This window comes from Streptomyces sp. NPDC020807 (assembly GCF_040641575.1).
Classification (GTDB): domain Bacteria; phylum Actinomycetota; class Actinomycetes; order Streptomycetales; family Streptomycetaceae; genus Streptomyces.
Genome location: NZ_JBFADU010000037.1, coordinates 1 through 52,267, shown reverse-complemented (window position 1 = coordinate 52,267; position 52,267 = coordinate 1). Strand labels below are relative to the sequence as shown.

Annotated in this window: 44 protein-coding genes and 1 riboswitch; of the genes, 29 read left to right on the top strand and 15 right to left on the bottom strand. The window is 72.3% G+C overall.

Annotated elements, in window-relative coordinates; all coding sequences use genetic code 11:
• Window positions 1–45: 45 nt before the first annotated feature.
• From AB0G79_RS31820 to glgX, 4 genes are all read right to left on the bottom strand, one after another.
• Window positions 46–2,079, bottom strand: a complete 2,034-nt coding sequence (locus AB0G79_RS31820; RefSeq protein WP_360812663.1) for a M4 family metallopeptidase — start codon at window positions 2,077–2,079, stop codon at window positions 46–48.
• A 405-nt stretch (window positions 2,080–2,484) separates the two neighbouring features.
• Complete coding sequence (locus tag AB0G79_RS31815; RefSeq protein ID WP_360812671.1) at window positions 2,485–4,320, bottom strand: ABC transporter ATP-binding protein; 1,836 nt, start codon at window positions 4,318–4,320, stop codon at window positions 2,485–2,487.
• A 14-nt stretch (window positions 4,321–4,334) separates the two neighbouring features.
• A complete protein-coding gene (locus tag AB0G79_RS31810; RefSeq protein WP_360812661.1) occupies window positions 4,335–6,155 on the bottom strand; it encodes an ABC transporter ATP-binding protein in 1,821 nt (606 codons plus the stop codon).
• Between the two features lie 106 nt (window positions 6,156–6,261).
• The gene (gene glgX, locus AB0G79_RS31805) at window positions 6,262–8,403 is read right to left on the bottom strand and encodes a glycogen debranching protein GlgX (protein ID WP_360812669.1); all 2,142 of its coding nucleotides are present in this window, start codon (window positions 8,401–8,403) and stop codon (window positions 6,262–6,264) included.
• A 309-nt stretch (window positions 8,404–8,712) separates the two neighbouring features.
• On the opposite strand from glgX, the gene AB0G79_RS31800 reads away from it, so the two are divergent.
• The 6 genes from AB0G79_RS31800 to AB0G79_RS31775 all read left to right on the top strand — a co-directional run bounded on the left by AB0G79_RS31800 (window position 8,713) and on the right by AB0G79_RS31775 (window position 15,140).
• The gene (locus AB0G79_RS31800; RefSeq protein WP_360812667.1) at window positions 8,713–9,879 is read left to right on the top strand and encodes an Ig-like domain-containing protein; all 1,167 of its coding nucleotides are present in this window, start codon (window positions 8,713–8,715) and stop codon (window positions 9,877–9,879) included.
• 202 nt (window positions 9,880–10,081) lie between these two features.
• The gene (locus AB0G79_RS31795) at window positions 10,082–11,350 is read left to right on the top strand and encodes an Ig-like domain-containing protein (RefSeq protein ID WP_360812659.1); all 1,269 of its coding nucleotides are present in this window, start codon (window positions 10,082–10,084) and stop codon (window positions 11,348–11,350) included.
• Window positions 11,351–11,430: 80 nt separating this feature from the next.
• Complete coding sequence (locus AB0G79_RS31790; RefSeq protein WP_360812657.1) at window positions 11,431–12,198, top strand: enoyl-CoA hydratase-related protein; 768 nt, start codon at window positions 11,431–11,433, stop codon at window positions 12,196–12,198.
• 91 nt (window positions 12,199–12,289) lie between these two features.
• Window positions 12,290–12,796 carry an ATP-binding protein gene (locus AB0G79_RS31785; RefSeq protein WP_360812655.1) on the top strand — a complete coding sequence of 169 codons (507 nt, stop codon included), beginning with the start codon at window positions 12,290–12,292 and terminating at the stop codon, window positions 12,794–12,796.
• Window positions 12,797–13,182: 386 nt separating this feature from the next.
• On the top strand, window positions 13,183–13,950 hold the full coding sequence (locus AB0G79_RS31780; RefSeq protein ID WP_360812653.1) for a polysaccharide deacetylase family protein: 768 nt from the start codon (window positions 13,183–13,185) through the stop codon (window positions 13,948–13,950).
• Window positions 13,950–15,140, top strand: coding sequence for a hypothetical protein (locus tag AB0G79_RS31775; RefSeq protein ID WP_360812650.1), 1,191 nt, complete (start codon window positions 13,950–13,952; stop codon window positions 15,138–15,140). Before AB0G79_RS31780 ends, AB0G79_RS31775 begins: the two co-directional genes overlap by 1 nt.
• A 54-nt stretch (window positions 15,141–15,194) precedes the next feature.
• On the opposite strand, the gene AB0G79_RS31770 is transcribed toward AB0G79_RS31775, so the two are convergent.
• The gene (locus AB0G79_RS31770) at window positions 15,195–15,833 is read right to left on the bottom strand and encodes a GNAT family N-acetyltransferase (RefSeq protein WP_360812648.1); all 639 of its coding nucleotides are present in this window, start codon (window positions 15,831–15,833) and stop codon (window positions 15,195–15,197) included.
• 75 nt (window positions 15,834–15,908) lie between these two features.
• Here AB0G79_RS31770 and AB0G79_RS31765 point away from each other — a divergent pair, with 75 nt between their 5' ends.
• Both AB0G79_RS31765 and AB0G79_RS31760 read left to right on the top strand, forming a co-directional pair.
• Window positions 15,909–16,124 carry an EF-hand domain-containing protein gene (locus AB0G79_RS31765; RefSeq protein ID WP_360812646.1) on the top strand — a complete coding sequence of 72 codons (216 nt, stop codon included), beginning with the start codon at window positions 15,909–15,911 and terminating at the stop codon, window positions 16,122–16,124.
• 83 nt (window positions 16,125–16,207) lie between these two features.
• The gene (locus AB0G79_RS31760) at window positions 16,208–17,125 is read left to right on the top strand and encodes a CopD family protein (protein ID WP_360812644.1); all 918 of its coding nucleotides are present in this window, start codon (window positions 16,208–16,210) and stop codon (window positions 17,123–17,125) included.
• A 16-nt stretch (window positions 17,126–17,141) separates the two neighbouring features.
• Here the strand turns inward: AB0G79_RS31760 and AB0G79_RS31755 are convergent, their stop codons facing one another.
• The 8 genes from AB0G79_RS31755 to gcvT all read right to left on the bottom strand — a co-directional run bounded on the left by AB0G79_RS31755 (window position 17,142) and on the right by gcvT (window position 26,592).
• Window positions 17,142–17,996, bottom strand: coding sequence for an ABC transporter permease (locus AB0G79_RS31755; protein ID WP_360812642.1), 855 nt, complete (start codon window positions 17,994–17,996; stop codon window positions 17,142–17,144).
• Complete coding sequence (locus AB0G79_RS31750) at window positions 17,993–18,976, bottom strand: ATP-binding cassette domain-containing protein (RefSeq protein WP_360812641.1); 984 nt, start codon at window positions 18,974–18,976, stop codon at window positions 17,993–17,995. Before AB0G79_RS31750 ends, AB0G79_RS31755 begins: the two co-directional genes overlap by 4 nt.
• Before the next feature lie 95 nt (window positions 18,977–19,071).
• Window positions 19,072–19,227, bottom strand: coding sequence for a VenA family class IV lanthipeptide (locus AB0G79_RS31745; protein WP_165590978.1), 156 nt, complete (start codon window positions 19,225–19,227; stop codon window positions 19,072–19,074).
• A gap of 46 nt (window positions 19,228–19,273) precedes the next feature.
• A complete protein-coding gene (gene lanL, locus AB0G79_RS31740) occupies window positions 19,274–21,916 on the bottom strand; it encodes a class IV lanthionine synthetase LanL (protein ID WP_360812638.1) in 2,643 nt (880 codons plus the stop codon).
• Window positions 21,917–22,174: 258 nt separating this feature from the next.
• The gene (locus AB0G79_RS31735) at window positions 22,175–23,545 is read right to left on the bottom strand and encodes an L-serine ammonia-lyase (protein ID WP_360812636.1); all 1,371 of its coding nucleotides are present in this window, start codon (window positions 23,543–23,545) and stop codon (window positions 22,175–22,177) included.
• Window positions 23,546–23,691: 146 nt separating this feature from the next.
• Entirely contained in the window at window positions 23,692–24,957 is a 1,266-nt protein-coding gene (glyA, locus tag AB0G79_RS31730; protein ID WP_360812634.1) for a serine hydroxymethyltransferase, read from the bottom strand.
• 32 nt (window positions 24,958–24,989) lie between these two features.
• A complete protein-coding gene (gcvH, locus tag AB0G79_RS31725) occupies window positions 24,990–25,367 on the bottom strand; it encodes a glycine cleavage system protein GcvH (protein WP_360812632.1) in 378 nt (125 codons plus the stop codon).
• Between the two features lie 100 nt (window positions 25,368–25,467).
• Window positions 25,468–26,592, bottom strand: a complete 1,125-nt coding sequence (gcvT, locus tag AB0G79_RS31720; RefSeq protein WP_360812629.1) for a glycine cleavage system aminomethyltransferase GcvT — start codon at window positions 26,590–26,592, stop codon at window positions 25,468–25,470.
• Window positions 26,593–26,766: 174 nt separating this feature from the next.
• A riboswitch (glycine riboswitch) is annotated at window positions 26,767–26,866 on the bottom strand.
• Between the two features lie 153 nt (window positions 26,867–27,019).
• Here gcvT and AB0G79_RS31715 point away from each other — a divergent pair.
• From AB0G79_RS31715 to AB0G79_RS31665, 11 genes are all read left to right on the top strand, one after another.
• Window positions 27,020–27,736 (top strand): AAA family ATPase, encoded by a 717-nt coding sequence (locus AB0G79_RS31715; RefSeq protein WP_360812627.1) that lies wholly within the window; start codon window positions 27,020–27,022, stop codon window positions 27,734–27,736.
• A gap of 150 nt (window positions 27,737–27,886) precedes the next feature.
• Complete coding sequence (locus tag AB0G79_RS31710) at window positions 27,887–28,618, top strand: enhanced serine sensitivity protein SseB (protein ID WP_360812625.1); 732 nt, start codon at window positions 27,887–27,889, stop codon at window positions 28,616–28,618.
• 76 nt (window positions 28,619–28,694) lie between these two features.
• Window positions 28,695–29,486: an enhanced serine sensitivity protein SseB C-terminal domain-containing protein gene (locus AB0G79_RS31705; RefSeq protein ID WP_360812623.1), complete on the top strand. Its 792-nt coding sequence runs from the start codon at window positions 28,695–28,697 to the stop codon at window positions 29,484–29,486.
• Between the two features lie 363 nt (window positions 29,487–29,849).
• Window positions 29,850–30,881 (top strand): ABC transporter permease, encoded by a 1,032-nt coding sequence (locus AB0G79_RS31700; protein WP_360812621.1) that lies wholly within the window; start codon window positions 29,850–29,852, stop codon window positions 30,879–30,881.
• A gap of 110 nt (window positions 30,882–30,991) precedes the next feature.
• A complete protein-coding gene (locus AB0G79_RS31695; RefSeq protein ID WP_360812619.1) occupies window positions 30,992–32,761 on the top strand; it encodes an ABC transporter substrate-binding protein in 1,770 nt (589 codons plus the stop codon).
• 125 nt (window positions 32,762–32,886) lie between these two features.
• Window positions 32,887–33,885: an ABC transporter permease gene (locus tag AB0G79_RS31690; protein WP_360812617.1), complete on the top strand. Its 999-nt coding sequence runs from the start codon at window positions 32,887–32,889 to the stop codon at window positions 33,883–33,885.
• The gene (locus AB0G79_RS31685) at window positions 33,882–34,988 is read left to right on the top strand and encodes an ABC transporter ATP-binding protein (protein ID WP_360812615.1); all 1,107 of its coding nucleotides are present in this window, start codon (window positions 33,882–33,884) and stop codon (window positions 34,986–34,988) included. Before AB0G79_RS31690 ends, AB0G79_RS31685 begins: the two co-directional genes overlap by 4 nt.
• Window positions 34,989–35,002: 14 nt before the next feature.
• On the top strand, window positions 35,003–36,124 hold the full coding sequence (locus tag AB0G79_RS31680; protein ID WP_360812613.1) for a dipeptide ABC transporter ATP-binding protein: 1,122 nt from the start codon (window positions 35,003–35,005) through the stop codon (window positions 36,122–36,124).
• Between the two features lie 82 nt (window positions 36,125–36,206).
• The gene (locus tag AB0G79_RS31675) at window positions 36,207–36,884 is read left to right on the top strand and encodes a trimeric intracellular cation channel family protein (RefSeq protein WP_360812611.1); all 678 of its coding nucleotides are present in this window, start codon (window positions 36,207–36,209) and stop codon (window positions 36,882–36,884) included.
• A 100-nt stretch (window positions 36,885–36,984) separates the two neighbouring features.
• A complete protein-coding gene (locus tag AB0G79_RS31670) occupies window positions 36,985–37,842 on the top strand; it encodes a thioesterase family protein (RefSeq protein WP_360812665.1) in 858 nt (285 codons plus the stop codon).
• A 125-nt stretch (window positions 37,843–37,967) separates the two neighbouring features.
• A complete protein-coding gene (locus tag AB0G79_RS31665) occupies window positions 37,968–39,131 on the top strand; it encodes a cysteine desulfurase family protein (protein ID WP_360812609.1) in 1,164 nt (387 codons plus the stop codon).
• On the opposite strand, the gene AB0G79_RS31660 is transcribed toward AB0G79_RS31665, so the two are convergent.
• The gene (locus tag AB0G79_RS31660; RefSeq protein WP_360812607.1) at window positions 39,124–39,783 is read right to left on the bottom strand and encodes an N-acetylmuramoyl-L-alanine amidase; all 660 of its coding nucleotides are present in this window, start codon (window positions 39,781–39,783) and stop codon (window positions 39,124–39,126) included. The genes AB0G79_RS31665 and AB0G79_RS31660 overlap by 8 nt on opposite strands.
• 60 nt (window positions 39,784–39,843) lie before the next feature.
• On the opposite strand from AB0G79_RS31660, the gene mnmA reads away from it, so the two are divergent.
• Window positions 39,844–41,004: a tRNA 2-thiouridine(34) synthase MnmA gene (gene mnmA / locus AB0G79_RS31655; protein ID WP_360812605.1), complete on the top strand. Its 1,161-nt coding sequence runs from the start codon at window positions 39,844–39,846 to the stop codon at window positions 41,002–41,004.
• Window positions 41,005–41,011: 7 nt separating this feature from the next.
• Here the strand turns inward: mnmA and AB0G79_RS31650 are convergent, their stop codons facing one another.
• Window positions 41,012–41,530, bottom strand: a complete 519-nt coding sequence (locus AB0G79_RS31650) for a hypothetical protein (RefSeq protein WP_360812603.1) — start codon at window positions 41,528–41,530, stop codon at window positions 41,012–41,014.
• A gap of 79 nt (window positions 41,531–41,609) precedes the next feature.
• Here AB0G79_RS31650 and AB0G79_RS31645 point away from each other — a divergent pair, with 79 nt between their 5' ends.
• From AB0G79_RS31645 to gatB, 9 genes are all read left to right on the top strand, one after another.
• The gene (locus AB0G79_RS31645) at window positions 41,610–42,149 is read left to right on the top strand and encodes a TIGR00730 family Rossman fold protein (RefSeq protein WP_360812601.1); all 540 of its coding nucleotides are present in this window, start codon (window positions 41,610–41,612) and stop codon (window positions 42,147–42,149) included.
• Between the two features lie 7 nt (window positions 42,150–42,156).
• Window positions 42,157–42,855 carry an SDR family oxidoreductase gene (locus tag AB0G79_RS31640; protein ID WP_360812599.1) on the top strand — a complete coding sequence of 233 codons (699 nt, stop codon included), beginning with the start codon at window positions 42,157–42,159 and terminating at the stop codon, window positions 42,853–42,855.
• 2 nt (window positions 42,856–42,857) lie between these two features.
• A complete protein-coding gene (locus AB0G79_RS31635; RefSeq protein ID WP_360812597.1) occupies window positions 42,858–43,859 on the top strand; it encodes a methionine synthase in 1,002 nt (333 codons plus the stop codon).
• Window positions 43,860–43,890: 31 nt separating this feature from the next.
• The gene (ligA, locus tag AB0G79_RS31630; RefSeq protein ID WP_360812595.1) at window positions 43,891–46,071 is read left to right on the top strand and encodes an NAD-dependent DNA ligase LigA; all 2,181 of its coding nucleotides are present in this window, start codon (window positions 43,891–43,893) and stop codon (window positions 46,069–46,071) included.
• 311 nt (window positions 46,072–46,382) lie between these two features.
• A complete protein-coding gene (locus AB0G79_RS31625) occupies window positions 46,383–48,533 on the top strand; it encodes a bifunctional diguanylate cyclase/phosphodiesterase (protein ID WP_360812593.1) in 2,151 nt (716 codons plus the stop codon).
• Between the two features lie 90 nt (window positions 48,534–48,623).
• A complete protein-coding gene (gatC, locus tag AB0G79_RS31620; RefSeq protein ID WP_360812591.1) occupies window positions 48,624–48,920 on the top strand; it encodes an Asp-tRNA(Asn)/Glu-tRNA(Gln) amidotransferase subunit GatC in 297 nt (98 codons plus the stop codon).
• Between the two features lie 3 nt (window positions 48,921–48,923).
• Window positions 48,924–50,423, top strand: coding sequence for an Asp-tRNA(Asn)/Glu-tRNA(Gln) amidotransferase subunit GatA (gene gatA, locus AB0G79_RS31615; RefSeq protein ID WP_360812589.1), 1,500 nt, complete (start codon window positions 48,924–48,926; stop codon window positions 50,421–50,423).
• The gene (locus tag AB0G79_RS31610; protein ID WP_360812587.1) at window positions 50,420–50,677 is read left to right on the top strand and encodes a hypothetical protein; all 258 of its coding nucleotides are present in this window, start codon (window positions 50,420–50,422) and stop codon (window positions 50,675–50,677) included. The genes gatA and AB0G79_RS31610 overlap by 4 nt, the downstream gene beginning before the upstream one ends.
• Before the next feature lie 29 nt (window positions 50,678–50,706).
• Window positions 50,707–52,218 carry an Asp-tRNA(Asn)/Glu-tRNA(Gln) amidotransferase subunit GatB gene (gene gatB / locus AB0G79_RS31605; RefSeq protein WP_360812586.1) on the top strand — a complete coding sequence of 504 codons (1,512 nt, stop codon included), beginning with the start codon at window positions 50,707–50,709 and terminating at the stop codon, window positions 52,216–52,218.
• Window positions 52,219–52,267: the final 49 nt, after the last annotated feature.

Below are 52,267 nucleotides of genomic sequence, written 5' to 3'. Positions count from 1 at the left end.
GGAACGTTCCCTCCGGGCGCCCGCCCGGGTCCTGGCCCCTCCCTGTTACGGGAAGGTCAGCTTGAACTGGTTGATGTAACCGGTGTCGGCGCCGGCCTTGTCCTGGACGCGGAGCTTCCAGGCACCGTTGGCGACCTCGGAGGAGGCGTTCACGGTGAAGGTCTGCTGGATGTTGTCGGCGCTGCCGCCGGAGCGGTTGCTCAGGCTGTAGACCGAACCGTCCGGGGCGACGAGGTCGACCACGAGGTCACCGCGGTAGGTGTGGACGATGTCCACGCCGACGGCGAGGTTGGACGGGGCGTTGCCGGTGCGGCCGGTGACGTTGATCGTCGAGGTGACCGCGGCTCCGGGGGAGTCCGGGATGGCGACGTCCGTGTCGTTGGTGAAGACCGTGCCGGTGGGCGGCTCGGTGCCGCCGGGGCGGGTGCCGACGTTGACGCCGGCCCAGGCGTGCTCGACGGCGAGGGCCTCGACGCTGCCGACGCCGTACAGCGCCTTGGCGACCTCGACCGTGCCGGTGCGGGCGCCGGCGTAGTTGGTGGACGAGGTGAACTTGGTGGTGAGCGCCTTGAACCAGATCAGCGAGGCCTTGTCACGGCCGATGCCGGTGACGGGCAGGCCGTCCGAGGTCGGGGAGTCGTAGTTGACGCCGTTGACCGTCTTGGCGCCGCTGCCCTCGGAGAGCAGGTAGTACCAGTGGTTCGCCGGGCCCGAGGAGTAGTGGACGTCGATGGAGCCGATGCCCGAGTACCAGGCGTCCTTGGACGAGCCGTCCTTGCTCGGCTTGTCCATGTAGCGCAGCGGGGTGCCGTTGCCGCGGATGTCGATCTTCTCGCCGACGAGGTAGTCGCCCGGGTCGGACGGGTTGTTGCCGTAGAACTCGACGGCCGCCGCGAAGATGTCCGAGGTGGCCTCGTTGAGGCCGCCGGACTCGCCGCTGTAGACGAGCTTCGCGGTGACGGACGTGAGGCCGTGGGTCATCTCGTGCGCGGCCACGTCGATGGAGGTGAGCGGCTTGGTGTTGTTCGCGCCGTCGCCGTACGTCATGCAGAAGCAGGAGTCCTGCCAGAAGGCGTTGACGTACGCGTTGCCGTAGTGGACGCGGCTGTACGCGCCGACGCCGTCACCGCGCAGGCCGTTGCGGCCCTGGACGTTCTTGTAGTAGTCCCAGGTGAGGGCGGCGCCGTAGTGCGCGTCGGCGCCCGCCGTCTCCAGGTTCTGCGGGGTGCCGTTGCCCCAGACGTCGGTGCTGTTGGTGAACAGCGTGCCGGTGCCGGACGTGCCCCGGTTGAGGTTGTACGTCTTGTGGTTGCCGCGGCCGGTGTCGGTCAGGGTGTACGAGGGCGCGGTGCCCAGCGTGACCTGGCCGCTGTACATGGTGTTGCCCGTGCCGGTGTGCACGGCCTGCCACTCGTACAGCTTCTTGCCGGTCCTGGCGTCGGTGACGACGTGCAGCTCGTTCGGGGTCCCGTCGTGCTGGAGGCCGCCGACGACGGTCTCGTACGCGAGGACGGGGGCCTTGTCCGAGCCCATCCAGACGACCTTGCGCGGGGCGCGCTCGGCGTCCGTGGCCTTCGAGCCCTCCGCCGAGGCCCGGCCGACGGCCTGCTTCTCGGCGGCGGCCGGGGTGACGGTGGCCGCGAGGTCGACGTTCTTCAGCTCCGCGCGGGAGGACTTGGTGACCGCCTTCGCGACCCCGGCCTTCGTCTCCTCGACGACGAGGTCGCCGCCGAGGACGGGCAGGCCGGCGTAGGTGCGCTCGTAGCGCGTGTGGGTCGTGCCGTCGCGGTCCTGCACGACGTCACGGACGACCAGCTTCTCCTGGACGCCGAGCCCGAGGGTCTTGGCCGTGGCCGCCTTGTCGGCGTCGGCGGCCTTGATGAGCGCGGTGCGCTGGGCCGGGCTGAGGTCGGCGGGGAGCTTGCCGGGGTTCGCCCCGGCACCGGCCTGGGCCTGGGGGGCGACGGGCCATCCGTCGTCCGCCTGTGCGGCGCCGGTCTGGACGGACACGGCGAGCATGGCGGCGGCGGCGATCAGGGCGCCGGTCGCGGTGGCGCGACGGCTGGGCGTGGATCTCACGCAGACTCCTTTTGCGAGGGGGGTACCGACGGGGCGTGGGTGAGCCGGGCCGGGCGGTGCAAGGAGAGCTGTGGAGCACGTACGGGTGAAGCGGTGGACTCGTGTGCGGTAAATCGATGCGAAGAGCCGGGGAGAGAGTGACAGGACTGTCGGGTACCTGTCAGGACCGCGTCGACAAGTTGGCCGGAACTCGTCCGCTGCCTGTACGTGGGTGTTCGTTAACCGGACGTTTCGTTGATCATGGGGCAGATGTCCCCTGGGCTTCCGTGGAGCCCGTGATCCCGGCGCGGGACGGGCCGCGGAGTGCTACCGCCGGTACGGGTGCGGGCCGCGCGATCCGGGCGGGGGAGACCCGCCCGGATCACGACGCCGCATGGCGTGAATCATTCGCTTCGCCGGGGGCCGTCAGCCCACCAGGCTGTCCCGCCAGGCCTGGTGGAGACTCGCGTAGTGCCCCTCGCCGGCCGTCAGGGACCGCGGGGTGCCGTCCTCGACGACGCGGCCCGCCTCCATCACCAGGACGCGGTCCGCCACCTCGACCGTCGACAGGCGGTGGGCGATCACCACCGCCGTGCGGCCCGCGAGGACCGTGTCCATCGCGCGCTGGACCGCGCGCTCGCCCGGCACGTCGAGGGAGCTCGTCGCCTCGTCGAGGATGAGGACCGCCGGGTCGGCGAGGAGCGCGCGGGCGAAGGCCACCAACTGCCGCTGACCTGCCGAGATCCGGCCGCCCCGCTTGCGTACGTCGGTGTCGTAGCCGTCCGGGAGGCCCTCGATGAACTCGTGGGCGCCGATCGCCTTCGCCGCTGCCTCGATCTCGGCGCGGGTCGCGTCCGGGCGGCCGATCGCGATGTTCTCCGCGACCGTGCCCGAGAAGAGGAACGCCTCCTGCGTCACCATGACGACACCCCTGCGCAGCTCCGGCGTCGCCAGCTCGCGCAGGTCCACGCCGTCCAGCAGGATCCGGCCCTCCGTCGGGTCGTAGAACCGGGCCAGGAGCTTCGCGAGCGTCGACTTGCCCGCGCCCGTCGCGCCCACGACCGCCACCGTCTGGCCCGCCGGGATCGTCAGGCCGAAGGTGGGCAGGACCTCGCCGCCCGTCCGGTACGCGAAGCGGACCCCCTCGAAGACGACCTCCCGGCCCGGCGTGCCCGTGCGTTCCGGCAGCTCCCGGGGCGCGGCCGCCTCCGGGACGCCCGGCTCCTGCGCGAGCAGGCCGGCGATCTTGGCGAGGGACGCGGCGGCCGACTCGTACGAGTTCAGGAACATGCCGAGCCGGTCGATCGGGTCGTAGAGCCGCCGCAGGTAGAGCACGGCCGCCGCCAGGACGCCCAGGTCGAGCGTGCCGCCCGCGACCCGGTACGCGCCCCACAGGACCATGCCGGCCACCGCCGTGTTCGACACCAGGCGCGAGCCGACGACGAAGCGGGCCATCTCCAGCAGCGCGTCGCCGTTGCTGCGCTCGTGCCGGTGGTTGAGCGCGGCGAACTCGGCGTCGTTCGTCTCCTCGCGGCGGAACGCCCGGACCGGCCGGATGCCGTTCATCGTCTCCGCGAACTTCACGATCACGCCCGCGATGGCCGTGGACCGCACCCCGTACACCGTGCCCGCGCGCCGCCGGTAGAGCCGTACGAGCAGGTAGAGGGGGACGAAGGAGGCGACCGCGACCGCGCCGATGCCGAGGTCGAGCCAGAGCAGGACCAGGCAGATCGAGACGAAGGACAGCAGGACGCCGATCAGCTCCTGGAGGCCCTCGGAGAGCAGTTCGCGCAGCGACTCGACGTCCGTGGTCGAGCGCGAGATCAGCCGGCCCGAGGTGTACCGCTCGTGGAAGTCGACGCTCAGCGTCTGCGCGTGGCGGAAGATGCGGCCCCGCAGGTCGAGCAGGACGTCCTGGTTGACCCGGGCCGCCACCCGCACGAAGGCGTACTGGAGGAGGCCCGCGAGCCCCGCGCAGAGGAGGTAGCCGACCGCCACCGCCACCACGGGGCCGTGGTCCCCGGCCCGGAAGGCCGGGACGGCCCGGTCGATCGCGTACGCCACGATCAGCGGACCCGCCTGGACCGCCGCCTCCTTCACCAGGAGGACCAGCGCCGTCGCCGTCACCCGCAGCCGGTGGGTCGCGAGCAGCGAGCGCAGCAGCGCGCCCGTCGCGCCGGGCGGCGCGGGCAGGTCGTCCTGGTCGAAGGGGTCGGGGGGAGCGGGCGCCTCCGACGGAGCCCCGTCCCGCTTCTCGTCCACCGTGGTGTCGGTGCTCACTTCGCGGCCCCCTCGGCCCTGTCGTCCGTGCCCGACATCAGCCAGGCGTACTCCTCGCTGCTCCGCAGCAGCTCCTGGTGCGTGCCCACCGCCGCGATACGGCCCCGGGAGAGCAGCGCGACCCGGTCGGCGAGCATCACCGTCGACGGGCGGTGCGCCACGACCAGCGCGGTCGTCTCCCGCAGGACCTCCCGCAGGGCCGCCTCGACCCGTGCCTCCGTGTGCACGTCGAGCGCCGACAGCGGGTCGTCGAGGATCAGGAAGCGGGGCCTGCCGACCACCGCGCGGGCCAGCGCGAGCCGCTGCCGCTGGCCGCCGGAGAGGCTCAGGCCCTGCTCGCCGACCTGCGTCGCCGCGCCCTCGGGCAGCCGGTCGACGAAGCCGTCCGCCTGCGCGACCCCGAGGGCGCGCCGCAGCTCCGGCTCGCCGGCCGTCCCGCCCGCCCCCATCAGGACGTTCTCGCCGACGCTCGCGGAGAAGAGCGTCGGCTCCTCGAAGGCCATCGAGACGAGGGAGCGGAGCCGCCCGCGCTCCATCCCGGCGATGTCCTCGCCGTCCAGGAGGATCCGTCCGCCGGTCGCCTCGTGCAGGCGCGGGACGAGCGCGGTGAGCGTCGTCTTGCCCGATCCGGTGCCGCCGACCAGGGCGAGCGTCTCGCCGGGGCGGATGTGGAGGTCGACGCCGTCGAGGACGGGCGGGGCGTCGGCGGGCGCGTCCGGGTAGCGGAAGACGACGTTCTCGAACCGCACGCCGTCCGAGGCGGCGACGGCCCCTTCCGCGTGTACGGCGGTCTCCGGCTCCTCCTCCGCGTCCATCACCTCGAAGTACCGCTCCGTCGCCGTCGCCGCCTCCTGGCTCATCGCCAGGAGGAAGCCGATCGACTCCACAGGCCAGCGCAGCGCGAGCGCCGTCGACAGGAACGCGACGAGCGTGCCCGCCGACAGGTCCCCGTCCGCCACCTGGACGGTCCCGAGGACGAGCGCCGCCCCGATCGCCAGCTCGGGGACGACCGTGATGACCCCCCAGATCATGGCGAGCAGCCGGGCCTTGGTGAGCTCGGTGCCGCGCAGCGTCTCCGCGAGCACGCGGAAGGCCCGCGCCTGGCTGCGGTGCCGGCCGAAGCCCTTGACGATCCGGATGCCGAGGACGCTCTCCTCGACGACCGTCGTCAGGTCGCCGACCTGGTCCTGCGCGCGCCGCGCCACGGCCCCGTACCGCCCCTCGAAGAGCGAGCAGACGATCACCAGGGGCACGACGGGGGTGAGCAGGACGAGCCCGAGGGACCAGTCCTGGGCGAGCAGCAGCACGCAACCGGCGAGGATCGTCACCCCGTTGACCAGGAGGAAGGTCAGCGGGAAGGCCAGGAACATCCGGACCAGCATGAGGTCGGTCGTGCCGCGCGAGAGCAGCTGCCCCGAGGCCCACCGGTCGTGGAAGGCGATCGGCAGCCGCTGGAGCCGCCCGTACAGGTCGGCCCGCATCCGCGCCTCGACCCCGGCGAGCGGCCGCGCGACCAGCCACCGCCGGTACCCGAAGAGCAGCGCCTCGGCGATGCCGAGCAGGAACAGGTAGAGCGCCCCCAGCCACACCCCGCCCGGGTCGCGGTCCGCGACGGGCCCGTCGACCATCCACTTCAGGACGAGCGGGATGACGAGCGACAGGCAGGAGGCGACGATCGCGACGAAGGCGGCCGTGAACAGCCTCACCCGCACGGGCCGGACATAGGGCCACAAACGGAGCAACACCCGGACCGCGGAACGGTCATGGGGTGCCGCGGGCGGCGCGGACTTCTCTGGGGGCAAGGATTTCTCGGGCATCGACCCGACCTTACGACCCGCCGCTGACACGTCTCATCCGGTTTTCGGACGACCACAGTCCGCCGGAGCCCGTCTCCCTCCCGCGCCGCTCAGCTCCACTCCCGCCTCACCCCCGCACCCGCAGCAGCACCGTCGACCGTGCCCCCACCCGGATCACCTCCCCGCCCCGGTGGACCGTCCCCGGGGCCTCCTCCTGGTCCTCGCGGGCCGTGTCCACGAGGAGCTCGTACGACTCGGCCCACGGCGGTCCCGGCAGGGGGAAGTCCAGGGGGTGCGGGCCCGCGTGGAGGACGGCGAGGAAGCTGTCGTCCGTGATCCGCTCCCCGCGCTCGTCGCGGCCCGGGATGTCCCGGCCCGAGAGGTAGAGGCCGAGCGTCGCCGTCGGCGCGTACCAGTCCCCGTCCGTCATCTCCTCGCCGTCCGCGCCGAACCACGCCAGGTCCCGCAGCCCGTCCGCCCGCTGTGGCCGGCCCGAGAAGAACGCCCGGCGGCGCAGCACCGGGTGGCCGCCCCGGAGGGCGAGCAGGCGCCGGGTCAGGGCGAGGAGCTGGGCCCGTCCCGGGTCGTCGGGGAGCGACCAGTCGAGCCAGCCGACCTCGTTGTCCTGGCAGTACGCGTTGTTGTTGCCGCCCTGCGTGCGGCCCATCTCGTCGCCCGCGACGAGCATGGGGACGCCGGTCGACAGGAGCAGCGTGGTGAGGAGGTTGCGGAGCTGGCGCCGCCGCAGCGCCTGGATGTCCGGGTCGTCGGTCTCGCCCTCCGTCCCGCAGTTCCACGACCGGTTGTCGTGGGTGCCGTCGCGGTTGCCCTCGCCGTTCGCCTCGTTGTGCTTCCGCTCGTACGTGACGAGGTCGCGCAGGGTGAAGCCGTCGTGCGCGGTGACGAAGTTGACGGAGGCGTACGGCCGCCGCCCGCCCCAGGCGTAGAGGTCGCTGGAGCCGGAGAGCCGGTAGCCGAGGTCCCGCACGTCGGGCAGCGCGCCGCGCCAGAAGTCCCGCACGGCGTCCCGGTAGCGGTCGTTCCACTCGGTCCACAGCGGCGGGAACGCGCCGACCTGGTAGCCGCCGTTGCCGACGTCCCAGGGCTCGGCGATGAGCTTGACCCGGCGGAGCACCGGGTCCTGGGCGATGACGGCGAGGAAGGGGGAGAGCATGTCGACGTCGTGCATGGAGCGGGCCAGCGCCGCCGCCAGGTCGAAGCGGAAGCCGTCCACGCCCATCTCGGTCACCCAGTAGCGGAGGGAGTCGGTGATGAGCCGGAGCACCTGCGGCTGCACGACGTGCAGCGTGTTGCCGCAGCCGGTGTAGTCGGCGTACCGCCGGGCGTCGGACTGGAGCCGGTAGTAGCCGCGGTTGTCGACGCCCTTGAGGGAGAGCGTCGGCCCGAGCTCGCCCGCCTCCGCCGTGTGGTTGTAGACGACGTCGAGGATCACCTCGATCCCGGCCGCGTGCAGCGCCCGCACCATCCGCTTGAACTCGCCGACCTGCTGTCCCGCCGTCCCCGTCGCCGCGTACCCGGCGTGCGGGGCGAAGTAGCCGATCGAGTTGTACCCCCAGTGGTTGCGCAGTCCGCGCCGCAGCAGGTGGTCCTCGTGCGCGAACTGGTGGACCGGCAGCAGCTCGACCGCCGTCACCCCCAGCCGCACGAGGTGCTCGATCGCCGCCGGGTGCGCGAGCCCCGCGTACGTCCCCCGCAGCCGCTCCGGGATCCCCGGGTGGAGCCGCGTGAAGCCCTTCACGTGGAGCTCGTAGATGACCGAGTCCTGCCAGGGCGTCTTCGGTCTGCGGTCGTCCGACCAGTCGTCGTCGTCCTGGACGACGACCCCCTTCGGGACGTGCGGCGCCGAGTCCCGGTCGTCGCGGACGGTGTCGGCGACGTGCTGCTGCGGCCAGTCCCGCACGTGCCCGTACGTCTCCGGGGGCAGCGCCGCGAAGTCCCCGTCGACGGCCCGCGCGTACGGGTCGAGGAGGAGCTTCGCCGGGTTCCAGCGGGCGCCCGTCCACGGGTCCCACCGGCCGTGCACCCGGTAGCCGTACCGCTGCCCCGGCCCGATCCCGGGCACGAAGCCGTGCCAGATCTCGTGCGTCAGCTCGGTCAGCGGCAGCCGCACCTCCGTCCCGTCCTCGGCGAACAGGCACAGTTCGACCGCCTCCGCGCCCCCCGCCCACAACGCGAAGTTCGTCCCCGCCACCCCGCCGGGCCCGACCCGGCAGCGTGCCCCGAGGGGCGTCGGCGCCCCCGGCCACACCGCAGGGGGGCGCCGCGTCTCCTCCGCGGCACGCCCCCGTACCGCCTCCTGCTCGGCTGCGCTCGACACCGTCCGGCCTCCCGCGGCTCATGGGGCCCGCACGCCGGGGAGCGGCGGCGTCCCGGCCGCCGCTCCCGCGCGTCGCGCATTCCCGTCGTCGTCCTCCCTGTTCTGCCCGCACGGCCGTGCTCCCAACATGGCCCGCACGTACGTTTCCCCTGGAGGGGGGCTGTCGTTGGGCCGGGAGTGAATCGCGTATGGAAGCGGGCGGCGTACGCCCTGGCGGTGGCGGGCCTGTCGACGGGACTGATGACGGGCCTCGCGGGATGCACGGGAACCGACGGCGGAGGGGGCCTCGGCCTGCCCGCGCCGGGAAAGGCGAGGGCCCCCGGTGACGTCATCAGGATCAGCCCCGAGGACGGCCGGCGGGGCGTGCCGGGCGAAGGGCCCGTGGAGGTACGGGTGGACAGCGGGCGCCTCGAAAGGGTGACGGTCGTGCAGGTCGAGGACGCCCAGCGGACCCGGGTCGAGGGCGAGATCTCCGCCGACGGGCTGAGCTGGCGGCCCCGCGCGGGCACCCGGCTCGCGCTCGCCGCCAAGTACAGCGTGGACGCCGTCGCCCTCGACGGCCACGGCCGCCGCTCCGCCCGGCACACCACCTTCACCACCGTCGTCCCGGAGAGCCGCTTCATCGGCTACTTCAAGCCGGAGAACCGTTCCACTGTCGGCACCGGGATGATCGTCTCCTTCTCCTTCAACCGGCCGATCGAGAACCGCGCCGAGGTCGAACGGGCCATCAGGATCACTTCCGAGCCGCCCGTCGAGGTCGTCGGCCACTGGTTCGGCAAGGAGCGGCTCGACTTCCGCCCCGCCGCGTACTGGAAGGCCGGCACCCGCGTCACCGTCGACCTCGCCCTCCGCGACGTCGAGGGCGCGCCCGGCGTCTACGGCATCCAGCGCAAGAAGGTCGGTTTCACCGTCGGCCGTTCCCAGGTCTCCCTGGTCGACGCGGCCGCCCACACCATGGAGGTCCGCAGGGACGGCGAGCTCCTCGCCACCGTGCCCGTCACCGCGGGGGCGCCGAAGACCACCACGTACAACGGGAAGATGGTCGTCACCGAGCTGTACGACGTGACGCGGATGGACGGCCGTACCGTCGGCTTCGGCGGCGAGTACGACATCAAGGACGTCCCGCACGCCATGCGGCTCACCGAGTCCGGGACCTTCCTGCACGGCAACTACTGGGCGTCCCCCGGCACCTTCGGTTCGGCCAACGTCAGCCACGGCTGCGTGGGCCTGCGCGACGAGAAGGGCGGCAGTGCCGACTCGCCGGCCGGCTGGTTCTTCGACCGGACGCTCGTCGGGGACGTGGTCGAGGTGGTCAACTCGAAGGACAAAAAGGTCGCTCCCGACAATGGGCTCGGGGGATGGAACCTCGACTGGGTCCACTGGAAGGCGGGTTCGGCACTGAACTGACCCCGTCGCACCCCGCTCGTGCGCAACCCCCGCCACCAGGCCGACTCCGGCCCCCGCCCATACGATGATCGGGACGGAACGGTGACATTCGCGTGGATCTTTCGTGTCCTCCGGTGTGATTACCTGTCGCCGTGCGCGCGAGCGGATGCGCACGGGGGTGGGGCCGTGGCGTTGCCAGGCCGTGCGAGGGGAGACGACCACAGTGAACGGGCAGCCGATATCGGGGGCATCGGTAGGGGCGACGACGCGACGGCGACGGAGCGGGAGCGTCCGCCTGTCGGCGCTGGCCACGGGGGCGCTGCTCCTCGCGCTCACCGCCTGCGGCGGCGGTGGCGGCACGGGCGCGGACGGCGGCGACGCGGGCCGGAACCCGGCGGCGCAGGGCTCGGGCAAGCCCGAGAACGCGGCCTCCCAGGCCGTCGTGACGATCCTTCCGAAGGACGGCGCCGACTCGGTCGCCACCAGCGGCGCCCTCAAGGTCACGGCCCAGCAGGGCAAGCTGACCACGGTCACGGTCGCCGACTCCAAGGGCACCGCGGTCGAGGGGCAGATCGCCGCCGACGGCGCCAGCTGGACGCCCACCGCGCACCTCTCCGCGGGGACCCAGTACAAGGTCCACGCCGTCGCGAAGGACGCCGAGGGCCGCGAGTCGGCGAAGGACACCACCTTCACCACGCTGGTCCCGCAGAACACCTTCATCGGCCACTACACGCCGGAGGACGGCTCGACCGTCGGCGTCGGCATGCCGGTCTCCATCAACTTCACCCGCGGCATCACCGACCCCGAGGCCGTCGAGAAGGCCATCAAGGTCACGGCCGAGCCGGCCGTCGAGATCGAGGGCCACTGGTTCGGCAACGACCGCCTCGACTTCCGCCCCGAGGAGTACTGGGCCGCGGGCACCAAGGTCACCGTGCAGCTGAACCTCGACGGCGTCGAGGGCCGCCCCGGTGTCTACGGCAAGCAGAAGAAGACCATCAGCTTCACCATCGGCCGCCGTCAGGTCTCCACCGTCGACGCGAGCGCCAAGACGATGAAGGTCGAGCGCGACGGCAAGATCATCAAGACGCTGCCGATCACCGCGGGCGCCCCGTCCACGACGACGTACAACGGCCAGATGGTCATCAGCGAGAAGTACAAGGTGACCCGCATGAACGGGGCCACGGTCGGCTTCGGCGGCGAGTACGACATCAAGGACGTCCCGCACGCCATGCGCCTGTCCACCTCGGGCACCTTCGTGCACGGCAACTACTGGGCCCCGAAGAGCACGTTCGGCTCGCAGAACGTCAGCCACGGCTGCGTCGGCCTCTCCGACGTGCGCGGCGCGGGCGACCCGTCGACCCCGTCGGCCTGGTTCTTCGACCGCTCGATCATCGGCGACGTCGTCGTCGTGAAGAACTCCAAGGACAAGCAGATCCGCCCGGACAACGGCCTCAACGGCTGGAACATGGACTGGTCGGAGTGGGTCGCGTGACCCGCCGCTGACGAAGGGGCCCGGTGCTGTGAGCAACAGCACCGGGCCCTCCGTCGTTAACGGCCACTAACCTTTCCCCCATGACTGTGAACCTCGAAGTCGCCGACGGCGTCGGCACGATCCGCCTCGACCGCCCTCCGATGAACGCCCTCGACATCGCCGTCCAGGACCGGCTGCGCGAGCTGGCCCAGGAGGCGACCGACCGCGACGACGTGCGGGCCGTGATCCTCTACGGCGGCGAGAAGGTGTTCGCGGCCGGCGCGGACATCAAGGAGATGCAGCGCATGGACCACGTGGCCATGGTCAAGCGCTCGCGCGCCCTCCAGGACTCCTTCACCGCCATCGCCCGCATCCCCAAGCCCGTCGTCGCCGCCGTCACCGGCTACGCGCTCGGCGGCGGCTGCGAGCTCGCGCTCTGCGCCGACTACCGGATCGCCGCCGACAACGCGAAGCTCGGCCAGCCGGAGATCCTCCTCGGCCTGATCCCGGGCGCCGGAGGCACCCAGCGGCTCTCCCGCCTCATCGGCCCCTCCCGGGCCAAGGACCTCATCTTCACCGGCCGGATGGTCAAGGCGGACGAGGCCCTCGCCCTCGGCCTCGTCGACCGGGTCGTCCCCGCCGCCGAGGTGTACGAGCAGGCGCACGCCTGGGCCGCGAAGCTGGCCCAGGGCCCCGCGGTCGCCCTGCGCGCCGCGAAGGAGGCCGTCGACCAGGGTCTCGAGGCCGACATCGACACCGGTCTCGCCATCGAACGCACCTGGTTCGCCGGGCTGTTCGCCACCGAGGACCGTGAGACCGGCATGCGCAGCTTCGTCGAGGAGGGCCCGGGCAAGGCGAAGTTCGCCTGAGCCTCCTCCCCAGGAGACCCAGGGGTCGCCCAGGGGGCCGATTCCGGCGGAACGGCCCCCGCGGGAGGCTCCGTGCGGCCATGATGGGGGCATGGCGGGCCTGGAGAGCAGGGAACAACCATGGCCGCGGGGCAGCGCGGCCGCCGCGCGGTGGGGACCGGTCGCGGAAGGCGAACAGGGCGCCGACATACTGGAGTTGTTCGGCAACCCGGCCGAGCGCGAGGTCCGGCTCGTCTCCGAGCCCGGCAAGGCGTGGGTGGCCAGGCGGCTCACCCAGGCGGTGGTCCTCTGGCAGTGGGGGCTCGGACCGCAGGTCGCGGAGCACGCGGTCCTGCTCGTCTCGGAGCTCGTGGGGAACGCGGTCCGGCACACCGGTGCCCGCTCCTTCACGCTGCGGCTGCACCGGCGGCGCGGCTGGATGCGGGCCGAGGTCGGCGACCCCTCGCGCGGGCTGCCCTGTCTGATGCCGGTGGCCGACATGGACGAGAGCGGCCGCGGTCTGCTCCTCGTCGAGAAGCTCTCCGACCGCTGGGGCGTGGACCTCGGGCCGTTCGGCAAGGTCACCTGGTTCGAGATGCGGGTGGTCGACCGGGTCTGAGCCGGCGGTCCCGGACGCACGAAAGCCCCCGTCCGCCGTGGTGGGGCGCCTGGGGGCTCTCGTGAAAAGCGCCGTGGACGGGGGGGTGTATCCACGGCGCCGCTTGTCGACCTGGCCCGGGTCAATGGGGGTCGTGTCTCCGACTATGGCATGCGGACCACCCCGCCGCCAAACGTCCCTACTGGGACAGAATCGGACATATAGGCGGAGATCTTCTATGAATCATTGGTGACATGTGGCACGGACCTTGCAAACTGTGAATGACTATGCGGTTCATTGATTGTTTCCCGGGCTCGTCCGCATGCTGGACGTCCCGATCCGCTCGACAAACGTCCTGAATCGGCCTAATCGTCACGATTCGGCAGACATCATCTTTTACTGGTCGGGTGAAGCCGATCGACCGCCGCGGCGCCCTCCGGGCCGGCGCGGCCCTCGCAAGCGCGGGGCTCCTCACCGGAACCACCGCCTGCGGCACGGCCCCGCGCCCGGCGCCCGCCCCCCGACCGGCGCGCCCCGCCGCCGCGCCCGCCCCCGCGCCCCGCCGGTTCCCCGGCCACCCGGCCGAGATCACCCACGGCCCCCGCGACCGGCCCCGGGTCGCGCTCACCTTCCACGGCCAGGGCGACCCGGCCCTGGCCCGTACCCTCCTCGCCCAGGCGGAGAAGGCCGGCGCCCGCGTCACCGTCCTCGCCGTCGGCAGCTGGCTCGACGCCCACCCCGCCATGGCCCGGCGCATCCTCGACGGCGGACACGACCTCGGCAACCACACCCAGCACCACACCGACGTCAACGCCCTCGGCGAGGCGGAGGCCCACGCGGAGATCGAGGCCTGCGCCGCCCGCCTCCGCCGCCTCACCGGCTCCGTCGGCACCTGGTTCAGGCCCTCGCGCACCCAGCACGCGACCCCCGCCGTCCTGCGCGCCGCCCAGCGCGCCGGATACCCGCACACGCTCTCGTACGACGTCGACTCCCTCGACTTCACCTCGCCCGGCGCCACCGCGATCCTCGGCAACGTCAACGGCTCCCTGCGACCCGGCTCGGTCGTCAGCCTCCACTTCGGCTACCCGGAGACCGCCGCCGCGCTCCCCCTCCTCCTCGCCGACCTCGACCGCCGCGGCCTGCGCGCGGTCACCACCACGGAGCTGCTGACCTGATGGCACACCTCACGAAGCGCGGCGGCCTCCTGCTCGCCGCGGCCCTCCTCGCCGGAACCGCCCTCGCCGGCTGCGGCGGCGGCCACCGGACCGAGAACGGCGCCACCGGCGTGAAGAAGGCCGCCGCCCCCGCCGTCCCCGAACCGGCCGCCGCGCCCGCCGGACTCCCCGGCATGCCGCCCCTGCTCGACCCCGACGACGTCTACGCCGCGGACCGGCCGAACAAGCTCTCCCCGGTGGTGCGGAACTTCCCCTCCCGGGTCTACGTCCCCAACACCAACTCCAACACGGTCTCCGTCATCGACCCCGCCACCTACAAGGTGGTCGAGACGATCCCGGTCGGCGTCCAGCCCCAGCACGTCGTCCCCTCCTGGGACATGAAGACGCTCTGGGTCAACAACAACCGGGGCCACACCCTCACCCCCATCGACCCCGCCACCGGCGTCGCCGGGAAGCCGGTCGAGGTCCACGACCCGTACAACCTCTACTTCACGCCGAACGGCAAGTACGCCGTCGTCATGGCCTCGCTCGACCGCGAACTCGTCTTCCGCGACCCCCACACCATGGAGCGGAAGAAGACCGTCCCCGTCAGCTGCTACGGCGTCAACCACGCAGACTTCTCCGCCGACGGCCGCTACTTCGTCGTCTCCTGCGAGTTCTCCGGCGAACTCCTCAAGGTCGACACCGAGAAGATGGAGGTGATCGGCCAGCAGAAACTGCCCTTCCAGGGCGCCATGCCGCAGGACGTGAAGATCTCCCCGGACGGCAAGACCTTCTACGTCGCGGACATGATGGCCCACGGCATGTGGGTCCTCGACGGCGAGAGGTTCACCACCCCGACCCTGCTCCCCACCGGCAAGGGCTGCCACGGCCTCTACATCAGCCGCGACTCCCGCGAGATGTACGTCCCCAACCGCGGCGAGGGATCGGTCTCCGTCTTCGACTTCGCGAAGAACAAGCTCACCAAGAAGTGGTGGCTCCCCGACGGCGGCTCCCCGGACATGGGCGGGGTCTCCGCCGACGGCAAGGTCCTCTGGCTGTCCGGGCGCTACGACTCCGAGGTGTACGCGATCGACACCGCGACCGGCGCGCAGCTGGCCCGCATCCCCGTCGGCGGAGGCCCGCACGGCCTCGCGGTCTACCCGCAGCCCGGCCGGTACTCGCTCGGCCACACGGGCATCTTCCGGTAGGGCCTGTCCGGCGGACCGGGGCCGGCGTCGGACAGGCCCTGGCGGGCGTCTCCGTCAGTGCGCCACCAGCAGCGCCTCCGAGGCCACCGGGCGGTACCCCGCCGCCTGGAAGGTCCGCACGCTGCGCGCGTTCCCCGGCGACTGCTGAGCCCACACCACGTCCCCCGGGGTGAGGTGGCGGGCCGCCGTCGCCAGGGCGCGGCCCAGGCCCCGGTGGCGCACCTCCTCGTCGACCTCGATCGCCGCCTCCCAGCGGCCGGCCACGCCCCGCCCCAGGATCAGGACGCCGCCGTCGGCCGCCCACACCCGGACGTCGTCGCGGAACTTCAGCGCCCGCTCGACCCGGGGGTGCGAGGGGTCGTCGATCTCGCGGAGCTCCAGCGGGGGAGGGCCGGGCAGGGCGTCGGCCACCGTCAGCAGGTCGATCGTGTTCATGCGCAGGCCCGTGCGGGTCATCAGGGCGACGAGGAAGCCGGGGTTCATGCTCGCCGCGAGCGGGTCGCTCGACGTGGCGGCGAGCTCCGCCCGTACCCACTCCGGGTCGGCGTCCGTGAAGACCACCGAGTGGGCGGTGAAGGCGAGCACCCCCGCGTCACGTGGGTTCGGCGGGGGAACGACCGTCGTCGACCCGTCCGGGGGAGGGAAGTCCCCGCTCGCCGCCGCCGCCAGGATCCGTGCCACTTCGCTGTTCATACCACCCATCATCCGGCAGGGTGCGGCCCGCTAATCTTTCCCCCGTCAAGGAAGCACCAAGAAGGGGCGGAAGCAGTGGCGAACATCGACGAGGCGCGCGCGGCGTTCAACCAGTTCGACGTGGACGGCGACGGATTCATCACCGCGGCGGAGTACAAGAGCCTCATGGCGAAGCACGGCGACTTCAACGTCACCGAGACGGTCGCCGAGGTGCTCATCAAGCAGCGCGACGACAACGGCGACGGCGTCCTGTCCTGGGACGAGTTCTGGGGCCACTACAGCAAGGCCTGACCCGAACGGTCCAGTCCCACGAGCCCGGGCGGGCGGCCTCACACTGAGTTGCCGCGCGACCCGGGCTCGGTGACGATCGAGCGGTGACGCTTCCCGGACCTTTCGGTACCCCGAGCCGTCTGACAGCGGTGGTCGCCGTCATCGTCGCCGCCGCCGCCGTCCTCGCCGTCGTCCTGCTGGGTGCGGGCATCGCCCAGACGGGGACGGGGGAGCTCCGGATACCCGCAGCCGGCACCACCGCGCTGCTGCGTTTTCTCGTCCTCGCCGGCCTCGCCGTCCAGGTGGGCGAACTCGCCGGAGGCCGAATAGCCGGCGCGGGCCCGCGACCCCGCGCGTTCTCCGTCCCGGCCGCCCTGCTCGCCGCGGGCGCCTCCGCCGGACTCCTGATCCTCCTCGCCGCCGTCAGCGGCCTGAGCCTCCCGGTCGTCTACGGACTGCGCGAGGGGCGCCTGCTCCTCGTCACGGCCAACGCCTTCCTCCTCGCGGCCCTGTGCGCGGCCTCCCGCCGCCCGGCCCTCGCCGTGGCCCCGCTCGCCGTCGCGGTCCTCTCCGAGGCCCTGCGCGCCCACCCCGAACCCACCACCCCGGCCATCGGCACGGCCCTGACCGTCGTCCACCTCACCGGCGCCTCGCTCTGGTGCGGAACACTCCTGTACGTGCTGAGGACCATGCGGCTGAGGCGCGGGGGCCGGGAGGTCCTGGCCCGCTACGCCCGCATGGCCGCCGTCGTGTACGCGGCACTCGCCGTCACCGGCACCGTCTCCACTCTCCGGCGCCTCCCCCTGGACGCCGTCCTCACCTCGGCGTACGGCAGGGTCCTCCTGGTGAAGCTCCTCCTCTTCGGCGGCGTCAGCCTCCTGGCCCTCGCGGCCCGCACCCGCATGCTCGCGGGCGGCGACGCGGAGTCCCCGGCCCGCGTGGAGGTGGCCTGCCTCGGCGTGATCACGGCCGTGTCGGCCCTGCTGACGGTGGTGCCGGACCCGCACTGGCTCACGCCCTGAACCGAGGAACGCGCGGTCACTCCGGCCGGCCGAAGCGGCGGCCGGCCCACAGGAGGGTCAGGGCGCCGACGGCGAGGAGGAGGCCGGCCTCCAGGGCGAGCGGGGGCTGGTGCCCCGCCCAGGAGAGGCCGCCGCCCGACGCCTGGTCCGGGGCGCGCAGCGCGATGCAGCGGCGGAGCAGGTCCACCCCGTAGGCGAGCGGGTTCACCGCGGCCAGGGCGCGGCACCAGCCCGGCAGCGACTCCAGCGGGAAGAACGCGCCTGACAGGAAGAGCAGCGGCATCATCAGCAGGCTGAGCAGGGTGTGGAAGAGCTCCGGGCCGCGCAGCGTCACCGCCAGCGCCAGGGTCACGCTGGTGAGCGCGAACGAGGCGAGCAGCACGGCGCCGAGGAGCAGCAGCAGGAGCACCGGGTCGTACGGCAGGCCGACGGCTCCGGCCAGGCAGAGCAGGACGGCGCCCTGCACCGCCGCGACGAGCGTCCCGCCGAGGCAGCTGCCCACGAGCAGGGTGGAACGGCCGACGGGGGCCATCAGGAGCTCGCGGAGATAGCCGCTCTGCCGGTCGGTGATCAGCCGGATGCCCACCATGACGGCCGGGGTCTGCACCGTCATCATCAGCATCCCGGGGAAGAGGTACGTCCGGTAGTCCGTGCCCAGCGAGGCCGCGGGGACGAGGGCGGCGAGCCCCCCGCCGAGGGCGAAGAGGTAGAGCACGGGCTGCAGCAGGATCAGCGCGGTGGAGGAGCGCTGGGCGGCCAGGCGCAGCAGGTCGCGGTGGACCAGGGCCCCGGCCGCCCGCAGCTCGCGTCGCAGCCGGGGCACCCGCCCCCGCTCCGCGGCCTCGGGCGCCCGGACGGCGAGGGTGGTCATCGGGCGGCTCCCATGCTGCGGCCGGTGTGGTGGAAGAAGACGTCGTCGAGCGAGGGCGGGGTGGCGGAGGCGGCGTGCACGGCGATGCCGTGCGCCTCCAGGGCGGCGCACAGCCGCGGGATCCAGGCGCTGCCGTCCGGCACCCGCAGCCAGGTCCCCTCGCCGTCCACGGTGACCGTCCGGTCCGGCGGGGCGGCCGCGGCGACGACCTTCCGGGCCCGCCCGTCGTCGCTGGTGCGCAGCACCACCCGGTCGTCGCCGATCGCGGCCTTCAGCTCGTACGGCGTGCCCTCGGCGACCAGCCGGCCCCCGTCGATGATCCCGATCCGGTCGCAGTGCTCCGCCTCCTCCAGGTAGTGGGTGGTGACGAAGAGGGTGCTGCCGTCCCGCTCGCGCAGGGCCCGCAGATGGTCCCAGATCCCGGCCCGCGCGTGCGGGTCGAGCCCGGTCGTCGGCTCGTCCAGGAACAGCACGCTCGGGGAGTGCAGCAACTGGCGGGCGATCTCCAGGCGGCGCCGCGTCCCGCCCGACAGGGCGCGTACGGGGAACCGGCGCCGGTCGGTGAGACCCGCGGGTCCGAGCACCTCGGCGGTGCGCTCGCGCACCTCGCGGCGGGGCATGCCGTACAGGCGGGCGTGGACGCGCAGGTTCTGCTCGACGGTCAGGTCGGGGTCGAGGGCGCCGTGCTGGAAGAGGATGCCGACCCGGCGGCGCACGTCGTGGGGGTGCGCGGAGACGTCGAAGCCGGCCACGGAGGCGTGACCGGAGGTGGGGCGGGCGAGCGCGCACAGCAGCGCGATGGTCGTGGACTTCCCGGCGCCGTTCGGGCCGAGGAAGCCGTAGCTCTCGCCCCGGCGCACGTCGAGGTCGAGGCCGCGGACCGCGTCGACGGCGGTGCCGTCGGGGCCCGGGTAGCTCTTCACGAGGCCGCGCGTCCTGATCGCGTGCCCGGAGTCGTACGGCTGCTCCTGCTCCTGCATCGGTCCCGCCCTCCGTCGCCCTGCTCGCCGGCCCGGATCCCGCACCGGCCGGCGGCTGCCTCCGAGGCAACCACCGGCCGGGGGGTTCATGGCCGCTACGCGCAGCTGATGCCGATACAGACGGTGTTGAGGAGCGTCAGCAGGCCGACGCACGCGCACGTTCCGCTGAACGAGTCGCCGTCGACGCCGACCGGGTCGGTCTCCGGAAGGGCGTGCAGGTGGGCCAGCAGCTCAAGGTCCTGGTTCTCCATGACAATCTCCTTCACTCACTGACGTGGCGACGGGGGACCCCGCCGCTCAAACCGGCCGCTGGACCATCCAGTGCCGGGGCTCTGTGTGGCGCACCCGCAGGAGGAACGCCAGGATTCCCGCCGAACCGTCGCTCCAGCTCGTCGAGACGTCCCCGTACTCGTTGGGGAAGACGACGTGGCTGCCGCGCCGGGACGCTTCGGAGACGACGAGGCGGGCCAGCTGCCCGGCGCGCGCCCGGTGGGCGGGATCGCCGGTCGCCTCCGCCATGTCGAGGAGGAAGTCGCCGTTGCCCGCCAGCCCGTGGCACTGGGTGATCGGCGCCCTGGAGGCCCGCTCCACGACGGCCCGGGCGGCGCCGACGGCGAGCGCCCGGAAGCGGTCGTCGCCGGTCGCCCGCCACAGCCGGACGAGGAACGAACCGATGCCGGCCGAGCCGTGGCACCAGTACGGCGCCGTCGGCACGTCATCGGCCTGGGCGGGCCACTGGGCCGCGTCGCCGACGGTCACCGCCTGCGCGGCCAGGAGCTCGCCCGCCTCCAGGGCGAGCCGCAGGTGCTCGGGGTTCTTGGTGATGTCGGCGGCCTCCAGGAGGAAGCAGCCGATGCCGGCGGTGCCGTGGGCGAAGCCCAGGTAGCGCTTCCCGGCCTCCTCGGAGACGGCCTCCGCGGGCACCGGCCAGCTCGTCCCGGACGTCTCGCGCCGGGCCGCGGCGGCCAGCCGGTCGGCGGCGTCGGCGACCCGCTCGGCGAAGCGGGGGTCGCCGGTCCGGTGCCAGAAGTGGGCGGCGGCCAGTCCGCCGCCGGCCGCACCGTGGGTGACGTCGTGGCTGGGCGTCGACTCCTGGGGCGCGAGGGCGAGCGCCAGGGCGTGGTCGACGAGCGCCCGGTCGCCGACGGCGCGCCCCGCGTCGTACAGCGCCCAGGCCGTGCCGCGTCCGCCGAAGTGCAGTCCGGGCCGGGTGGACCGGGTGTCGGTGCGCGCGGCGATCCAGTGACCGGCCTCGGCGATGCGCCCGGGGAGCCGGGGGTCGCCGGTGACCTCGAAGAAGCGGGTGAGGGCGGACAGGACTCCGGCCGCGCCCTGCTGCACGATGCAGGCGTCGGTCTCCCCGGCCTTGACGGAGACGGGCCAGAGGCGCCGGTCGTCCTCGGGCGTCATGGAGTCGAGGAGGTGGTCGACGATCCCGGCGACGGCGGAGTCGATGCCGTCGGCGTCGACGGCGGGGGTACGGGTTCCACCGGTGCGGCTGCCGAGCAGGGCCTCCCTCGCGCGGGACGGGTCCCATCGGGCGGCGGGATCGTCCTTCATCAGCCCGAGGATCATCGTGACCAGGCCGTCCGGCAGGTCCAGCGGCTCGGCGCAGGCGGCCAGCCAGGCGGCGAGCCGGTCCTCGGCCGCCCGGTCGGCCGGCTTCTCCTCCAGGAGGGACGGGACCTTCCCGACGAGGACGAAGCACAGGGTCGCGCCGAGGCTGTAGTAGTCGCCGGTCGGGGAGACGGGCGCGTCCACCAGGCGCTCGGGGGGACTGAAGCCGGGCGTGCCGACGCGGGTCGGGAGGGCCTCGTCCTCGGCGAGGACGGCGAGTTCCAGGTCGATGAGGCGCAGCGCGCCGTCGGGGCGGACCATCACGTTGGCCGGGGTGAAGTCGCGGAGCACGCAGCCCCGGGCGTGGGCGGCCTCGACGAGGTCGACGAGGCGCCCGGCCTGGACGAGGGCGTCGGCGCGGTACCGCTCGGCGCCCACGTCGCGGAAGCGCTCGGCGGCCCAGTTCCGCAGCGGGACCCCCGGCACCTCCTCCTGGGCGAGGAAGAGGTGGCCGCCGTGCTCGAACAGGGCGAGCGGCTCGGGCGCGAGCCCGGTGCCCCGGAGCTTCTCCAGGGTGCGGGCCTCGGTGCGCAGCCAGTCGCGGACGTCGTTGCCGTCGGCGTCGGCCTCGACGTGGGGGCGGGTCTCCTTGATCACCACCGGCGCGCCGGTGGTGACGTCGGTGCCCCGGTAGACGCCGCCCTTGTTGGTGTGGCGGATGGCCTCCCGTACGGAGAACCGCCCGCCGAGCAGGACGGGCCCGGGCTTCTTCACCTCGGCGGGCACGGCGGACTCGGGGAAGGGGCTGACGGCCCACGCGGGGGGCGTGTACGAGCCGGTGCGCCTGTCCTCCACCGGGTTGCCGTCGGGGTCCTCGAAGTACCAGATCATCAGCCCGTCGGCCGAGAGCCGCTGCCGCCCGACGAAGGCGCCGTACCGGTAGTGCACGAGGCTGCCGGGGGCGTACGGCCGGTCGGAGAGGATGCGCGGCCCGGTGAGCCCGGCCGTCGCCGCGTGGAGGGCCCCGGCGATCCGGGCGGCGTCGGCGTCGGAGGCCGGATAGACGGTGAGGAACTTGCCCGAGCTGCCGCGAGGGGTGGCCCGGGTGTTGAGGGCGCCGACCTGTTCCAGCGAGCGGGCGAACTTGAAGGCGGACCCGTCCGGGAGGAGCACCTCGAGGCACTTGAGGAGCACCGCCGGCGCGGACGCGGAGGTCGCCGACACGTGCAGCTTCCAGCCCTGCCGGGGCCCGGCCCCGGAGCGCGGCGCGACCCGGCACCAGCTCTCGTTCGACTCGGTCGCCCAGCGCTCGGCCGTGCCCGTGACGCGCAGGGCGCCGCGGAGCAGGGTCTCCAGCTCGGACTCGGTGACGTGGGTGGTCATGCCCATCCCTCTCAACGGGGTGAAACCGCTGAGGGGGAGCGTGCCCCGGCCCGATTGTCACATCAACGGGGTACCCGTCTGATTCACCTGATCCGGCGAGCGCACGCCCTTCCCGTGCCACCTTGCGGTGCGACCGCGCAGAAACGGTGTGCGACCGCTCACAAGGGGGCGCATTCCGTGAACACGCCGAAGGCCCTGACCAGCACCGAAGACGACGGCGCTGCTCAGGGCCTTCACAAGACCCGCGTGGGGACTACGTCAGCACTCGATGATGTTCACCGCGAGACCGCCGCGCGCGGTCTCCTTGTACTTGACGCTCATGTCGGCGCCCGTCTCCTTCATGGTCTTGATGACCTTGTCCAGGGAGACCAGGTGGCTGCCGTCGCCGCGCATCGCCATCTTCGCGGCCGTGACGGCCTTGACCGCCGCCATGCCGTTGCGCTCGATGCAGGGGATCTGGACCAGGCCGCCGACCGGGTCGCAGGTCAGGCCGAGGTTGTGCTCCATGCCGATCTCGGCCGCGTTCTCGACCTGCTCCGGGGTGCCGCCGAGGACCTCGGCGAGGGCGCCGGCCGCCATCGAGCAGGCGGAGCCGACCTCGCCCTGGCAGCCGACCTCGGCGCCGGAGATCGAGGCGTTCTCCTTGAAGAGCATGCCGACGGCGCCGGCCGCGAGCATGAAGCGGACGATGCCGTCCTCGTCGGCGCCGGGGACGAAGTTCATGTAGTAGTGCAGGACCGCGGGGATGATGCCGGCCGCGCCGTTCGTCGGGGCGGTGACCACCCGGCCGCCCGCGGCGTTCTCCTCGTTCACGGCCATCGCGTAGAGGGTGATCCACTCCATCGCGAGCGCCGCCGGGTCGCCCTCGGAGCGCAGCTTGCGGGCCGTGTTCGCGGCGCGGCGGCGGACCTTCAGGCCGCCGGGCAGGATGCCCTCGCGGGACATGCCGCGCGAGACGCAGGCCTGCATGACGCGCCAGATCTCCAGGAGGCCGGCGCGGATCTCGTCCTCGGTGCGCCAGGCCTTCTCGTTCTCCAGCATCAGGGAGGAGATCGACAGGCCGGTCTCCTTCGTCAGGCGGAGCAGCTCGTCGCCGGTGCGGAAGGGGTACGTGAGGGCCGTGTCGTCCGGGATGATCGGGTTCTCGCCGGCCACCGCGTCCTCGTCGACGACGAAGCCGCCGCCGACCGAGTAGTAGGTCTTCTCCAGGACGAGCGCGCCCTCGGCGTCGTACGCGAAGACCGTCATGCCGTTGGCGTGGTAGGGCAGCGCCTTGCGGCGGTGCAGGATCAGGTCGTCGTCGAAGGAGAACGGGATCTCGTGCATCCCGAGCAGGTTGATCCGGCCCGAGGACTTGATCCGCTCGAACTCCTCGTCGGCGGTCTCCACGTCGACCGTGCGGGGGGAGTTGCCCTCCAGGCCGAGGAGGACGGCCTTGGGGGTGCCGTGGCCGTGGCCGGTCGCGCCGAGGGAGCCGTACAGCTCCGCCCGTATGGCCGCCGTGTGGGCGAGCAGGCCTTCGTTCTTGAGCCGGCGGGCGAACATCCGGGCCGCTCGCATGGGGCCCACCGTGTGGGAGCTCGACGGACCGATGCCGATCGAGAACAGGTCGAAGACCGAGATGGCCACGGGAGGACTCCTTGTGGGGCTAGACGCCGTTGTCTGCCGGGGTGGTGCAGAAGACGCGTGGAAAAGACATGAGCAGGGGCACCGCGCTCACTGCCCAGTGTGCGCGGTGCCCCGGAGCTTCGTACCAATAAAGGCGTACGAAAATACTACAGACCGGGGTACAGCGGGTGCTTCTCGGCGAGCGCCGTCACCCGGGCCTTGAGGGACTCGGCCTTCGCCTCGTCGAAGCCGGGCTTCAGGGTCTCCGCGATGACGTCGGCGACCTCGGCGAAGTCCTCGGCCTGGAAACCGCGGGTCGCGAGCGCCGGCGTACCGATGCGCAGGCCCGAGGTGACCATCGGCGGGCGCGGGTCGTTCGGAACGGCGTTCCGGTTGACCGTGATGCCGACCTCGTGGAGGCGGTCCTCCGCCTGCTGGCCGTCGAGCTCGGAGTTCCGCAGGTCGACGAGGACCAGGTGCACGTCCGTGCCGCCGGAGAGGACCGAGACACCGTGGGCGGTGACGTCGTCCTGGACCAGGCGCTCGGCCAGGGCGCGGGCGCCGTCCAGGGTGCGCTGCTGGCGCTCCTTGAACTCCTCCGAGGCCGCGACCTTGAAGGAGACGGCCTTGGCCGCGATCACGTGCTCCAGCGGGCCGCCCTGGAAACCGGGGAAGACCGAGGAGTTCAGCTTCTTCGCGAACTCCTTCTTCGCGAGGATGATGCCGCCGCGCGGGCCGCCGAGCGTCTTGTGCGTGGTGGAGGTCACCACGTCCGCGTACTCGACCGGGTTCGGGTGCAGACCCGCCGCGACCAGGCCGGCGAAGTGGGCCATGTCGACCCACAGGTACGCCTCGACCTCGTCGGCGATCCGGCGGAACTCCGCGAAGTCCAGCTGGCGCGGGTAGGCGGACCAGCCCGCGATGATGACCTTCGGGCGGTGCTCCTTGGCGAGGCGCTCGACCTCGGCCATGTCGACCAGGCCGGCCTCGTCCACGTGGTAGGCGACCACGTCGAACTGCTTGCCCGAGAAGTTCAGGCGCATGCCGTGGGTCAGGTGACCGCCGTGCGCCAGGTCGAGACCCAGGATCGTGTCGCCCGGCTGGGCGATCGCGAAGAGGGCGGCCTGGTTCGCGGAGGCGCCGGAGTGCGGCTGGACGTTGGCGTACTCGGCGCCGAACAGGTCCTTGATCCGGTCGATCGCGATCTGCTCGGCCACGTCGACGTGCTCGCAGCCGCCGTAGTAGCGGCGGCCCGGGTAGCCCTCGGCGTACTTGTTGGTGAGGACGGAGCCCTGGGCCTCCATGACCGCGACCGGAGCGAAGTTCTCCGAGGCGATCATCTCGAGGGTGGACTGCTGGCGGCGGAGCTCGGCGTCGACCGCGGCGGCGACGTCGGGGTCCAGCTCGTGGAGAGGAGTGTTCAGAAGCGACATGAATCGATCCCTAAGGGGTCTCGGGCCCGGTCTCAGTTCCCGGCGAACGCGGTGTACTCGTCGGCGGAGAGCAGCTCGTCCGGCTCACCGGTGACGCGCACCTTGAACAGCCAGCCACCCGCGAACGGAGCCGTGTTCACCAGCGACGGGTCGTCCACGACGTCCTGGTTGGCCGCGACGACCTCGCCCGTGACGGGGGAGTACAGGTCGCTGACGGACTTGGTGGACTCCAGCTCGCCACAGGTCTCGCCCGCGGTGACGGTGTCGCCGACCTCGGGGAGCTGGGCGTAGACGACGTCACCGAGCGCGTTGGCCGCGAACTCCGTGATGCCGACCGTCGCGACGCCGTCCTCGGCGGCCGACAGCCACTCGTGCTCCTTGGTGTAGCGCAGCTCGTTGGGGTTGCTCATGACCTGATTCTCCTGGATTGAAAGGGTGCGGATGAACGCTGGTCTCGCGGGGTGAGACCGGGAAGGGTGACGACTACGTCACGTGCTTCTGGCGCTTACGTCACTTCTGGCGCTTGTAGAACGGCAGCGCGACGACCTCGTAGGGCTCGTGGGTGCCGCGGATGTCCACACCTACACCCTCGGTGCCGGGCGCGGCGTGCGCCGCGTCCACGTACGCGATGGCGATCGGCTTGCCGAGCGTCGGGGACGGGGCGCCGGAGGTCACCTCGCCGATCACGACGCCGTCCTTCACGACGGAGAAACCGGCGCGCGGGACGCGGCGGCCCTCGGCGATCAGGCCGACGAGCTTGCGCGGCGGGGCGGTCTCGGCGCGCTCGGCGGCCTTCTCCAGGGCCTCGCGGCCGACGAAGCGGCCCTCGTTCGTCGTCTTCTCGAACTTCACGACGCGGCCGAGGCCGGCGTCGAAGGGGGTGAGCTCGGTGGTCAGCTCGTGGCCGTACAGCGGCATGCCCGCCTCCAGGCGGAGCGTGTCGCGGCAGGACAGGCCGCAGGGGATCAGGCCGACCGGGGCGCCCGCCTCGGTCAGGGCCTTCCAGACGCCCTCGGCGTGCTCGGGCTTGAGGAAGAGCTCGAAGCCGTCCTCGCCGGTGTAGCCGGTACGGGCGATCAGGGCGGGGACGCCGGCGACCGTGCCGGGCAGGCCGGCGTAGTACTTCAGGCCGTCCAGGTCGGCGTCGGTGAGCTGCTTCAGGATGCCGGGGGACTCGGGGCCCTGGACGGCGATCAGGGCGTACGCGTCGCGGTCGTCGCGGACCTCGGCGTCGAAGCCCTCGGAGCGGGCGACCAGCGCGTCCAGGACGATCTGGGCGTTGGAGGCGTTGGCGACCACCATGTACTCGGTCTCGCCGAGGCGGTAGACGATCAGGTCGTCGAGGATGCCGCCGTCCTCCTGGCAGATCATCGTGTAGCGGGCGCGGCCGACGCCCACCGTCGAGATGTTGCCGACGAGGGCGTGGTCGAGGAGCTCCACGGCCTGCGGGCCCGTGACGGTGATCTCGCCCATGTGGGAGAGGTCGAACAGACCGGCCTTGGTGCGGACGGCGTTGTGCTCGTCGCGCTCGCTGGCGTACCGCAGCGGCATGTCCCAGCCCGCGAAGTCGGTCATGGTCGCGCCCAGCGAACGATGCAAGGCATCGAGGGCGGTCAGACGGGGGGCAGTGCTCATGGGGTGGCTCCCGGGTCCCAAGGGCGTGATCGGTGACGAAACACATGACGGGCGAGGACGTCCTCCCCATCTGTCATGGAACCTGAGAGGTTCACCGAAGGCATCTCGTGACCGAGACGTTCGGCTTGCACCTTGGGTGGGGACACGGCAGGGTGTCCCGCTTTTCAGATCTGCCTCATCCACGCGGTACGGGGCCTGAGAGATTCAAGGGAGGGTCTTGCTCCTTCGGCGTCCGGGCACCTGAGACGGTCCGGAACTCTCCCGCGCGGATTCGAGCGGCCGGTATGCGGTTGTGTGCGGCGACTGTGCGCGCCTGGCGCGGACATCATTGCACGCGTGCTCCGCGCGGCACATCACTTGTATCTCATTACCGCCTCTTTACACTTCGTGGGCAAGGGTCTTGTCAGGCCCGGCAGGGGGAGCAGCGATGAGGATCCAGGACACCGGCGCGTACGCACGACAAGGCGGCGCCTGCGCGTCGGGGACCGCCATACCGGACCAGCGTGCCCGCGCCGGGACCGCGAGCGGAGCCCGCCGCGGGACCCGCCGCAGGGCCCGCGTCCTGCGGGACCTGCGCGAGCGCGGCGGCCGCGGACCCCGCGCCCTCACCTTCCAGGAGGGCGACCTCGTGGTCGTCTCCGGCCTCCCCGGCAGCGGCAAGTCCACCCTGATGCGGCGGGCCGCCGACGGCCGGGGCGTCGACTCCCAGGACGCCCGCGAGCGCTGGGAGGCCGGGCTGCCCCGCGCGCTGCGCTTCCTCCCGTACGGGATCTACCGGCCGCTCGTCCGGGTCGCGCACTACGCCGGGCTGCGCCGGGCCCTGCGCTCCGGCGCGAGCCTCGTCGTGCACGACTGCGGCACCCAGTCCTGGGTGCGCGGCTGGCTCGCCCGCGAGGCGCGCCGCCGGGGGACCGCCCTGCACCTGGTCCTGCTCGACGTGACGCCGGACACGGCCCGCGACGGGCAGCGGTCCCGGGGCCGGGGCGTCTCGGCGTACGCCTTCGCCCGGCACCGCAGGGCCGTCGCGGGTCTTCTGCGCGCCGCCGAGTCCGGCGGTCCGCCGGCGGGCTGCGCCTCGGTGACCCTGCTGGACCGGGACGCGGCGGACACCCTGCGGAAGATCGCCTTCCGGCCGGCGGCCTGAGGGCCGGCCCCCGGTTTTCGGTCATGCCGGCGCCGGGGCGGCGTTAGGGTGCTGCGGGGCGCCCCGCGAGGGCGCGCCCGCGCGACACAGGGAAACCCCCGCGAGACCGGGGAACCCCCCGCGACTCAGGGGAGAGCAGGAACCGTGGACATGACGTGGCCGGGCAACGAGCTCGAAGAGGTCCTCGCCGCATCCCTCGGCAACCCCGGGGCGGGCGGGCGGCTCGTCGAGGTGCTCGGCCGCAGCCCCGTCTGGGTGCCGCTGCCCAACGGCGGCGGCCCCGACAGCACCTCCCTCGACCTGCCGATGGTGGAGATCGAGGGCGCGGCCTTCGTCCCCGTCTTCAGCTCCGAGCAGCAGTTCCACGCCTGCGTCGGCACCCACATGTCGTACACCGTCGCCCCCGCCCGCGACTTCGCCCGCGGCCTGCCCCCGCAGCTCGGCATCGCCGTGAACCCCGGCGGCACCGTCGGCGTCCCGCTGCCCCCGCCCGCCGTCGCCGAGCTCTGCCGCGCCGGCCGCACCGCGCTCGACGGACCGGCCTCCGGCGGCCGCGTCCGGCTCTTCGAGCCCGACTGGCAGGACGACCCGGTCGACTTCCTGGCCGCCGCCTCCGCCGAGTTCGAGGCCACCGGCGTCGTCGCCTCGGCCCGCCGCGCCCTCGCCAGCGTCGAGGGCACCGAACCGGCGCTCTTCGTCGGCGTCCGGCTGCTCCACCCCGACGCCGACCGCTCCGCGCCCCTCGACGCCCTCGGCCGCGCCCTCGGCCGCGTCGAGGTCGCCTGGCCGGTCAACCTCATCCTCCTCGACATGGCGCACGACCCGGTCGGAGACTGGATGACGGAGCAGGTCCGCCCCTTCTACCGGCACGCCGCCGGGTGAGCGTCCCTCCGTCTAATCTGAACCGCATCCGCACCGCATCCCAGCCGAGCCGTACGAAGAAGAAGGGCGACCCCAGGTGAGCGCGTCAGGCACCGCCGCGACGGGACACGTCGAGCACATGCTGCGCCAGGTGGCACCCGGACGCTACGACGCGTACGAGCAGCTGCTCCACGCCCTCGCCGACGGCGAGCTCCACATGCTGCTCTGGCAGGGCACGGCGGGCTCGCCCGAGGCCCAGTACGGGAACATGGAGGTCGAGGGCTTCGGGTACGCGCCCTGCGTCACCTCCGCCCAGGAGCTCGCCGCCTCCGGCTGGAACCGCGCCCACGAGCTCGTCACCGGCCGCGAGATCGCCCGCGCGCTCTACCCCGACCGCTGGGGCATCTGGCTCAATCCGCACGCCCCCGGCGGCGGCGTCGGCATCCCCTGGGCCGACCTGCGGCGCATCGCCACCGGCCTGGACCGGATGCCCGCGGGACCGCTCCGGGTGAGCGAACCCGCCCTGGAGATCCCGCAGTTCTACGCCCTGCTCACGCAGAACGCGCACCGCACCCCGGCCGTCAGGTCGCTGCGCCGCGGCTGGGTGCAGCCGGCGCTCGGCTCCCCGTACCTCGCCATCGGTCTCGACCTGTACGACACCTCCGCGGCGGCCGTCGACACGGTCCGCGCGATGATGCGCCAGTCGATCTCCGCCGTACCGGACGGGCTGCCCGTCTCGACGGTCTCCCTCTCCGACGCGTACGACCCGGTCGCCCTCTGGCTCGGCGCCCACGCGCGTCCCTTCTACGACCGTGACGCGCACGGCGGACGCGGTTCCGCCGCCGTCCCGGGATACGGCTACCCGCCCCCGGCCTCGTCCGGATACTGAGACGCCCCCCGTCCCACTCCTCGTCCCACCCGCCTCCGCAGTCCGCTGTGGAGGCTTTCGTTCGCCCCAATAGAGCACGTCGACGGCCCAGTTGAGCGACATGTCCGATTGGGGTGAAGAGGCCCCGAGATGGTCCGCTCACGTGATCACGACGTCCGCATAACGGAAGTCGCAGCACCGCATCACGTTTGAGCAAACATTCCTCGTCAGGGCTGGCGGGTGATCGCGGACGCGTTGAAGACTCCCCGGAACACCGGGCGTTCGGCTCCATTTCGAACCGATGCCCAGCAGGTTGTTCCACCGAGCCGCTACCCGCGGCGGGCAAGGGCCGGCTACCGGCGGCCGAGAGGGGTCCTCACCACGATGACGGCACCACTGCACGAGACGAGTGCGGGCGAGTCGACCGCCACCGTCGTCGGCGCGCCCGACGCTTCCGGCACGCCCGGTGCGGGGGACGCCCCCGGCACCAAGGCCATCCAGGGCCGTTCGCCCTGGCAGATCGCCTGGACCCGCCTCAAGCGCGACAAACTCGCCCTCGCCGGCGCCTGCGTCGTCGTCTTCCTGATCCTCGTCGCGGTCTTCGCGCCGGTCATCGTCGGCCTCCTCGGCCACCCGCCGGACGAGTTCCACGAGGACCAGATCGACCCGCTGTTCGGCACGCCGATCGGGTCGTGGGGCGGCATCAGCTCCGACTTCCTCCTCGGCGTCGAGCCGGTCAACGGCCGCGACGTCTTCAGCCGCGTCGTCTACGGCGCCCGGATCTCGCTCCTCGTGGCCTTCCTCGCGGCGCTCTTCGCGGTCGTCCTCGGCACGATCCTCGGCATCGTCGCGGGCTACTTCGGCGGATGGATCGACGCGGCGCTCAGCCGGGTCATGGACGTCATGCTGGCCTTCCCCCAGCTGCTCTTCACGATCGCCCTGGTCTCCGTCCTGCCGAACTCCTTCCTGGGCCTCGACGGGTCGGGCGTCCGCATCGCCGCCCTGGTGCTCGTGATCGGCTTCTTCGGCTGGCCGTACGTCGGCCGCATCGTCCGCGGCCAGACGCTCTCGCTGCGCAACCGCGAGTACGTGGAGGCCGCCCAGAGCCTCGGCGCCGGCCGCCTCTACATCCTCCGCAAGGAGCTGCTGCCCAACCTGATCGCTCCCATCACGGTCTACGCGACCCTGATGATCCCGACCAACATCCTCACCGAAGCCGCGCTCAGCTTCCTCGGTGCGGGTGTGAAGCCGCCCACCGCTTCCTGGGGGCAGATGCTGTCGAAGGCCGTCAACACCTATGAATCGGACCCCCTGTTCATGGTGATCCCCGGCCTCGCGATCTTCATCACCGTCCTGGCGTTCAACCTCTTCGGCGACGGCGTGCGTGACGCGCTCGACCCGAAGGGCTCCCGCTGACCGTTCGCCGACGACCGCACGACCCGCCCCTGCCGCTGGCGACAGGAGGCTTCACCCCATCGGCGGGCAGCCGTCACGGCCCCGCCACTATCCCGGAGGTTGCTGGACCCATGCTGAAGAGCTCTCAGCGCAGAATCGCCGCGGGCGCGCTGCTCGCCGCGGCCACCATGGTCGTCACGACCGCCTGCGGCGGCGGCAGCGGCGAGAACAAGGGCAACGGCGAAAGCAAGGGCGGTGCCCTCGCCTTCAACGGTGCGGTCAACAAGGTCCTGAACGCCTCCGACAAGAAGGGCGGCGAGCTGAAATTCATCGGCTCGCAGGAGGCCGACTCGTGGGACCCGCAGCGCGGTTACTACGGCTTCGTGTGGGACTTCGCCCGCTACTACACCCGTCAGCTCGTGACCTACAAGGCCGAGCCGGGCGCCGCCTCCACCGAGCTCGTCTCCGACCTCGCGACCGACACCGGCAAGGTCTCGGCCGACGGCCTCACCTACACCTTCACCCTGAAGGACGGTGTGACCTGGGAGGACGGCAAGCCGATCACCTCCAAGGACATCAAGTACGGCATCGAGCGCATCTGGGCCCAGGACGTCATCTCCGGCGGCCCGATCTACCTCCAGCAGGTCCTCGACCCCAAGACCGAGTACAAGGGTCCGTACAAGGACACCACCCCGGACAAGCTCGGCCTGAAGGCCATCGAGACCCCGGACGACAAGACCATCATCTTCAAGCTGCCGGTCGCCAACGGTGACTTCCTGCAGATGCTGGCCATGCCCGCCGCCTCCCCGGTCCGCCAGGACAAGGACACCGGCGCCAAGTACGGCCTCAAGCCGTTCTCCTCGGGCCCGTACAAGTGGGCTTCGTACACGCCGAACAAGTCCATCAAGCTCGTCCGCAACGACAAGTGGGACGCCAAGACGGACACCGTCCGCAAGGCCCTCCCGGACAGCATCTCCGTCACGTTCACCACGAACGCCGACGACATGGACAACCGCCTCGTCGAGGGCGAGTACGACCTCGACCTCAACGCCACGGGCATCGGCGCCGCCGCTCGCCAGAAGGTGCTGCAGCAGCACAAGAACAACGTGGACAACCCGCAGACGGGCTTCATCCGCTACGCGGTCTTCCCGCAGACGGTCACGCCGAACATCGAGTGCCGCAAGGCCATGATCTACGCGGCCGACTCCAAGTCCCTCCAGACCGCCCGTGGTGGCCCGCAGGCCGGTGGCGACATCGCCACGAACATGCTGCCCCCGGCGATCAAGGGTGCCGACCCGAAGGCCGACCCGTACGGCAAGCTCGCCGGCAAGCCCGACACCGCGAAGGCCAAGGAGGCCCTCGCCAAGTGCGGCAAGCCGAACGGCTTCAAGACCACGATCGCGGTCCGCAACAACAAGCCGATCGAGATCGCGACCGCCGAGTCCCTCCAGCAGTCGCTGAAGGCCGTCGGCATCGACGCCCAGATCGACCAGTTCGACGGCGCCCAGACCTCCGGCATCATCGGTTCGCCGAAGACGGTCAAGGAGAAGGGCTACGGCATCATCATCATGGGCTGGGGCGCCGACTTCCCGACCGGCCAGGGCTTCCTCCAGCCGCTCGTCGACGGCCGCTTCATCCTCCAGTCCGGCAACAACAACTTCTCGGAGCTGAACGACAAGGCCGTCAACGGCCTGTTCGACCAGGCGCTGAAGGAGACGGACCCGGAGAAGGCCGGCGAGCTCTACAAGCAGATCAACACGAAGGTCACGGAGGCCGCGGTCTACCTGCCCTTCACCCACGAGAAGAACATCATCTGGCGCGGTTCGCGACTCACGAACGTCTACACGGCCGACGCCTACAACGGCCGCTACGACTACGCGTCGCTCGGCGTCGTCAAGTAAGCCGAGTTCCCTCCGTCAGCTCGCTCCAACGGCGCACCCGCCGCTAGGTCCGAAGGGCAGGTGATGGCCGAGGGCGGCGGCCGGGGGATCCGATCGGGTCCCCCGGCCGCCGACCGGCCGACCGCATGCTTGCATACATAGTCCGACGGCTCTTCGCAGTCGTCGCGATGCTGCTCGTCGTCACGCTCGTGACGCTCAGCATCTTCTTCCTCATCCCCAAGCTGACCGGCAGCGACCCTGCCGCGATGTTCGTCGGCAAGCAGGCGGATCCGGCTGCCATCGAGGGCGTCCGGCAGAAGCTCGGCCTGGACGATCCGATCCTGGTGCAGTTCTGGCACTTCGTCTCCGGCATCTTCGTCGGCCGCGACTACGTGGGCGGCGGCGAGACCATCCACTGCGCGGCCCCGTGCTTCGGCTACTCCTTCAAGACCGAGCAGGACGTCTACTCCATGCTCGTCGACGCCTTCCCGGTCACCCTCTCCATGGTCATCGGCGCCGCGGCGCTGTGGCTGCTCATGGGTGTGACCGCCGGTGTCGTTTCCGCGCTCAAGCGGGGCACGGTCGTCGACCGCACGGCGATGATCACCGCCCTCGCCGGCGTCTCGCTCCCCATCTTCTTCACCGGCATGCTGTCGATGTTCGTCTTCCGCACGCAGCTGGGCTGGGTCAACGCCTCCTACACGCCGATCTCCGACTCGTTCGGCGGCTGGTTCGGCGGCCTGCTCCTCCCGTGGGTGACGCTCGCCTTCCTGTACGCGGCGATGTACGCGCGACTCACCCGCGCCACCATGCTGGAGGTCCTCGGCGAGGACTACATCCGCACCGCGCGGGCCAAGGGCCTGCCGGAGCCGGTCGTGCTCGGCAAGCACGCCATGCGCTCCACCATGACCCCCATCCTGACCATCTTCGGCATGGACCTCGGCGCCCTGGTCGGCGGCGCGATCCTGACCGAGACCACGTTCAACCTCCAGGGCCTCGGCTGGATGGCCATCAAGGGCGTCAGCGACCGCGACCTGCCGCTGATCATGGCCGTCACGCTCATCACCGCGACCTGTGTGGTCATCGCCAACCTCGTGGTGGACCTTCTGTACGCGGTGATCGACCCCCGAGTGAGGCTCGCATGACGGACAACCTGACGAAGACCGGCGCCGCCGTCGGGGAGCCGGTCGACACGGGGAAGCCCGCGCCGTCCGACGCGTTCCTCGACGTACGCGACCTGAAGATCCACTTCCCGACCGAGGACGGCCTGGTCAAGTCCGTCGACGGACTCACCTTCCAGCTGGAGAAGGGCAAGACCCTCGGCATCGTGGGCGAGTCCGGCTCCGGCAAGTCGGTCACGTCGCTCGGCATCATGGGCCTCCACACGGTCGGCCAGTACGGCCGCCAGAAGGCCAGGATCTCCGGCGAGATCTGGCTGAACGGCAAGGAGCTGCTCTCGGCAGACCCCGACGAGGTCCGCCGGATGCGCGGCCGCGAGATGGCGATGATCTTCCAGGATCCGCTGTCCGCGATGCACCCGTACTACTCCGTGGGCCACCAGATCGTGGAGGCGTACCGCGTCCACAACAACGTGGACAAGAAGACCGCCCGGCGCCGGGCCGTCGAGCTCCTCGACCGGGTCGGCATCCCCGAGCCCGACAAGCGGTTCGACAACTACCCGCACGAGTTCTCCGGCGGCATGCGCCAGCGCGCGATGATCGCCATGGCGCTCGTCAACAACCCCGAGCTCCTCATCGCGGACGAGCCGACCACCGCGCTCGACGTGACGGTCCAGGCCCAGATCCTCGACCTCATGCGGGACCTCCAGAAGGAGTTCGGCTCCGCGGTCGTCATCATCACCCACGACCTCGGCGTCGTCGCCGAGCTCGCCGACGACATCCTCGTCATGTACGGCGGGCGGTGCGTCGAGCGCGGACCGGCCGAGTCCGTCTTCTACGAGCCGCAGCACCCCTACACCTGGGGCCTGCTCGGCTCGATGCCGAGGATCGACCGCGAGCAGACCGAGCGGCTCATCCCGGTCAAGGGCAACCCGCCCAGCCTCATCAACGTCCCGAGCGGCTGCGCCTTCAACCCCCGCTGCCCGTACGCGGACGTCCCCAAGGGCGGCATCACGCGCACCCAGCGGCCCGAGCTGGCCCTCGCCGGCGAGCGCCACTACTCGGCCTGCCACATGCCGCAGGAGGAGCGCACCCGCATCTGGACCGAAGAGATTGCGCCGAAGCTGTGAGCGACAACGAAGCTGTGAGCGGCAGCGAAACCGCGAGCGACAAGAAGAACCCCGAGCCCCTGCTCAGGGTCAGCGGCCTGCAGAAGCACTTCCCCATCCGGAAGGGCCTGCTCCAGCGGCAGACCGGCGCGGTCAAGGCGGTCGACGGTCTCGACTTCGAGGTCTACCCCGGTGAGACCCTCGGCGTCGTCGGCGAGTCCGGCTGCGGCAAGTCGACGATGGGCCGGCTCATCACCCGGCTCCTGGAGCCGACGGGCGGCACGGTCGAGTTCCAGGGCAAGGACATCTCGCACCTGGGCGTCGCGGGCATGCGCCCGTTCCGCCGGGACATCCAGATGATCTTCCAGGACCCGTACGGCTCGCTGAACCCGCGCCACACGGTCGGCACGATCGTCTCCGCGCCGTTCAAGCTCCAGGGCGTCGAGCCCGAGGGCGGGGTGAAGAAGGAGGTCCAGCGCCTCCTGGGCCTGGTCGGTCTCAACCCCGAGCACTTCAACCGCTACCCGCACGAGTTCTCCGGCGGCCAGCGCCAGCGCATCGGCATCGCCCGCGCGCTCGCCCTCAAGCCGAAGCTCGTCGTCGCGGACGAGCCGGTCTCCGCCCTGGACGTCTCCATCCAGGCGCAGGTGGTCAACCTCCTGGACGACCTCCAGCAGGAGCTCGGCCTCACGTACGTGATCATCGCGCACGACCTCTCGGTCATCCGGCACGTGTCGGACCGCATCGCGGTGATGTACCTCGGCAAGATCGTCGAGCTCGCGGACCGCAAGTCCCTGTACGAGAACCCGATGCACCCGTACACCCGGGCGCTCATGTCCGCGGTGCCGATCCCGGACCCGCGCCGCCGGGGCGCCAAGAGCGAGCGCATCCTGCTCACCGGCGACGTGCCCTCGCCGATCGCCCCGCCGGCCGGCTGCCGCTTCCACACGCGGTGCTGGAAGGCGACGGAGGTCTGCAAGACCCAGGAGCCGCCGCTCCTGGAGCTCCGTCCGGGCCAGCGGGTCGCGTGCCACCACCCGGAGAACGCGGAGGGCGTGACGGTCCCGCAGGCGCGCCAGTCGGTCGAGGTCACGATCACGAAGAAGCCGGAGCCGACGCCCGAGGAGACCCCGGAGGACGACGCGCCGGAGTCGTGATCCGTCCGCCCGTCGGGCCCCTGCCGCCACACGGAGGCAGGGGCCTTCGGCGTACTCCGGGGGCAACCGGGACAATGGGGCGGTGCTCCACGATCTGTTCAGCCCCGATGTCCAGCACGCCCTGGACCTCGTCGGCATCTTCGTCTTCGCCATCTCCGGCGCCCTGCTCGGCGTCCGCAAGAACTTCGACGTCTTCGGCATGGCCGTGCTCGCCATGGTCACGGCCCTCGGCGGCGGTCTCCTGCGGGACCTGATCATCGGCGCCGTGCCGCCGGCCGCCTTCACCGACCTCGGCTACTTCGTCATGCCGCTGGTCGCGACCGTCGCCGTCTTCTTCCTCCACCCGGAGGTCGAGCGGACCCAGACGGCGGTCAACGTCTTCGACGCGGCCGGACTCGGCCTCTTCTGCGTGACGGGCACGACGAAGGCGTACGACTACGGGCTCGGCCTCACCGCCTCGGCGGCGCTCGGTCTCGCGACCGCCGTCGGCGGCGGTGTGCTGCGCGACGTGCTCGCGAACGAGGTGCCGTCGCTGCTGCGCTGGGACCGGGACCTGTACGCCGTGCCCGCGATCGTCGGGGCCACGATGGTCGTCCTCTTCATCCGGTTCGACGCGCTCAACGCCTTCACGAGCGGCGCGGCGGTGCTGACGGCCTTCGCGCTGCGCCTCCTCGCGATGCGCTACCACTGGCGGGCCCCGAGGGCCTGGAACCGGCGCTCCTCCGCACGCGAGGAACCAGAAAAAGCTACCGCTCAGTAGGTTGCTGGGGTACCGTCGCCCCATGAGCACGAGCACCGAGACGAGCACCGAGACGAGCGCGGCGACGGGCAGCGAGACGAGCGCTCCGGCGGCCGGCGAGATGAGCGCTCCGGCGACCAGTGAGACGAGCGCTCCGGCGACCAGCGAGTTCGACCGCGACACCGCCGTCACCCTCCGCACCCCCGGCGTCTACGACGCCGAGCTCTCCGCCGGATGGACGATCATCCACGCCGTCAACGGCGGCTACCTCCTGGCCCTGCTCGGCCGCGCCCTCGGCGACCACCTCCCGCACCCGGACCCGTTCACGATCTCGGCGCACTACCTGACGCCGTCCGTGCCCGGCCCCGCCGTGATCCGCACCGAGACCGTCCGCACCGGCCGGACCCTCTCCACCGGACAGGCCTCGCTCTTCCAGCTCGCCGAGGACGGCACCGAGGTCGAGCGGATCCGCGTCGTCGCCTCGTACGGAGACCTCGACGCGCTCACCGACGAGGTCCGCACCACGGCGACCCCGCCGGCCTTCCCGCCCCTCGACCGGTGCTTCAGCGCCGCCGACGCCCCGGCCCCGCGGATCCCCGGCTCCTCCGCCATCGCCGACCGGCTCTCCCTCCACCTCGACCCGGCCTGCGTCGGCTGGGCCGTCGGCGCGCCCTCCGGCAAGGGCGAGATGCGCGCCTGGTTCGGGCTCGCGGACGGACGCGAGCCCGACGCCCTCTCGGTCCTCCTCGCGGTCGACGCCCTCCCGCCGACCTCCTTCGAGCTGGGCCTCAAGGGCTGGACGCCCACCGTGGAGCTCACCACCCACGTCCGCTGCCGGCCGGCCCCCGGCCCGCTCCGCGTCTCCATCACCACCCGCAACCTGGCGGGCGGCTTCCTGGAGGAGGACGCCGAGGTCTGGGACTCGGCCGACCGCCTGGTGGCCCAGTCCCGCCAGCTCGCCCGGGCGCCGCGCGACTGACCCCGCTGCCGACCCCGCGACCGATCCCGTCACCGGCCCCGCCGCCGGCCCCGGGGGCGGGGTGCGGGGTCGCAAACCGGCCAGGCGCCGGAGGCGCCGTGGTGGGCTCGTAGAATCGACCCACCATGGCTTACCTCGACCACGCCGCGACCACGCCGATGCTGCCCGAGGCGATCGAGGCGATGACCGCCCACCTCGCCGTCACGGGCAACGCCTCCTCCCTGCACGCCGCCGGGCGACGCGCCCGGCGGACCGTCGAGGAGGGGCGCGAGACGCTCGCCGCCGCGCTCGGCGCCCGGCCCAGCGAGGTCGTCCTCACCTCCGGCGGCACCGAGGCCGACAACCTCGCCGTGAAGGGCCTGTACTGGGCCCGCCGCGACGCCGACCCCCGCCGCACCCGTGTCCTCGCCAGCCCGGTCGAGCACCACGCCGTCCTCGACGCCGTCGACTGGCTCGCGACCCACGAGGGCGCCGACGTCGAGTACCTGCCCGTCGACCGGCACGGCCGCGTCCACCCCGAGGCGCTGCGCGAGGCGATCGCCCGCGACCCCGGCTCCGTCGCCCTCGCCACCGTCATGTGGGCCAACAACGAGATCGGCACCGTCATGCCGGTCCGTGAACTCGCCGACGCCGCCGCCGAGTTCGGTGTGCCCCTGCATGCCGACGCGGTCCAGGCCGTCGGTCAGATTCCGGTCGACTTCGCGGCCTCCGGCCTCGCCGCGATGACCGTCTCCGGCCACAAGATCGGCGGCCCGTACGGGATCGGCGCGCTGCTCCTGGGCCGCGAGTACACCCCCGTACCCGTCCTGCACGGCGGCGGCCAGGAGCGGCACGTCCGCTCCGGCACCCTCGACGTGCCGGCCGTCGCCGCCTTCGCGGTCGCCGCCCGGCTCGCCGACGAGCGCCGCGAGGAGTTCGCCCGCGAGGTCGGCGCCCTGCGCGACGAGCTCGTCACCGCCGTCCGGGCCGTCGTCCCGGACGCGATCCTCGGCGGCGACCCCGTCGAGCGGCTCCCCGCCAACGCCCACTTCACCTTCCCGGGCTGCGAGGGCGACTCCCTGCTCCTCCTCCTCGACGCCGCGGGCATCGCCTGCTCCACCGGCTCCGCCTGCACCGCCGGCATCGCCCAGCCCAGCCACGTCCTGCTCGCCACCGGCACCGACCCGGACCTGGCCCGGGGCACGCTGCGCTTCTCCCTCGGCCACACCTCCACGAAGGAGGACGTGGCGGCGGTGGCGGCGGCGATCGGCCCGGCGGTGGAGCGCGCCAGGACCGCCGGCCTCAGCTGAGCTCCGCCCTCTCCTTCCGTACGAGCGCCATGTACCGGTCCCAGTCCCAGTGCGGGCCGGGATCGGTGTGGTCGGTGCCCTCGACCTCCACGTGCCCGATGACGTGCTCCCGGTCGACCGGGATGTCGTACCGCGCGCAGATGCCGGCCGTCAGCCGCGCCGACGCCGCGTACATCGCCGCCGTGAAGTCCCGCGGCCGGTCGACGAAGCCCTCGTGCTCGATGCCGATGCTCCGCTCGTTCATGTCCCGGTTGCCGGCGTGGAACGCGACGTCGAGCTCCCGGATCATCTGCGCCACGTGCCCGTCCCCGCGCACGACGTAGTGCGCGGCGGCCCCGTGCCCGGGGTTCTTGAAGACCTTGAGGGCGGTCGCGTAACTGCCCTGGACGACGTGGATCACGACCCGGTCGATCGTGTAGTCGTCCGGCCGGTCGGCCCGCCGCCAGTTCGCCCGCGCCGCCGCGGTCCACTGCGCGCCCCTGTGGTCGAGCTCGCCCTCGACCCGCTTCCGCTCCGTCCCCGGCAGCCGCCACCACGCGCGCGCCAGCTCGTCCTTCGCCAGCGCGGCCGTGCCGAGCACGGCCACCCCGCCCCCGAGCAGGACCGCCCGTCGCCCCACCCGCTTGTTCGACCCGCTCGACTCGCTCCCCATGCCACTGAGAACGCTTACTCCCGCGACCCCGGTTCCCGCTGCCCGTACCCTGGTAGGGCTATGACTCAGACCTCGCCGACTTCGCCCACTTCGCCGACTTCGCCCCCGCGCCCGCTGCGCGTCCTCGCCGCCATGTCGGGCGGAGTGGACTCCGCCGTCGCCGCCGCCCGCGCCGCGGAAGCCGGCCACGACGTCACCGGCGTGCACCTCGCGCTCTCCGCGAACCCGCAGTCGTTCCGCACGGGCGCGCGTGGCTGCTGCACGATCGAGGACTCGCGCGACGCGCGCAGGGCCGCCGACGTCATCGGCATCCCGTTCTACGTGTGGGACCTCGCCGAGCGGTTCCGCGAGGACGTCGTCGACGACTTCGTCGCGGAGTACGAGGCCGGCCGCACGCCCAACCCCTGCCTGCGCTGCAACGAGAAGATCAAGTTCGCGGCGCTGCTCGACAAGGCGCTCGCGCTCGGCTTCGACGCGGTCTGCACCGGGCACTACGCCACGGTCGTCCTGAACGAGGACGGGACGCGCGAACTGCACCGCGCCTCCGACATGGCCAAGGACCAGTCGTACGTCCTCGGGGTGCTCGACGAGAAGCAGCTCGCGCACGCCATGTTCCCGCTCGGCGACACGCTCACCACCAAGGACGAGATCCGCGCGGAGGCCGAGCGGCGCGGCCTCGCGGTCGCGAAGAAGCCCGACAGCCACGACATCTGCTTCATCGCCGACGGCGACACGCAGGGCTTCCTCGCCTCCCGCCTGGGCAAGGCGGAGGGCGACATCGTCGACGAGTCCGGCACGAGGATCGGCAGCCACGAGGGCGCGTACGGCTTCACCATCGGCCAGCGCAAGGGCCTGCGGATCGGCCACCCGGCCGCCGACGGCAAGCCGCGGTACGTGCTCGACATCTCGCCCGTGAACAACACCGTCACCGTCGGCCCCGCCGAGGCCCTGGACGTCACCGCCCTCACCGCGATCAAGCCCCGCTGGTGCGGTGCGCCCCCGGAGGGCCCCGGCCGCTACACGGCCCAGCTCCGCGCCCACGGCGGCGAGACCCCGGTCGGCGCGGTCATGGAGGACGGCGAGCTCAGGGTCGTCTTCGACGAGCCCGTCCGCGGCGTCGCCCCCGGGCAGGCGATCGTCCTGTACGACGGCACGCGCGTGGTGGGCTCGGCGACGATCGCCTCGACGGTCCGCCGCACGGTCGAGAAGGCCGACGCCTGAGCCGTTTCTAGGTCGCCGGTTCCCCCAGGAACTCCGCGAGAACCGGCGCCAGCACGTGCGGTGCGACCTCGTGGGTCTGGCCCGTGAGCGTGCGGTGCCGGGCCCGGGGCAGCGCCGCCGTCAGCTCGCGCGCCGCCCGCCGGGTCGCGGCCGGGCTCGCGCCGCCGTCGACGACCAGCACGCGCGCGTCGACGGCCCCCACGAGCCCGTACGGGACGGGCTCCGGCTCGTACAGCGACACCGCGCCCATCGGCAGCCCGGCCGCCGCACCCAGGAGCACGAGCGCGCCACCCGCGCCCGTGCCGTGGACCGCCGCCCCCGGCCCCGCCGCGCCGAGGACCGCCGCCAGCCGCTCGACCTCCCCGTCGGTGCCCACGCGCGCGCGTGGGGCGTACGTGACCACCCGGAAGCGCGGCGCCAGGAGCACCGCCAGGGCGTCGCCCCCGCCCTCGTACCCGCTCACGAGCACGAGCGGCGGCCCGCCCCCGTCGGCCTCGTGCACCTCGTACGCGATCGTCTCGTCCATGGCAGGGCAGACCGGTCCCGCCGCCGAAACTCATCGCCCCGTACGGCGTGGCCTTACGGCGGGGCCCTACCGTGGGGCCATGAACATCTGCGTCTTCCTCTCCGCCGCCGACCTCGACGAGCGCTACACCGGCCCCGCCCGCGAGTTCGCCCGGCTCCTCGGCAAGGCCGGCCACACCCTCGTCTGGGGCGGCTCCGACACCGGTCTGATGAAGGTTGTCGCGGACGGCGTCCAGGAGGCCGGGGGTCGCCTCGTCGGCGTCTCCGTCGACTTCCTCGCCCACAAGGCGCGCCCGGGGGCCGACGAGATGGTCGTCGCGGAGGACCTCGCCCGGCGCAAGGCGCTCCTCCTCGCCAAGTCCGACGCGATCGTGGTGATGGTCGGCGGCACGGGCACCCTCGACGAGGCCACCGAGGTCCTGGAGCTCAAGAAGCACGGCAAGCACGCCAAGCCGGTCGTCCTGCTCAACACGGCGGGCTTCTACGACGGACTGAAGGTCCAGCTCCAGCGGATGGAGGACGAGGGCTTCCTGCCGCGGCCCCTCGCCGAGCTCGTCGCCTTCGCCGAGGACGGCCGGTCCGCCCTCGCCCACCTGGAGGCGGGCGTCGGCCTCCGCTGATGCGAGCATGGTGCCCATGGGTACTCATGTGATCACCGGAGCCGGTTCCGGCATCGGCGCGGCCGTCGCGCGCCGCCTCCACGCGCGCGGGGACGACCTCGTGCTGCACGCGCGCGACGCGGGCCGCGCCAAGGAGCTCGCCGCCCGGTTCCCGGGCGCGCGGACGCTCGTCGGCGACCTGGCCGACCCGGACCGGCTCTCCTGGGCCTTCTCGCACCAGAGCCTCCCCGAGCGGGTCGACAGCCTCCTGCACATCGCCGGCATCGTCGACCTCGGCCCCGTCGGCGAGCTCACCCCGAAGACCTGGCACGCCCAGCTGAACGTCAACCTCGTCGCCCCGGCCGAGCTGACCCGCCACTTCCTGCCCCAACTCCGCGTCTCCAAGGGGCACGTCGTCTTCGTGAACTCCGGCGCCGGCCTCGCCGCGCACGCCGAGTGGAGCGCGTACGCCGCCTCCAAGCACGGCCTCAAGGCCCTCGCCGACTCGCTGCGCCACGAGGAGCACGCCAACGGCGTCCGGGTCACCTCCGTCTACCCGGGCCGCACCGCCAGCCCCATGCAGGCGAAGGTCCACCAGCAGGAGGGCAAGGAGTACGACGCCACGAAGTGGATCGACCCCGAGTCGGTCGCGACGGCGATCCTCACGGCGATCGACCTCCCGCGCGACGCCGAGATCAACGACCTCACCGTCCGCCCGGGACGCTGACCGTGGCCGACGACATCACGCTCTGGGGCCCCGCCACCGGCGTCGGCTCCCTGCCCGGCGGCGACGCCCGCGAGGCCGCCAGGACGGTCACCGGATCCTTCGAGGACTTCCCGTTCCTCGCGGAGCTGCCCGCGCGCGGCCCCGGCGCCGACATGATCGGCCGCACGATCGGCATGCTCGTCGAGATGTACGCGCACGTGGAGCCGAGCGGCTGGCGGATCAGCGACCGCCCGGGCCGCGACACCAGGCGCGCCCGCTCCTGGCTCGGCGAGGACCTCGACGCCCTGGAGGAGTTCACCCAGGGGTACGAGGGACCGCTCAAGGTCCAGGCGGTGGGCCCGTGGACGCTCGCCGCCGCCCTGGAACTGCGCGGGGGAGAGGCGGCCCTCGCCGACGCGGGTGCCTGCCGCGACCTCGCCGGCTCGCTCGCCGAGGGGCTCCGCGGCCACCTCGCCGAACTGTCGAAGCGGGTCCCCGGCGCGCGGCTCGTGCTCCAGCTCGACGAGCCCTCGCTGACCGCGGTCCTCCGCGGCCGGGTCCGTACCGCCAGCGGCTACCGCACGTACCGCGCCGTCGACCGGCAGGTCGTGGAGAGCGCCCTGCGGGACGTCATGGCCGTCCACGACGGGCCCGTCGTCGTCCACTCCTGCGCCCCCGACGTGCCGTTCGCGCTGCTGCGCAGGGCCGGCGCGGCAGGCGTCTCGTTCGACTTCGGCCTCCTCACCGAACGTGACGAGGAGCCGATCGGAGAGGCCGTGGAGGCCGGGACGAAGCTCTTCGCCGGTGTGGTGCCGTCCACCGACACGGCTTTGTCAGACCCGGGGGGTAGCGTCATGGGGGTCAGGACGTTGTGGCGCAGGCTGGGGCTGAATCCGGGGACTCTCGCCGAGTCCGTGGTCGTCACCCCGACGTGCGGGCTCGCGGGCGCTTCGCCCGCCTATGCCCGTGCGGCCCTCGCGCACTGCGCCCGGGCGGCGAGATCGCTCGCGGACAACCCAGAGTGACCGGGTTCTAGGCACGGGAGGACGGACGAAGGTGGCAGTCGAACAGGGGGCCCTGCCCGCCGAGGCACGGGAGAAGCACGCCGAGCTTGCGGAGCAGGTCGAGGAGCACCGCTTCCGGTACTACGTGAAGGACCAGCCGGTCATCAGCGACGGCGAGTTCGACAGGCTCCTGCGCGCGCTGGAGGCGCTGGAGGAGGAGTATCCGGAACTGCGGACGCCGGACTCGCCGACGCAGAAGGTCGCCGGGCAGTACGAGACGGAGTTCACCGCCGTCGAGCACAGGGAGCGCATGCTCTCGCTGGACAACGCCTTCGACGACGAGGAGCTCGCCACCTGGGCCGAGCGCGTCGCACGGGACGTCGGCACCCCCGACTTCCACTACCTGTGCGAGCTCAAGGTCGACGGCCTCGCCGTCAACCTCACGTACGAGCACGGCCGGCTGACCCGCGCCGCCACCCGCGGCGACGGCCGCACCGGCGAGGACATCACGCCCAACGTGCGGACGATCGCCGACATCCCGGAGCGCCTCCGGGGCGACCGAATCCCCGACCTCGTCGAGATCCGCGGCGAGGTCTACTTCCCGATGGAGGCCTTCGAGGGGCTCAACGCCCGCCTGGTCGAGGCCGGGGACAAGCCCTTCGCCAACCCGCGCAACGCGGCGGCGGGTTCGCTCCGCCAGAAGGACCCGAAGGTCACCGCCTCCCGCCCGCTCCACATGGTCGTCCACGGCATCGGCGCCCGCGAGGGCTTCGACATCTCCCGCCTCTCGGAGACGTACGAGCTGCTGCACGAGTGGGGCCTGCCCACCGCCCGGCACAACAGGGTGGTCGACTCCCTCGCCGCCGTCCGCGAGTTCATCGCGTACTTCGGCGAGAACCGGCACTCCGTCGAGCACGAGATCGACGGGGTCGTCGTCAAGCTCGACGAGATCCCGCTCCAGGGCCGTCTGGGCTCCACCGCGCGCGCCCCGCGCTGGGCCATCGCCTGGAAGTACGCGCCGGAGGAGGTCAACACCAAGCTGGTCGACATCAAGGTCGGCGTCGGCCGCACCGGCCGCGTCACGCCCTACGCGCAGGTCGAGCCGGTCACCGTCGCCGGCTCCGAGGTCGAGTTCGCCACCCTCCACAACCAGGAGGTGGTGAAGGCCAAGGGCGTCCTGATCGGCGACACGGTCGTGCTGCGCAAGGCCGGTGACGTGATCCCCGAGATCCTCGGGCCCGTCGCCGACCTGCGGGACGGCACCGAGCGGGAGTTCGTGATGCCCGCCGAGTGCCCGGAGTGCGGGACGGCGCTCAAGCCGATGAAGGAGGGCGACATCGACCTCCGCTGCCCGAACGCCCGGACCTGCCCGGCGCAGCTGCGCGAGCGGCTCTTCTTCCTCGCGGGCCGCCAGTGCCTCGACATCGAGAACTTCGGCGCGGTCGCCGCGGCCGCCCTCACCCGCCCGCTGGAGCCCGCCGAGCCGCCGCTCGTCGACGAGGGCGACCTCTTCGACCTCACCATCGAGCAGCTCCTGCCGATCAAGGCGTACGTCCTCGACCCCGACAGCGGGCTGCCCCGCAGGGACCCGAAGACCGGCGAGGAGAAGATCGTCACGGTCTTCGCCAACCAGAAGGGCGAGCCGAAGAAGAACGCCCTCGCGATGCTGGAGAACATCGCCGCGGCGAGGACCCGGCCGCTCGCCCGCTTCATCAACGGCCTCTCCATCCGGCACGTGGGCCCCGTCGCGGCCGAGGCGCTGGCCCGCGAGTTCCGCTCCCTGGAGCGCATCGAGCAGGCCACCGAGGAGGAGCTCGCGGCCGTCGACGGGGTCGGCGGGATCATCGCCGCCGCCGTGAAGCAGTGGTTCTCCGAGGAGTGGCACCGCGAGATCGTGCGCAAGTGGCGCGCCGCCGGAGTCACGCTGGAGGACGAGGGCGCTGGCGAGGACGAGGGACCGCGTCCGCTGGAGGGGCTGACGGTCGTCGTGACCGGCACGCTCGAGAAGTTCACCAGAGATGGCGCAAAAGAGTCCCTCCAGACCCGTGGAGCCAAGGTCACGGGTTCCGTTTCCAAGAAGACCTCCTTCGTGGTCGTCGGGGAAAACCCTGGTTCGAAGTACGACAAGGCCATGCAGCTGAAGGTTCCGGTTCTGGACGAGGAGGGCTTCCAGGTCCTGCTCGAACAGGGTCCCGAAGCCGCCCGCGAGGCCGCCGTCCCGGTCGCCGGCTAGCCCCTCCGAGCCCCGGCCCGCTCACCCGCTCGGCGCATACCAGATCGTTACGGGTGGCGGGCCCGCATTCGGGCAAGACAGGGAGAGCGCTGCCCGTCGGGGCCCTCGGCGGCCTAGTGTGGTGACCGTGCGTCTTGTCCCGCACGGCCGCGCGAGGGCTCTGCCGGCCGCGCGTGCCAGGGCGAACGGCCCAGTGGCATGAGTACGGCCGCCCGGTGGCAACCGCACGGCGGACGGCCGGACGACCGACGGCCGCGTGACCCGCGGCCCATCGCACACAGGCGGCGCCGCCGCCTGTGAGAGGGACGGGAATGGAACCGACCGAGAGCGCCGCCCCGGCACCCCGGCCGTACGGCAGAGGGGCCCTCACGGGCCTCGCCTCCCGGCTGCCCGCAGCCGTGGTGGCCGTCGCCGCCGTCGTGCTCGTCGTCGGCGTCCAGCACGCCCTGAGCACCGGTCACGGACTCTTCCCCGGCGGCGCCGCCGGCTGGTCCCTCGCCGTCCTCACCGGACTCATCGTCGGCCACCTGGTCGCCCTGGGCCGCGACCGCTGGTGGGGCGGCACCGGCTCCGGCGCCGCCCTCACCCTCTCCGTCCTCCTCCTGTACGGCTGGGTGCCCGCCGGCCTCGTCTCGCTGAGCGTCGTCGGCCTCGTCGCCGCCGCCCGCCGCCACCGCTGGCGCCAGGGCATGCTGCACGGCGCCGCCGACATCATCGGCGTCGCCTCCGCCGGCATCGTCCTCGCCCTCTTCGGAGACGTACCGACGGTCGAGGAACCGTGGCGGCCCCTCCACTGGACCATCGGGGACATCCCGGAGATCGCCCTCGCGGCCGCCGCCTACCTCGTGGTGACCCGGCTCCTCCTGTGGTACACGCTCGCCCCCCAGAACCGCGGGCTGCCGACCATCGCCCGCACCGCCCTCATGCGGCAGGGCCTCGTCGCCGTCGCCCTGCTCGGCATCGCCCCGCTGATCTGCTCCGTCGCCGCCGCCCGGCCCGTCCTCCTGCCGCTCTTCGCGATCCCCCTCATCGCCCTCGACTCCACCCTCTGGATCGCCCGCGCCCGCGCCGAGGAACAGCTCCGCGACCCCCTCACCGGGCTGCCCAACCGCCAGTGGCTCCTGGAGCGGGCCTGGACCGCCCTGGAGGAGGCCGAGGGCGAAGGCGTCCGCGCCGCCCTCGTCCTCATCGACCTCGACCGCTTCCGCTCGGTCAACGACACCCTCGGCCACCTCGCGGGCGACCGGCTCCTCCTCCAGATCGCCGAGCGGCTCCGCCTCGCCCTGCCCCGCGGCGCCGAGGCCGCCCGCCTCGGCGGCGACGAGTTCGCCGTCCTGCTCCCCACCACCGACTCCACCACCAGCGCCCAGCGCGTCGCCCGCCACCTCGTCGCCGAGCTCTCCTCCCCGCTCGACCTCGACGGGCTCACCCTCGTCCTGGAGGCCAGCGCCGGCGTCGCCGTCTTCCCCGACCACGCCCTCGACGCCGAGGGCCTGCTCCGCCGCGCCGACGTCGCCATGTACCAGGCCAAGCGCGACCGCACCGGCGTCGAGGTCTACGAGTCCAAGCGCGACTCCAACACCCCCGACCGGCTCGGTCTCCTCGGCGACCTGCGGCGCGCCCTCGACGCCGGCGAGGTCGAGCTCCACTACCAGCCGAAGGTCCGCTTCGACGGCCAGGTCGCCGGTCTCGAAGCGCTCGTCCGCTGGGTCCACCCGGAGCGAGGGAAGGTTCCTCCGGACGAGTTCATCGCCATCGCCGAGAGCTCCGGCCTCATGCCCCACCTCACCGAGTACGTCCTGGAGACCGCCCTCGCCCAGGTCGCCCGCTGGCGCGCCCAGGGGCTCAACGTCCCCGTCGCCGTCAACGTCTCCCCGCGCGACGTCCACACCCCCGGCTTCGCCGGAGCCGTCGCCGCCCGCCTCGCCCGCCACGGCGTCCCGGCCGGCGCGCTCCAGCTGGAGATAACGGAGCACGTCCTCCTCGAAGACCCCCAGCGGGCCGCCGACACGCTCAACGGCCTCACCGGCCACGGCGTGAAGATGTCCCTCGACGACTTCGGCACCGGCTACTCCTCGCTCGTCCACCTGCGCCGGCTGCCCGTCAGCGAACTGAAGATCGACCGCTCCTTCGTCGCGCGCCTCGCCGTCGACACCGAGGACGCCGAGATCGTCCGCTGCACCCTCGACCTCGCCCACTCGCTCGGCCTCCTCGTCGTCGCCGAGGGCGTCGAGGACGACGAGACCTGGGAGCGCCTCCGCGACCTGGGCTGCGACGCCGTCCAGGGCTGGCTGGTCGCCGCCGCGATGCCGCCCGCCGAGGCCACCGCCTGGCTCCTGGCCCGCGGCGAGCACGGCTGGCGCCGCCCCGCCGACCTCGCGGCGGAGCTCGCCGCCGCGGCCCCCGCCGGGACCCCCGCCGAGGTCGACCTCGACCATCCCTCGGGCCAGGCGGTGCCGTAGAGCGCACCGCCGGGGCAAACCGTTTCACGGGCAGGGGCGACGGGCCCCTAGGATGGACCAACACCATCAAGCTCACCCGTGAGGAACCGCATGCCTGGCATCACGCGCGAGGAGGTCGCCCACCTCGCACGGCTGGCGCGTCTGGAGCTGCGGAGCGAAGAACTCGACCACTTCGCCGGTCAGCTCGACGACATCATCGGCGCGGTCGCCCGCGTCGCCGAGGTCGCCGACCAAGACGTACCGCCGACCTCCCACCCGCTGCCGCTGACCAATGTCATGCGCGCGGACGAGGTCCGTCCGTCGCTCACCCCCGAGCAGGCGCTCTCCGGCGCCCCGGCCCAGGAGCAGCAGCGTTTCAAGGTGCCGCAGATCCTGGGGGAGGACTAAGCCATGACGGACAACATCATCATCAAGCTCACGGCCGCCGAGATCGCCGGGAAGATCGCCGCCGGCGAGCTCACGGCCGTCGAGGTCACCGAGGCCCACCTCGCCCGCATCGACGCCGTCGACGAGAAGGTCCACGCCTTCCTGCACGTCGACCGCGAGGGCGCCCTCGCGCAGGCCCGCGCCGTCGACGAGAAGCGCGCCCGCGGCGAGAAGCTCGGCCCGCTGGCCGGCGTCCCGCTCGCCCTCAAGGACATCTTCACCACGGTCGGCATCCCGACGACCGTCGGCTCGAAGATGCTGGAGGGCTGGATCCCGCCGTACGACGCGACCCTGGTCAAGAACCTCAAGGCCGCCGACGTCGTCATCCTCGGCAAGACCAACATGGACGAGTTCGCGATGGGCTCCTCCACGGAGAACAGCGCGTACGGCCCGACGGGCAACCCCTGGGACCTCACCCGGATCCCCGGCGGCTCCGGCGGCGGCTCCTCGGCCGCCCTCGCCGCGTACGAGGCCCCGCTCGCCATCGGCACGGACACCGGCGGCTCGATCCGCCAGCCCGCCGCCGTCACCGGCACCGTCGGCGTCAAGCCGACCTACGGCGGCGTCTCCCGCTACGGCATGGTGGCCTTTTCCTCCTCGCTCGACCAGGGCGGCCCCTGCGCCCGTACGGTCCTGGACGCGGCCCTCCTGCACGAGGCGATCGCCGGCCACGACCCCCTCGACTCGACCTCCATCGACGCCCCGGTCCCGCCGGTCGTCGAGGCCGCGCGCAACGGCTCGGTCGCCGGCATGCGCGTCGGCGTCGTCAAGCAGTTCCGCGGCGAGGGCTACCAGGCCGGCGTCGTGCAGCGCTTCGACGAGTCCGTCGAGCTGCTGAAGTCGCTGGGCGCCGAGATCGTCGAGCTGGACTGCCCGACCTTCGACCTCGCCCTCTCGGCGTACTACCTCATCGCGCCGTCCGAGTGCTCCTCGAACCTGGCCCGCTTCGACGCCATGCGCTACGGCCTCCGGGTCGGCGACGACGGCACGCGGTCCGCCGAGGACGTCACCGCCCTCACCCGTGAGGCCGGCTTCGGCGACGAGGTCAAGCGCCGCATCATCCTCGGCACGTACGCGCTCAGCTCCGGCTACTACGACGCGTACTACGGCAGCGCCCAGAAGGTCCGCACGCTCATCACCCGTGAGTTCGAGGCCGCCTTCGAGCAGGTCGACGTCATCGTCTCGCCGACCACGCCGACCACCGCCTTCCCGATCGGCGAGCGCGCCGACGACCCGATGGCGATGTACCTCGCGGACCTCTGCACCATCCCGACCAACCTGGCCGGCAACGCCGCCATGTCGCTGCCCTGCGGCCTCGCGCCCGAGGACGGCCTCCCGGTCGGTCTGCAGATCATCGCCCCGGCGATGAAGGACGACCGCCTGTACAAGGTCGGCGCCGCCGTCGAGGCCGCTTTCGTGGAAAAGTGGGGGCATCCGCTGCTTGAGGAGGCTCCGTCGCTGTGAGTACGAGTACGAGCACCAGTGCGCTGCAGAAGGCCAAGGGCTTCAAGAAGTCCAAGACCGGCACGTACCTGTCCATCGGCACCACCGCGTTCGGCCTGCTGGGTGTGGTCAAGCGGGCCCGCACGGCCCGCAGCGAGCACGACACGCTCAAGCTGGTCGACGCCGTCGTCTCCGCCGCCGCCATCGCCACCGGCGTCGCTCTCCTCGTGCGCGAGCTCAAGCGCATCGGTGACGACGACGTCCTGTTCGGCTGAGCCCGAAGGCATCAGAGGGAATTCTCACCGTGACTGTCACTGAACTGCTGTCGTACGACGCGGCCCTCGCGGCGTTCGACCCCGTCATGGGCCTCGAGGTCCATGTCGAGCTGGGCACCAAGACGAAGATGTTCTGCGGCTGCTCGACCGAGCTCGGCGCGGACGCGAACTCGCAGACCTGCCCGACCTGCCTCGGCCTGCCCGGCTCGCTGCCGGTCGTCAACGCGATCGGCGTCGAGTCCGCGATCAAGATCGGCCTCGCGCTGAACTGCGAGATCGCCGAGTGGTGCCGCTTCGCCCGGAAGAACTACTTCTATCCGGACATGCCGAAGAACTTCCAGACCTCCCAGTACGACGAGCCGATCGCCTTCAACGGCTACCTCGACGTCCAGCTGGAGGACGGCGAGATCTTCCGCGTGGAGATCGAGCGCGCCCACATGGAGGAGGACACCGGCAAGTCCACCCACATCGGTGGCGCGACCGGCCGCATCCACGGCGCCTCGCACTCGCTGCTCGACTACAACCGCGCCGGCATCCCGCTCATCGAGATCGTCACCAAGCCGATCGAGGGCGCGGGCGAGCGGGCCCCCGAGGTCGCCAAGGCGTACGTCGCCGAGCTGCGCGAGCTGATCCGCGCCCTGGGCGTCTCCGAGGCGCGCATGGACAAGGGCCAGATGCGCTGCGACGTGAACCTGTCGCTGCGCCCGAACGGCACCAAGACCTTCGGCACCCGCTCGGAGACGAAGAACGTCAACTCGCTCCGCTCCGTGGAGCGCGCGGCGCGCTTCGAGATCCAGCGGCACGCGGCCGTGCTCACCGCCGGTGGCACGATCGTGCAGGAGACCCGTCACTTCCACGAGGACGACGGCTCCACCACCTCCGGCCGCATCAAGGACAACGCCGAGGACTACCGGTACTTCCCGGAGCCCGACCTCGTCCCGGTCGCCCCGTCCCGCGAGTGGGTCGAGGAGCTCCGAAAGGGCCTCCCCGAGCTCCCGCGGCTGCGCCGCAACCGCCTCCGCGAGGAGTGGGGCGTCTCCGAGCTGGAGATGCAGTCCATCCTCAACGCGGGCGCGGTCGACTCGATCGTCGCCACGATCGAGGCGGGCGCCGACGCGGCCTCGGCCCGCAAGTGGTGGATGGGCGAGCTCGCCCGTAACGCCAACGAGCAGGGCGTCTCCCTGGAGGAGCTGGCCATCACCCCGGCCGACGTGGCCCGGGTCTCGGCCCTGGTCGCCTCCGGCGACCTGAACGACAAGCTGGCCCGCCAGGTCATCGAGGGCGTCCTCGGCGGCGAGGGCACCCCGGACGAGGTCGTCGAGAAGCGCGGCCTGAAGGTCGTCTCCGACGACGGCGCGCTCGGCACGGCCGTCGACGAGGCCATCGCGGGCAACGCGGCCATCGCCGACAAGATCCGCGGCGGCAAGGTCGCCGCGGTCGGCGCCCTGGTCGGCGCGGTCATGAAGGCCACCCGCGGCCAGGCGGACGCGGCGAAGGTCAAGGACCTGATCCTGGAGAAGCTGGGCGTCAGCGAGGGCTGACCGCACCCCGCACGAAAGGCGGCCCCGCACCGGAACTCCGGTGCGGGGC

What these genes read in the sequence shown, in the direction of transcription:
- AB0G79_RS31670 (WP_360812665.1), top strand. Translation starts at nt 36,985, where the DNA reads ATGAGCGCTCCGGCGACCAGTGAGACGAGCGCTCCGGCGACCAGCGAG.
- AB0G79_RS31650 (WP_360812603.1), bottom strand. Translation starts at nt 41,530, where the DNA reads ATGGACGAGACGATCGCGTACGAGGTGCACGAGGCCGACGGGGGCGGG.
- AB0G79_RS31645 (WP_360812601.1), top strand. Translation starts at nt 41,610, where the DNA reads ATGAACATCTGCGTCTTCCTCTCCGCCGCCGACCTCGACGAGCGCTAC.
- gcvT (WP_360812629.1), bottom strand. Translation starts at nt 26,592, where the DNA reads ATGAGCACTGCCCCCCGTCTGACCGCCCTCGATGCCTTGCATCGTTCG.
- AB0G79_RS31715 (WP_360812627.1), top strand. Translation starts at nt 27,020, where the DNA reads ATGAGGATCCAGGACACCGGCGCGTACGCACGACAAGGCGGCGCCTGC.
- AB0G79_RS31660 (WP_360812607.1), bottom strand. Translation starts at nt 39,783, where the DNA reads ATGGGGAGCGAGTCGAGCGGGTCGAACAAGCGGGTGGGGCGACGGGCG.
- AB0G79_RS31700 (WP_360812621.1), top strand. Translation starts at nt 29,850, where the DNA reads ATGACGGCACCACTGCACGAGACGAGTGCGGGCGAGTCGACCGCCACC.
- AB0G79_RS31745 (WP_165590978.1), bottom strand. Translation starts at nt 19,227, where the DNA reads ATGGAGAACCAGGACCTTGAGCTGCTGGCCCACCTGCACGCCCTTCCG.
- AB0G79_RS31690 (WP_360812617.1), top strand. Translation starts at nt 32,887, where the DNA reads ATGCTTGCATACATAGTCCGACGGCTCTTCGCAGTCGTCGCGATGCTG.
- AB0G79_RS31625 (WP_360812593.1), top strand. Translation starts at nt 46,383, where the DNA reads ATGGAACCGACCGAGAGCGCCGCCCCGGCACCCCGGCCGTACGGCAGA.
- AB0G79_RS31695 (WP_360812619.1), top strand. Translation starts at nt 30,992, where the DNA reads ATGCTGAAGAGCTCTCAGCGCAGAATCGCCGCGGGCGCGCTGCTCGCC.
- glyA (WP_360812634.1), bottom strand. Translation starts at nt 24,957, where the DNA reads ATGTCGCTTCTGAACACTCCTCTCCACGAGCTGGACCCCGACGTCGCC.
- AB0G79_RS31785 (WP_360812655.1), top strand. Translation starts at nt 12,290, where the DNA reads ATGGCGGGCCTGGAGAGCAGGGAACAACCATGGCCGCGGGGCAGCGCG.
- AB0G79_RS31685 (WP_360812615.1), top strand. Translation starts at nt 33,882, where the DNA reads ATGACGGACAACCTGACGAAGACCGGCGCCGCCGTCGGGGAGCCGGTC.
- AB0G79_RS31790 (WP_360812657.1), top strand. Translation starts at nt 11,431, where the DNA reads ATGACTGTGAACCTCGAAGTCGCCGACGGCGTCGGCACGATCCGCCTC.
- gatC (WP_360812591.1), top strand. Translation starts at nt 48,624, where the DNA reads ATGCCTGGCATCACGCGCGAGGAGGTCGCCCACCTCGCACGGCTGGCG.
- AB0G79_RS31800 (WP_360812667.1), top strand. Translation starts at nt 8,713, where the DNA reads ATGACGGGCCTCGCGGGATGCACGGGAACCGACGGCGGAGGGGGCCTC.
- AB0G79_RS31710 (WP_360812625.1), top strand. Translation starts at nt 27,887, where the DNA reads ATGACGTGGCCGGGCAACGAGCTCGAAGAGGTCCTCGCCGCATCCCTC.
- AB0G79_RS31770 (WP_360812648.1), bottom strand. Translation starts at nt 15,833, where the DNA reads ATGAACAGCGAAGTGGCACGGATCCTGGCGGCGGCGGCGAGCGGGGAC.
- AB0G79_RS31665 (WP_360812609.1), top strand. Translation starts at nt 37,968, where the DNA reads ATGGCTTACCTCGACCACGCCGCGACCACGCCGATGCTGCCCGAGGCG.
- lanL (WP_360812638.1), bottom strand. Translation starts at nt 21,916, where the DNA reads ATGACCACCCACGTCACCGAGTCCGAGCTGGAGACCCTGCTCCGCGGC.
- AB0G79_RS31810 (WP_360812661.1), bottom strand. Translation starts at nt 6,155, where the DNA reads ATGCCCGAGAAATCCTTGCCCCCAGAGAAGTCCGCGCCGCCCGCGGCA.
- AB0G79_RS31750 (WP_360812641.1), bottom strand. Translation starts at nt 18,976, where the DNA reads ATGCAGGAGCAGGAGCAGCCGTACGACTCCGGGCACGCGATCAGGACG.
- AB0G79_RS31755 (WP_360812642.1), bottom strand. Translation starts at nt 17,996, where the DNA reads ATGACCACCCTCGCCGTCCGGGCGCCCGAGGCCGCGGAGCGGGGGCGG.
- gcvH (WP_360812632.1), bottom strand. Translation starts at nt 25,367, where the DNA reads ATGAGCAACCCCAACGAGCTGCGCTACACCAAGGAGCACGAGTGGCTG.
- gatA (WP_360812589.1), top strand. Translation starts at nt 48,924, where the DNA reads ATGACGGACAACATCATCATCAAGCTCACGGCCGCCGAGATCGCCGGG.
- mnmA (WP_360812605.1), top strand. Translation starts at nt 39,844, where the DNA reads ATGACTCAGACCTCGCCGACTTCGCCCACTTCGCCGACTTCGCCCCCG.
- AB0G79_RS31775 (WP_360812650.1), top strand. Translation starts at nt 13,950, where the DNA reads ATGGCACACCTCACGAAGCGCGGCGGCCTCCTGCTCGCCGCGGCCCTC.
- AB0G79_RS31640 (WP_360812599.1), top strand. Translation starts at nt 42,157, where the DNA reads ATGGTGCCCATGGGTACTCATGTGATCACCGGAGCCGGTTCCGGCATC.